This window comes from Blastocatellia bacterium, assembly GCA_035573895.1.
Classification (GTDB): Bacteria; Acidobacteriota; Blastocatellia; order HR10; family HR10; genus DATLZR01.
This window is the reverse complement of sequence record DATLZR010000179.1, coordinates 1-57,671: the sequence shown is the minus strand read 5'-3', so window position 1 is coordinate 57,671 and position 57,671 is coordinate 1. Positions and strand designations below refer to the sequence as shown.

Genomic DNA, 57,671 nt, shown 5'->3' with positions numbered 1-57,671 from the left:
CGGCGATTATCCGCTGGGGATTCTGAGGATCAATCCAGAGCGTGCGAAAATCGCCGAAGGCGCGGCGGAAGGGACGATCCTGCTGCGGGCCGCCACTCAAGCCCACCCACGTCCGACCGCCGTCATCGGAACGGGCAAGCGTCGCCCCGGTGATGAAGATGCGATCGGGATTGGCCGGATCAATGCGAATTTGATTGAACGCATAGCCGGTCTTACGGCTCACGTCGTCGCGCGGCGAGTTCATCTTCCGCCACGTCCGTCCTCCATCATCGGTGCGATAGATTTCTCCACCGATCAGAGGAGTGGCCGGCGATTGTCCTCGTTGCTCGGTCTGCCGCCCTGGATCGTCCGTTGCCGGTCGCGGGTTCCGATTATCAATGATGGCGTAGAGGATCTCCGGATTCTTCTGAAAGATGTCCAGCCCGATTCGCCCGATCGTCCCTTGGGGCAATCCTCCTTCTAATCGCCGCCAGGTCGCGCCGCCGTCGGTCGTCTTGTAGATGCCGCTGCCTGGGCCGCCGTCGTGCAATCGCCAGGGATAGCGTAAACACTCATACGTGGCAGCGTAAAGCGTCATGGGATCACGCCGATTGATGACCAGATCCACGGCTCCGGTTCGATCATTGACGTAGAGCACCTTCTGCCAGGTGCGCCCCCCATCCGTGGTGCGAAAGACGCCCCGCTCCTCATTGGGGGTGAACAGGTGTCCCATCGCTGCCACATAGACAATGTCGGGATTTGTCGGATGGATCACAATTCGAGCAATGTGATGAGTGTCCGCGAGTCCCAGATGCTGCCACGTCTTCCCCCCGTCTGTTGATTTATAGACGCCATCGCCCCAGTAGGCGCTGCGTGCGCTCGAGGCGTCACCGGTGCCGACCCAGACGATGTTCGCATTCGACGGAGCAACGGCGATGGCTCCAATCGAAGCCACGTTCTGATTGTCGAAGATCGGTTCAAACGTCGTCCCGTTGTTGGTCGTCTTCCACACTCCTCCGCTGCGGGCGGCCACATAAAACGTGTAGAGATGAGCCGTGGGGGGCCCGTCCGGCACCGCGATATCCGAAATCCATGCCCCGGCGCGGAACGGACCGAGATTGCGGTAGACAAATCCCGTGCGAATGATCTCCTCCAGCCGTCCCTCATCGGCTCGAAGCGGAAGCTGAAGACACGCGATCACGAGGAAAAAAACGAATCCGCTCACCATCTTTTTTCTAATCATCGTAGGCTCCCCCTGACGATTGTCACGACTGCGATTGGACGGGATGCGACCGCTCCCCCCAAGACCCATCGGAGTTGTGTCGTTCGTGTCCGGTTATGTTTGCTGGCGATTCCATCCGCTTCGTTGGTGATGAGGAATCCCCTCGAGCGATGATCAACAGGCGATCCCCGGGTGGAGCGGGGGATCGCCGCTCCACCCTCCGTGCATCTGTCCCGTGATTATTTTTGCTCTCGCGGAATGAGACGCACATCGAAGACCGCGCCGGTCAGCGCATTCGGATGGGCCTGGAACTTGACCGTAATGCGTTCTTTGCCACGCGTGAGGGCTTCGGGCAGCGGATACTCGACATCGAATAGCTCGGTGGGATGCATTTCCAGTCGTTCGGTGGCGATTTTCTCGCCTTCGACGAGAATATCGAAGACGCGATTGGGTCCCTCGCTGCCGCGATAGGTGCAGACGAGAGTGAGCGGTCGGGTGGGATCACCCTTGAGCTGATAGCTGAACCACCCGTTGCGGGCCGCCCGCCAGCGTCGGCCCTCGAAGAAGCCCTCGTTGCTGTTTTCACCCTGAAAGCCATGTTCGCGCTCGCTCGCCGGATCGTTGATGTTCACGGCGTCGAGAGTGAGCCGTTCGATCTCCCGACGACGGGCTTCGCGGGCGGCAATCTCGGCCTTGCGCTTCTCCCATTCCGCCGGCGTGTACACCTTCCAGTAGACGGTATACCGGCGGTCATGGAGTTTGTAGAACGGTAGCAACGTCACCTCGCGGGGCTGAGCCAATCCTTCCGTGCGGAACGTGAGCGGGCCCTCGGCCACCGGCTTGATTTTGGTCAGGACATCCTTCACTTCCGCGGCGACGAAAGCGGGGACCTCGACCGGGGGCACCCGACCAATACGCGGGGCGCTCGGTCCGTAGCGTTCGGCTTCGGTCAACCCCGTTGTGCCCAGATCACCACCGAGGACGATGGGACCATAGAGCACGGCGATCATCTTCGGATCATCGGGCATCGCTTCCAGGCGCAGGCTCATCGGCAGGCGCACATCAATGCGATCTCCATCCTTCCATTCCCGATCGAGCGTGACGTAAGAGCCTGGCTTCTCCGCGACGGTTTCCCGTCGCCCATTGACGGTCAAGGTCATCCCCGATACCGCCCATGAGGGATAGCGAATTTTCACCGCCAGGCGCACGGGACGCGCCGCCTTGATGATCAATCGGGTCGCGTCCTCTTCGGGGAAGCGCGTCTCCTGGCGCACGGTGATGCCTTTCTCCCGCCAGGTGACCTCCGAGGCGATGAACAGATTGACGTAAATGGATCGGTCATCGTGAAAGTAAATCGTGTCACCGTACTTGGCGTGGTTCTCCATTCCCGTTCCCACGCAGCACCAGAAGGAGTCCTCGGGCCGGGAGTACGTGCGAAACGCACCGGGACGAAGCGGCACGTAGTAACACATCATGCCGGTGGCCGGGTCCTGCGAGGCGAGAATGTGATTGAAGAGCGCTCGTTCGTAAAAGTCCATGTATTCGGCAGACGGATTCCAGGAGAAGAGGTGGCGCGTGAGCTTGAGCATATTGTAGGTGTTGCAGGTCTCGGTCGTTGCCGGTCCCAGCCGCCGGGAGAACTGCTCGATGGGGAAGAAGCGTTCGCCATCGGTGTTGCCGCCGATGACGTAGGACCGAAAGAGCGCCACCCGTCGCCAGAAGAACGTCGCAATGTCGGCGTAGCGGCGTTCACCCGTCAGCTCGTATTCTCGGGCCGCTCCGATCATTTTCGGGATCTGAGTGTTTCCGTGCAGGCCATTGAGCGGATCCTCCCCTCGCGCCAGCGGATCAAACAGGGCCTTGTGATCGAACAGCCGGGCCAGTCGCAGATGTTCCGGGTTGCCCGTTACGGCGTAGAGATTCGCCAGCACATCGTTCATGCCACCATATTCGGTTTCGAGCATTCGTTGCTGCTGGTCTTCACTCAACCGATCCATGCGGAACTTGACCCAATCGGCCATCTTGATCAGGATGTCCAGAGCCTGCCGGTTGTCACAATACAGGTACATGTCCAGCAGTCCCGCCATGATCTTATGCAGCGTGTAGTAAGGAGCCCACACCCGGACGCGCTTCTCCACGCGATCAATGAACTCCTCGGGAAAAGCCGAGAGGTAACCGGGGTGGAATCCTCGTTGGGGCATCGCTTCCTGAATCTTGGCCAGTTCGGCGACGACGGCATCGGCTTTCGTCTTGAATCGCGCATCGCCGGTGCTGGCATACATCAGCGCACACGCCGTGAGGAAATGCCCCAGGCTGTGGCCGCGCAGTTCCACGTCCGGCGCTTCCCAGCCCCCGTAGGGTTTGGCCGACGAAGGCAGCCCGGCATTCACCCGGAAGTTGTGAAGCAAGCGGTCCGTATCAATGCTGAGCAGGAAGTTTTGATCTCGCAGCATGGCTTGACGGAACGGCCCCTCCAGCAGTCGCACATCGGTGAGATCGAACGGGACCGCTTGAAGAGGAACCTTGTTGGGGACCTTGATCTTCTGGCTTTCGACTGCGCGCGATGCCACCGCGCTCCCCCAGGACGCCAGGAATGTGCAAATCATCGCAACGAGAGACAGTCTTTTCTTCATCTTCTCCTCCCTGGAAGATAAGCACTGATTCCCCGGATTACTGATTTGATCGGTTCATCAGTGAATTCGTGGATGCTTTTCTTCGTGGCAGGCATGAGCACATGAGTGATCCCTGCGAAAAGAGCCCGCGATGGACTGTGAAAGAGCGCCGTTGTTTTGGCTCGTGGCCGATCCCCGCTCATAGGCGATTATCAGGTCATCGCTTCAGCTCAGGGCGATCTCCAGTTTCGTCACCGAGGCCGGAGCAAAGCGATGGACGATCACCGGACCGCGCACCGGGATGGACTCCTCCGTCGGTACGACCCGGCGAGGGGCATCGAACGTATTACAGTCGTGGACATCGCGGGCCGTCAGCGTGGTCGCGGTCACAGAAGTCACCGTTGCTCCACGTACGACGATCTCCGTTTCCCGGCCGTCAGCGATGTGAGGATTGGTCACGGTCAGCGTCACGGTCTTTCCTTTGACCGAGGCCGACCCGTTGAGCCCCCAGAAGCTGTGCCGCCGGTTCTCCCGATCGGTCCATTCCACGCGCGGGGCGGAGAAGATCGTCCTCACCGCCTGTCCTCCCTGATGAGGCGCATACATGGCGAAGACGTAATAGGTCGGCGTGGCCACGAACTTCTCCCCATCGGCGAGAAAGAGCGAGTGGATGCAGTTGATGAGTTGAGCGATGTTAGCCATAGCGACTTTATCGGCGTGGCGGTTGAAGGTATCCAGGGTGAGACCGGCGACCAGCGCATCTCGAATCGTAGATTGCTGGCCGAAGAGATGCGTGGGAGCAACATTGGTGGTCATCCGATACCATGCGCCCCATTCGTCAACGACGAGCTTGACGCGGTGCTCCCGATCGGTCTCGCCCATGACCTGCCAGTGCGCCGTGATGAGCGATTCCATGCGGTCGGCGCTCTCCAGCAATTCGTACCATCCGGAGGTGTCGAACTTGAGCGCGTCGCCACCGGAGTAGCTCGAATAGTGATGGAGCGCCCAGCCCCACAAGCGATTGAAGGCGCGCCGTTCAGCCATCTTGGCGAAAAACCGGCGCGTCCACTCCAGATCGCGGCCGCTCGGACCCGCGGCGATGAAACGCAAGCCGACACCATAGTCGGGCACGGCCCAGGTGGTGAAGCGGCGGAACTCGGCGGCGTACTCTTCCGGCGTGAAATTTCCCCCGCAGCCCCAGGATTCATTGCCGATGCCCCAGTACCGCACGCCGAAGGGTTCGGGATCACCGTTGGCCTCCCGTTCCTGGGCCAGCGTCGTGCTGCCGCGGGGAGAGTTGCAGTATTCAACCCACCGATGAAAAACGTCGGCAGGTAAGGTCCGAAGATTCACGGCCAGATAGGGAGCTGCTCCCACCAGGCGACAGAATCGCAGGAACTCGTGCGTGCCGAAGTCATTGGGCTCGTACTTCTGCGGCACGATCCCGACCGAGGCCCATTCGCGTTGATCTATCCAGAAGTTGGTGCGACGGGGCCGTCGCTGGCGCGGACCGATCCCATCGCGCCAGTCGTAGGCGTCGGCGAAACATCCTCCGGGCCAGCGAATGACAGCCGGCCGAATCCGCTGGAGCGCTTCCACCAGCGCCCGACGAATCCCCCCGATGTTGGGAATCGGCGAGTTCTCGCCCACCCACACGCCATCGTAGATGACACCGCCGAGATGCTCGATGAAGTGACCGTAGATTTCCGGGGCAATTGTCGCCGTCGGTTCGCCGAGCAGGACCTCAATCCGTGAGTCCGCCGCTGGAGCGACAAAAGCCCGAGCTGCGATGGAGCCGAGCGACCATCGGGTCGGTCGCCCGAGCAACGCTGCCGTCGCGCCCAATGTCGTCGTCAAGAACTCACGCCGCCGGTGTTTCCTCATCATGGTCTTCCTCTGACGGAGTGGCGAAAAGTGGCGCAGGCTTTGCGGCTTACGCAGCCATCGCCGACGGGAAAGCCGGCGCCACGTGTGCCTCAATGTACACCCTTGTTTTCACACCGATCAACTACGTGCCGGAGAGCATTCTCGTTACACCATCGTACTTTTCCATTCAGCGTGTTATTCACGCCCTGCAATATGCAGCCCCAGCGAACAAAGAGATGAGCCGACCGGCGAATCACCCTCTCCCCGGCCGGCCCGTTGTTCGTGTCACGAATGAAAGGCCCCCCGTAGAGGAGCGCCCGTGGGTGGAACTCCTTTTCATGAGTCACGTGAGCGACGATCCATGAATCACCCCCTTTTATGCGCGCTTGTGAGCCCTCCTAGAAACTGAGCGTGGCCCGCAGATTCACCGTGCGATTTCCCGTTGGTGCACCCACCACGCCGAAGGATGTACTGAAGACGTTCGTATTGGGGAAGCCCCATCGTGGGTGATTCAGAACGTTGTTGAAACCAGCAAAGATCTCCAGGCGAGTCCTCTCGGACAGGGAGAAATTCTTGGCGATGGAGACATCCCACTGGAAGGTATTGCGATCCCGGAGAAAGAGCACTTGCCCGAACTCGCCCGGTGTGGTGTTGGGAGCCAGGAACTGAGGATTGGCCCGGCCATCGGGACCGATCAGTCGCGGGTCAACGGCGAGCCGCTGCAGATCAGTTGCTCCCGCCCGGCCGGTCAAACGACGCAACGGGGCGTTGAACATCCGCTGAATGTCTTCAAGGGTGACGCCGGGAGCGAGTCGGACGCCGTTGCGGTAGGGATTATTGTTCAAGGCATTGACTGTCTCGAAGCCGCCCGTCAGTTGGATCGGCGCTCCCGTCTGGAAGACGAAGATCGAACCCAAGGTCCACCCTCCGATCACTGCATCGAGGAAGCGGTTGTTGACCGAAAGCCACCGCCCTCGCCCGAAGGGCAGGTCATACGTTCCGAAGGTTTGAATCACGTGCCGAATGTCAAAAGGCGAGACTTGACGATCGAGCTTGATGTTGCGCAGGGTGGTGAAGTCACGGCTCTGATTTTGATTATCTACGGCGAGATTGGTCAGGCTCTTACTCCAGGTGTAGTTCGTCGTCCAGGTTAAGCCGTGCGACAGGCGTTGTCGGAGTTGAACCTGCAACCCGTTGTAGCTGTGCCAGCCGGTGTCGTCTACATAATTGAGGCGACCGGCCACATAGGGATTGAGCAAAAAGAAGTTGATGGGATAGGGGCCGGGCGCGTTGTACCGTGGATCAATGCGCAGGCAGGGACTGAAGGCGCTGCCGAACATCCGACAGACGTAGTTGGGGTTGGTGGCCAGGGTCGCTGCCAGCGCTCCGGCCGCTCCCGTTTGCAATTGGGTGATGAAAGTGGGTGACTGGTAGCCGGAGCCGGGCGCAATCGCCGGCACGCCGCCGCGAGGTCCAAAGGCCGCATCAAAGATCGGCAGCGGCACCTGACCGGGCAGTCCTCGATACTGGAAACTATTGACGCCCGCCGCCTGGTTAATCGCCAGGTTTCGTTGAGCGTTCTTGAACTCCTCCAGGAACCCGTTCTCGAAGATGTTCACCTCGTTGAGATTGCTCGTGCGCCAGGAGAGCTTCGATTGATTCCCCACGTAGCGGATCTCCAGCACCGTCCCCTTGCCCAGTTCGCGCTGAATTCCCACGTTCCAGTTAATGGTGTAGGGGGCGCGGAGCGTCGGATCAAATCCGCTAATGGTGCGAGCGAAGGTCTGGTCGGCTTGATTGACGATCTTCTTATACTCGCTGGTGGTGAAAGCAAACGATGAAGCGGTGAGCGGATTGGCGACAATGTCCGACAGCGTGTAGAACGCCGGCAGATTGGTTTGTCCCGGCTGTCCCGGAATGAGAGGGATCGCACTGATGAGCTTTCCGACGTTGGGCCCCAGGTTGGCTGCGAAAAACTGGGTCCCTTCGTCGTAGTAGATGATCCCATAGGAAGCGCGAAAGACGGTTTTCCCATCGCCCAGGAGTTTGCCCAACCAGCCGGAGAGTCGCGAGGGATTCCACGCCAGACCGAGATTGGGCGCCAGATTGCGCCAGTCAGTACGATAGGGAACGCGTCCCGCCTCGAGCGTGGGATTGGTATTTCCGCTCAGTTCGCCGGGGGCGAACAGCCGCCGCGAGGGGCCAAAGATGGCGGCGAGATCGGGCACGGCAGCCAATCCTTTTCCATCTTTCATCGGTCCCTGAATCTCCCACCGCAGTCCGTAGTTGGCGGTCAGGCTCCTCGTGATTCGCCACCGATCCTGCACATAGACGCCTCCCATGAGAGAATTGGTCCAGGTGAAGTTGATGAAGCCATCGTATTTGAACGTGTCGGGATTGACTACCCGGACGAAGTTGGCGACGGATACGCGACCCGTCAGCAGATTGTACAGCGCCAGCGGATTCCCCAGTTCGGTGTTGTTGATCCCCGGAATTGTCGTGGTGGTGAAGGCCGTTGCCGCCTGCAACGGGTCACCCGAGGGCGTGCCCAGTCCATAAGTGGGAAGCTGAAAGACTTCCGCCGAGTCGTTCCACACCGTCTTGCGGAGGCTGCCGCCGAGCGTAATGGTGTGTTCGCCCCGAGTGAGCGTCAGCGTGTCGTAGATCGTGGTGATGTAATGCCGGCCCGTGACGTTTTGCTGATCAATGAAGGGCACGGTCACTCCGAAAGGAAGCGTCGCTCCAATCCGAAGCGGCGTGCCATCAAACTGGTAGTAGAGACCATACTCGGCGCGGGTATTGGTGTCCCCACTGTGTTGCACTCCATAGCGCAACTCGTTGAAAGTTCGAGTGGAGAATGTTGATTGCAGACCCACCGACCAGATGAAATAGCCCAGACGGAAGGGATTGGTCCGATTCACTCCCGGCACCGGCAGGCGTCGTCCTCCCGGCTGCCAACTGTGATAGTAGTTCCAGGTGAAGGTGAATTGCTGCTGGGGCGTGATGTGATAGTCATAGCGCACGGTGGGGAAGTATTGATAGAGATTGTTCTCCTCATCCCAGCTATAAACGTCGGCATTGAGATCGGTATCGGGAACCCGCGTCGCAAACTGTGGGACTTGATTGTGCAGCGCCAGGATCGTTTGCGTCACCCGGTCGAGCCTGGTCGGTAACCCCCGTCGAGCGGCTAACTCGAGAACGTTAACCGTTCTCACCTGATCTGTCGTACCGCTGACGATGTAAGTGTAGATACCGCGCTGAGCCTCCGGTGTGGGGACGGAGACGGTGCGCACTTCTCGCAGGGGTTGAAGACGTCGCTCGAAGTTGACGAAGACGAACATCTTGTCTTTGAACGGGCCGAAGGGGAGCAGCGGACCGCCGAAATTGCCGCCATAGTCGTGAATGCGATTGCGAACTCGAGGCAACCCCTGGGCATTCCTCGCCCATGTGTTGGCATTAAACTTCTCACTGCGCGGCTCATAGAAGAGGCTTCCGTGATACTCCTTGCCGCCCCGGCGCGTGGTGAATTTGATGTTGGAGCCGCTTTGCGCCCCCGAATCGGCTCCAAGACCGCCCGTTTCGATGGAAACTTCTTCAACGGCTCCCAAGCGCACGGGCACCGTCATGAAGAAGACCGTTCCACCGCTTTTGAACCCGTTGGAGGCGTTGTTGATCCCATCTACGGTGACATTGAGGGCTCCTCCCGCGAGATTGTTGTACCGTGTGCTTCCGCCGGTCGCCGGTGCTGCCCCGGGAGCCAGCCGCGCCAGAGCCAGGACGTTGCTCCGGTTAATGACCGGGAGCTTGGAGATCGTGTCGGTCCGGAGCGTCGTGGCAACCAGTTGGGACGATGTCTCCAAACCCTCGGTTGTGCCCGCTACGACTTCAATCGTCTCGGTCGGTTGCCCGACTTCGAGCCGGACGCGCACATCCGTCGTCTGGCTGGTCAAGACCGTGATCTGGGAAAGAACGGCGGTTTGAAATCCCGGTGCGGTTACCGTGATCTCGTAGCTGCCACTGGCCAAATCGGGGAACAGGAATGTTCCTCGATCGCTTGATGTCGTCTCCTTTGTGATACCGGTTTTTACATCCTTCAAGATGACCTTGGCGTTGGCGACAACAGCGCCGGTGGGATCCTCAACCGTCCCGGAGATCGCCCCGACAATTCGCAATTGTGCCAGCGCTGGAAACGGGCTGAGAACATACCCGGCCACTACGCCCGCCAAAGCGAAATGCCGCAGAAAGTGTTTCAGCCTCATGGCACATCCTCCCTTCCAGATTTTTTATTTATGATGCCCGATCCTTTTCCCCTTCTCAGTCCGTGCGGGGAAATTCCGTAGGCAGAGATGTGCCCGAGGAAAAACATCCTCTCCTCGGCATCCTGGTGCATCGGTGTTGGAGGAGGTATTTATCTCGCTTCCTCCGGAGCCCCAGTCTCCGAGCACATAATTGGCCTTCGAACTCCCGGCCTCCCGCGTCGGTCCTGAATTGAGCGTGTACCGGGATCACCATGAGTGCGCACACCAGGCGACACAGGCATCGAGGAGGGAACAGAAACCGCTCATCAAGAATCTTGTACTTTCTCCTTCGCATTGGAAAGAGCCCTCCCCGTCGGTTGTACGAATACCTTGACTTCCGACCTCTTCACGAGCGGCGGGGGGGGAGAAGCCTCCTGGGGATCCAAAAAGGCTTCCCCCCGCGCCTGAGCCAGAGACCTGCTCGCGGGGTTCTGATGCGCCCGTTTAGAAGATGAACTTCAACGCGAGCTGTACATCACGACCCGGTGAGGCAGACGTCGAACGACCGAAGACGGTGCTCACGAGATTGGACGCTGGCGTTCCCAGATTGACCCGATTGAAGGCGTTGAAGAATTCCGCCCGCACCTGAAGCGTGGCGCCTTCGCCCGTGACCCAGGGCATTCGGATGTTTTTGAACAGCGAGAGATCGGTGCTGGCGTAGCCCGGACCCCGGAACGTGTTGCGGCCCAGGTTGCCGAGCGAGCCGCTGGGCGGCAGCGGGAAATCGCTCACGCTGAAGATTCCCCGCAAGTAGTCGCTGCGGCTGAGATCGCGCTTGGTATTGCCGAAGCTCGGGGTGTTGGGCCGATCGTTGTTCGTTCCGTCGGCATTGAAATCTCCACGTGGATAGGCCGCCGAGGTGAAGACGGTGAAGGGGGCTCCCGACTGAAGTTGCACAATGGCATTGAGCTGCCAGCCGCCCAGGATATGCTTGATGACGGGCCGCTCCTTCCAGAAGGGGATCTCCCAGATGGCGTTGATGGCCAGCTTGCGCCCGCGATGGAAGCCGGTGACAGAGCGGTCGAGATCGCGTCGGGTGACTTCAACGGCAGCACCGGGCGTCTCCAGCGCCTTGCCGAAGGTGAATGCCGCTTGCAGAGCAAATCCGCCACTGTAACGCCGATTGACCTGAATCGTTCCGCCATGGAAGCTGGAACTCGCTCCGGTCTCGCCAAGCCCCACCGAGGCGAAACTCGGGTTGAGCCGGTCAAGTCGCCCATCGAGCAAATCACCAGCAAACCGGTTGTAATCCTCTCCTCCCGGCCCATCGCCGGTGTGCAGATGGCGACCAACCGAGCCGATGTAGTTGACCTCGACGACGAATCCTCCGGGAAGTTCCTGCTGGAATCCGAGGAACCAGTTCTGGGCATATGGCGTCGTCACGTTGGGATCAACGACGCGCAACGCGACGCGCGCGCCGCGAATTCCTCCACGTTCATCGAGGCCTCGCCCCAGGCCCGGATTGGGCGGATAATTCGGGCCCAACGTGTAGACAATCGGTGGCGCTCCCGGCGTGCGCACATCAGTCGAGGCCTGAGCGAATCGCGGCGGATTGAATTTCTCGTCGGTGTAGACGGTGTTGTTCAGCCGATTGTACGCAATCCCCGTTCCACCGCGAATGACGAACCGACCCCGTCCAAACGGATCCCAGGCGAACCCGAACCGAGGCGCGAAGTTATTGTTGTCGGACTCGAAGAGCTTCTTCACCGGACCGACTCGCGCCGTTGCGATCCGCTCGAAGACGTTGGTTCCCGGCCCGTAAATGATGTTTTGCAATCGGTCGTAGCGTTCACTGGGCGTGCCGAAGTTCTCGTATCGCAAACCGATATTCAGCGTCAGATTTCGGCGCACCTTCCAGTCGTCTTGAATGAATAGCCCGTACTCGAAATTGCGATAGTACCCGTCAATGCCCGTCGCTAACCCGGTGGCCGGATTGACGGCTCGCGTCTCCGTCAACGGCTCATCCATGGCGAAGTTGAGGATGCTGTTGAAGGTGTAACTGGGACGCTGCCAGTGATGGAAATCGTGATTATCCTGAATGCGGCGAACCTCGGCCCCGATCTTCACCCCGTGATTGCCCCGCGTGAGCATCAGCGTGTCCTTGAACTCAAACACATTCTGGGCAAACCGGATGGGAATCCAGAAGAGAGTGCCGAATCCCGCTCCCAGTCCGGTGATCCCGATGGTCGGGGATTCGGGATTTTCATCGGGGAAATTGCCGCGCATGCGCAGGTACCCGAAGCTCCACTCATTGACCGTCCGAGGAGATACAATGTGCGTGTAAGCGAGGTTCAGAAACTGATTCCGGTGGGGATACTGCTGAGCGAACTTCGGACGCACGGCAGCATCGCGGGAGTTGAAGCGGGTGATGTAGTAGGTGCCGCGGAACCGTCCCTTCCCATCAAAGAGAAGTCGGTCCACACGACCGTTGAATTGATCACCCATGCGGGTGCCCGCCGGAGCCACCGTGATGGTGCCTACGTCGGGAATTCCATCGGGCGGACCAATGTTGGTCGCACCCGGCACCGGGCTCCCCAAATCACGTAAGCCCGTCGTCGGATAGGCCAGCGGCGGATAGTTCTTCAACAGTTGCGCGGCAATCGAATTCGGGCGCGTCCGCTGCACCAGATCAACGAACTCCCGCGTCTCAACAGTCGTGACGAAAGCTTGACCCGTTGCCTGACGCAACCCCTCATAAGAGGTGAAGAAGAACATCTTCTCCTTGCGAATCGGACCACCAAGACTGAAACCGAAATCGTTGCGGCGCGTCTCGGGCACAATGCGCTGTTTTTCCTCCTTGGGGGCGTCGCGCCGGAGGGCTCCTCGGGCAAAGATATTCAGCGCCTGAAGATTGTCGTTGCGATGAAAAACATAGAGAGATCCATGAAATTCGTTGGTGCCCGATTTCGTCACCACGCTGATCATCGCGCCGGCATTGCGGCCGTATTCCGCCGACTGATTGTTGGTGATCACCTGAAACTCCTGAACCGAGTCAACGTTGGGCGTGATGAGCACCGTTCCCGCCCAGGGATTGCCGTTGATGCTGGCTCCATCAACGGTGGCGCTGGTTGTGCCCGCGCGCAAGCCGCTGGCATTGAGCCCAATGCCGCTCTCGGGCGTGACGAAATCGTTGCCCGTCCCCAGTCCGGTGATGCCCGGCTGCAAGGCCGCCAGTTGAAAGATGTTCCGCAATTGAAGAGGTAAATCCACGATCTTCTTCCGCTCGACAACCGCCGAGATGTCGCCTTTCTCCGTTTGAAGCTGGGCCACACCCGCCGTGACCTCGATCGTTTCCTCCACCGCTCCCGGTTCGAGGACGAAGTTCATCCCCAGCGTCGCACCGACGAACAAAACGACATCCGTTCGCACGATCTTCCGGAACCCTTGCGCTTCAACCGTCACATCGTAGCGGCCTGGCGGAAGATTCACGATCCGGTAAACACCACTTTCGTTGGTCAGGGCCGTGCGCACCTCCCCGGTCTCTTTGTTCGTCACACGGACCGTTGCCCCGGGGACGACCGCCTCGGTCTGATCCACTACGGTTCCCTGAATGGTTCCAAGCTGCTGCTGTGCCACAGCCGCCGATCCCCAGGCAGCAAAAAGCAGCAGCGAGCAAAGAAAAAGGGCCTTCGATTTCTCTCCCCTCATAGGTTCGCCTCCTGTGATTTTTACTCTTTCGTGGCGGGTGCGAACACACTGAGGAAGTAGCAGTGATGGATTGCTGGATCTTTCTCTGGCAGGCAAAACCTCATGATCTCCCCCTCGATAGCTCGCTCCCTCCACGCCAGATTGCTGTTGGCTCTGGCTGGAATTCCCTTTGCAATAGAGATGGTGGCAGGCTATCCGAGCCGTCCATCATCTCCACGAGTGGCCGAAGCTGACTCCCGGTTGCCAGGACTTACCAGATGACCTGTTTGAAACTGCTTGATTTGCACCATTTCTGCACCACGTACAACCGGTGTCACCTGCATTTTACGACTCGAAATGACCACTTGTCAAGAATTTTTTTGATTGAAATTTCCAAAAACAAAAATCTTTTTGCTTAAAAAGTGACAAAATCGTGATTCCCGGGGTGCTGCCTTGTAGGTCGGGTACCCGGATGGCTCCCCGCGAGGTGTGGCACAGGCTTCCCAGCCGGCTTTCCGCAGACTGGAAAGTCTGCGCTACCTGTAGCGCAGGCTTTCCAGCTTGCGCTTTTTATAATGAAGTCAGCAGCGGGAGGTGATCTTGACCTCTATCCGCCCGGTCCCCCCGGAAGTTACTGCCCCGGCGATGGGCTGACGGAGAACTTGTAGACGGTCGTCTGTCGGTACTGCTGGCCCGGAGAAAGAACCACCGAAGGGAAATGGGGCTTATTCGGTGAATCGGGGAAGTGCTGAGCTTCGAGGCAAAAGCCCGCCCGCCGTCCATACACCCTGTTGGCCTTGCCGGTGATGGAGCCATCGAGGAAATTACCGGAATAAAACTGAAGTCCGGGTTCGGTCGTGTAGACCTCCAGGACACGCCCCGTGCGCGGTTCTTCGACGCGGGCCGCCAGCGTCAACGGAGCATCGCTTTTGTTCAGAACCCAGTTATGATCGTAGCCGTGACCGAACAGCAGTTGTTCATCCTTTTGCTCGATGCGAGCACCAATCGGTGTGGGCCGCGTGAAATCCAGGGGCGTGCCTTTGACGCTCCGGATTTCCCCTGTGGGGATGAGTGTACGATCAACCGGAGTGAAGAGATCGGCGTTGATCCGCAGACGATGCTCGAGAATATCTCCCGTTCCGGCGAGATTGAAGTAGGAGTGGTGGGTGAGGTTGAGGATCGTCTTTTTGGTCGTCCTGGCAAGGTAATCAATTCTCAACTCGTTGGCATCGGTGAGCGTGTAGGTGACCGTCACCAGTACGGTTCCCGGATAGCCCTCTTCACCGTCCCGGCTGCGATAGGTGAGACGGACGCCCACTCCTTGCCGGGTCCTCACGGGTGAGGCCTTCCACACGACCTTGTCGAAGCCCTTGATCCCGCCGTGAAGGTGATTCTCACCGTCATTTTGCGCCAGCCGGTATTCTCGACCGTCGAGGGTGAATCGTCCCTTCGCAATGCGGTTGGCATAGCGCCCGATGATCGCGCCGAAGTAGGGGCGATTATCTTTGAGGTAACCTTCCAGCGTGTCGTAGCCGAGAACGACATCCCCCAGTGTTCCGTTTCGATCCGGGACTTTGACCGAGACGACAATGCCCCCGTAGTTGGTGATCTTCACCTCCATGCCGTTGCGGTTGGTGAGGGTGAAAAGGTCAACCGGAATGCCCTCAGCCGTGCGGCCGAATCGCTGGCGCGTGATTTTTTGAGCGGCGTCTGCTGCCATTGGGCCCATGCTCATCCAAAAGAGGATCAAGAGACATTTTCCCCACGCTCTTCGCGTCATGGTTGTCTTCCCTCACAGGACGATCGGAATTGTCCTCGCTTTGACCCTCGCTCACGTCAGGTCCCGCGGCGGTCGCTGCGCTCATTACCGGCGAGCCCTCTCTCCAGTGACGCCATCTTCGCTCTCTTCAAGAGCGTTCGGTGGAAGACGTCACAAAGGCTCGATGCCGAGCGAAGACCGATCTCAGATCGAATGCAATGGATTCAAAGATCGGCTGGAGCCGTTCGTAAATGCGCACGGCAGCGGCTTGGGGGAAGGCTCGCGTTGTCTCATTGAGGGTGACGTAGCGCTCGGCCACTTCTTCGATGGTGAGCGTGCTTCCGCGTTCCCGCTCCGACACCCAGAGAGCATGAAGGGCGGCGCCGTAGGCGGCTCCCTCCTCATTGTCCGGGCAGACGACGGGACAGGCGAAAACATCCGCCACGATCTGTCGCCACAGGGCGCTTCGCGCTCCTCCGCCGGTGAGGCGAATTTCCGTGGCCGAGATCCCCAGCTCGCGCAGCCGTCGCACACCATAGTTCAGTCCCAGGGTGACGCCTTCCAGAGCCGCCCGCGCCAGATGTGCGGGGTCAAACGTCGCCTCCCGGAGGCCGAACAGGACACCCGTCCCGTCGGGACAATTGGGCGTGCGCTCCCCTTCAAAGAACGGGACGAGAATTAATCCATCAGCTCCGGGCGGAACCGATGCCGCCAGTTCGGCATACTGATCGTGATCGAGCTGAAATCTCCGCCGTACCATTTCCGTTGCCACCGTGACATTCATCGTGCACACGAGCGGCAACCATCGTCCTGTCGCATCGCAGAAGGCCGCCACTTCGCCTTTGGGATCAATGATCGGCCTGTCCGAGCAAGCGTAAACTGTGCCTGAGGTTCCCAGACTCGCTGTCACAATTCCCGGTCGTACGTTTCCCGTGCCGATGGCGGCCATCATGTTATCGCCGCTGCCGGTGACGATCACATCCTCACTCACTCCCCATCGCCGCGCCAGTTCCGGACGCAGCCGTCCCGCCGGTTCGGTCGAAGGGATGAGCGGCGGGAGTTTGTGGATCAACGACGGATCAATGGCGTCAATGACCTCCTGGCACCACCGGCGATGGCGCACATCCAGAAGCGCCGTCCCCGAGGCATCACCGTATTCCATGACCTGTCGCCCCGTCAACCAATAGACGAGATAATCGTGGGGCAAAAGAACCGTCGCCAGTCGAGCGTAGTTGTGCGGTTCGTTTTCTTTGAGCCAGAGGATTTTGGACGCCGTGTATCCGGGGAGAATGTTGTTGCCGAGAAGCTCAATCGTGCGCTCCACGCCGCCCAGCCGCTCGATGAGCGTGTGGCATTGATCGGCTGTCGTTGTATCGCACCAGAGTTTGGCCGGTCGGATCACGGATCCTCGAGCGTCCAGAGGAACAAAACCATGCTGCTGGCCGGAGATGCCAATGGCCACGATCTCCTGACGACGATCGCTCAACGATGCGATCACCTGCTCGATGGATCTCTCGGCGGCGCGAATCCATTCGGTTGGATCCTGCTCCTTGCATCCGGCGACGGTCGAGGGAAGCATCTGGTGAGGGACCGTGTGGCTGGCGATGATCTCTCCGCTCGTCGCATCAAAGAGCACCGTTTTTGTACTCTGGGTGCCGCTGTCAATGCCAATCGTGTAGCGTCCCATCGCTTTCTCCTTCTCGCTCGTGAGTCTCGCTCGGTGTCTGATCGGGCCGTCTCCGGGTCCTGGCAAGACGGAGGGAGACCACCCCCGGCGATGCTCTCGGCTTATCGCACGCCGAGCAGAAGATCAATCGTCAGTTGATCCAATCGTTCGTAGGGCAGCTTCTTTTTCGCCAGTTCCCGCCGATCAAAGGTCAGCGATTTGAGCCGATTCGCCGCCTCCCGCGAGTACGGGCCGATCAGCCCACCAAAGGTTGGATCAGCGTCTCGAATCTCGGCCAGAAGCGCCTGAATCTCCGGATCGGCGTTAAAGCGACGAGCCTTTTCTTTGAAAATCAAATACGTCCTCATGCAACCGCGGGCGAATTCCCAGACTCCCTCTTCATCCTCGGTCCGATAGGCATGAGCATCGAAGTGGCGCGGACCATCATAGCCGGAGTCCTCCAGCAACTTGACGAGGAAAAACAGCGTCTTGAGCGATTCGGACCCAAAGCGCAGGTCCTGGTCGAAGCGACAGAATCGTTGATCGTTCAGATCAATATGAAAGAGCTTGCCCGCCTCGATGGCCTGGGCAACGACATGGTAGAAATTGAGGCCGATCATCTGCTCGTGCCCGACTTCCGGATTGACCCCCACCATCTCCGGGTGATCGAGCGTCTCAATGAAAGCCAGATACGAACCGGTGGTGGGAAAGTAGAGGTCACCCCGCGGTTCGTTCGGTTTGGCTTCCAGGGCGAATTTCAGGTCATAGCCGTTATCAATCACGTACTCGCAGAGGAAATTGATCGCTTCCCGATACCGCTTGATGGCCTCGCAGGGATCTTTGCTCGCATCCACTTCCGCGCCTTCCCGTCCACCCCAGAAGACATAAATGTGCGCGCCCAGCTCCACGCCCAGATCAATCGCCCGCATCGTCTTCTGCAGCGCATAGGCCCGGACGCGCGCATCATGAGACGTGAACGCCCCATCACGAAAGACGGGATCATAAAAAAGATTCGTCGTCGCCATCGGCACCACGAGGCCATAATCATCGAGGGCCTTTTTGAACTCTCGAACGATGCGATCCCTCTCGGCCGCCGTGGCATCAATGGGGACGAGGTCGTTGTCGTGGAGGTTGACACCGTACGCCCCCAACTCGCTCAACCGCTTGACGATGTAGATGGGGTCCAGAGGCGGACGCACGGCATCTCCAAACGGATCGCGCCCGCGATTGCCAACCGTCCATAAGCCAAAAGTGAATTTATCTTCTTTGGTGGGTTTGTAGTCGGTCATCACCATCGCTCCTGCTGTCTTATCCGAGCACAGGCGTGCCGGCCCGTAGCCCGGTCCCACTTTTCACCCCCGGTGAGAACTCGATACCCCCTCGCCGGATCCATGTCATGCGGTGACTCTGGCCCCCGGCGCCAGGGCACAGGACCTCTTGCCACTCCCTGAGGGATTTGACTTCATGCTTGACCATCGGAGAGCATCTGCCAAAATGTGCCCGATCAATCATATTGATGAGCGAATTGTCATTAAATCAACAAAGGATTGTTCTTGTCAATCGAATATGGGAAAGATCACCCTCCCTGTCCGGGAGCGAGATGAATAGGGCGAGTGGGTTGCTCAAATCCCCTCTGGCGCTTTAGCGAATCTCGAACGTCAGCGTCGCCCACCGGGATTCGTAATTCACCCGCGAATCCTTGACCGGCGTCATGTGGATGAACTTGACATACCATTTGCCTGCCGCCTGCAGAGTCACCCGCGCAATCCCTCGACTATCTGATCGCGTGTGGAGGGGTGGCGAGAGGCGACCGTCGGTCTCCCAGCCGGCCATCACGAATTGATTCGCTATCGGCTTTCCCTCTTTCAGGCACAGAAACTCGATGGTCTGCCCGACGGTCAAGGCATAAGGGTTCTGCCTGGGAATGATCTCCACCGGATACCCCAGTCGCGTCTGGAAATTCCCCGTGCGAGGCTCGCCTACCTGGAAGATGGCTTTCGCGTACTTGGAGTATCGCTCGCGCGCGTCCTGATGGAGTTGATTGTTCTTGCGGCGCTCGGCCAGGATGTCGGGAATACCGTCATGTTCCAGATAGGCGTTAAAATCTGCCGCTTTCAGTTCGATCTCCCGTGGTTTGAGGGCGACTCCCACTATGTAAGTTCCCGGCTCACGGGTGTCAAAATCGAGAAATGTCGTTTGGCCCTCGTCGCGCCAATCGGAGATGGGCGGATGGAGCCGGCCCGTCGGCGTGACGAGGCTGACATCCTGCATCCGATGGCGATCAATCGTGTTCTCGCTCGTCTGGAACGTGCCCGACAAAAGGCCCACGGTGACCCGAGCCTGAGGCGGAAGAAAGTATGTGTTGAACTTGAGGAATAGGTCATGGGCGCTCGCAGAAACAGCCACGCCCCCAATCAAAAGGCTGACGATGAGCACCTGGCGTCTCATAGGCTCTGGAGACTGACGGGGCGTCAGCATAGCTTATCAGTTTTCGCCTTGCAAGTGGGCGAGGTCCCGTCGGCAACCGGACCATGTGTTAGAGCTGCATCCGCTCCCCGTGCTCCTGAGCCCCGTCAGAAGCGGCACGTCTGATCGTTGAGGTGACAGTCAGGTCACGGATGAATGCGAACGAACATGGATGCACTTGGTGCCATCAAAAAGTGCTGACATATCCTGAAGCGCAGGGATGCCTGCCGGGCACGAGGTTCTGTTTCGGCTCACCTCACGTCGTAGCGCGCGAAGGCGACAAATCCGCCAACGATAAAAAGGCCAGTGTACAGTGCCAGCGAGCCCAACGCCGGGAGCGCCCGCTCGATAGCCGCAGTCGTGTTGCGTCGGGGCGAAACGGAGCCTGGCAGGCGCGTCAGCGGCGGTGGTTGAAGCCGTTCGAGCGCCATGCTCATGTTCCTCAATCTCATCTGCACCACTGGCGGATCATCAAAGAGCGCCGCGTTCAATCGGCTCTGGTACTGACGCACAGCTTCAAGCCAGGCCTTGGCGTAAGTATCGCCAGTCCCGCCCAGATCTGCTGCGGCGCCCGCAAACACCGCCGCCGGACTGAGCGCCATGATCGCTCGGGCTATTTCATTTTGCTGAGTGGTTCGCCGCTCGGCATCACGCTCTAGTTCGCCAAGAAGCTGACGCCGCTTACTGACATAGTTGGTGACGATCGGTGCGATTTGACGGTCAATAGCTTCTTTGTGTTGCAGATACAGACTGGTGCCCACCATACGGTCCTGTCCCGTCACCTCTCTGAAAATATCACCCATGGCCCGTTCTGCCTGGCGGCGGATGTCTTCATCCAGCGCTCGCTTCTTCGCCTGGACAGCATGCCCGGGCGGTACTGGCGAGATTGCCTGAGCCACAAGAGTGGACAGCGGAGGAACAGTCAGTACAGCTACCACCCAAATGACCAGAAGCACCACCAGCGATGTTTTCTGGCTCGTAGCCAGAGAGGAAACGACGAGACCCAGCGCATAGAAGCAAACCAAATAGGTGCTCGATGTAGCGGCAATGAGCGCGACCTTCTTCAGGGTGTCAGCAGCCAACAGATTCAGGTCAAAAAGCTGGGCGCTGAGCAGCGCCAGCAGGAACGCAGTGATGAGCGGAACCAGGAGCGTGATTGAACCACCGGCCAACTTGCCGGCTAGAAATGCTGAACGTGAGATCGGCTGGCTGAGGGCAACGCGCAGTGTGCCCAGCTCTTTCTCCCCGGCTACCGCGTCGAACGCCAGTGAAATGGCTAACAGACCCAGCGCGACACGGACCAAAAATTCCAGGTCGAGCTGGCCCAGCAGGTCAGCCAGCCGGTGCGCCCGCGAAGGTGGCGGCCCCACTATGAGCCCCGCGGGGGAGAAGTCCCAGTACTCAGGGAGAACACCGTCAAGGCCTCGAACCAGCACGCTCAGCGGCTCAGGCGGTCGAAGCGTCCGCAACACAGCGAGTTCATTCTGCGATGTAAATAGTTCGTCAATCCCTCGAACCTGTTTGCCGACAGGTCCTGCTATCAGTTCCTGCTGCTCCGCTACCAGTCGGTTGTAATCCTCAAGCCGGTTGGTATAGTCCCGCGCTCCCACATACACGGCCAGTGGTGTGAGTCCGACCAGGAGCAGCGTGATGATCAAAAACCGCAAGCTCGTCAGTTGCTCCGTCAGTTCCCGCAGGGCGATGGTCTTCACGACGCGCCTACCGCTGGGCGCAGTGGCAGCGCCGAACTGAGAACGAGCGGGTGCGTAGGTCCTGGCCATAGGTCACTCTCCCCATTACAGTCATTTCTCGCGAGTCCCTGGTCATTTGTTCCTTGCAACGGACCAATAACCGGTGACTGGAAGCCATCTCAAAAAAGGTGGGCAGTTCTGTCAAGAGGCGCTCCCCGAGCCGCGCACGCAGGCCCATCCAGAGGGAGCTGGATGTGCGTCTTGCCGGTCCCGCCTGGATTCGGAGGGTTCTCGGTAAGGGGCGAGATACTCCCCGCCTCTGAGCCCAACCGGCCCACAGCAAACTCGCCCTGGAACTCGACGGAAAAGGCTGATGACGGTAGTGTCTTTGGACAGAAACATCCTCTCGGCGCTTGGCCTTCCGCCTCTGCGTGGACAACCCCATCGAGGCCACGACGAGCGTGTTCCTTGAGTCTCCTCATAGCGCTTGCGAAGTTCCAGAAGGGAATTTGCGAGACCGCCTCTTGTGCCTCTGCGTCGCCGCACCTTCCATTGGAACGCTCAACGCTTTTCTTGCTCCTCCCTCGGTCCGATGCCGCCGCGCATGTAATCGAGGTAGAGGCGTTCGAGGTTTTCGTATTCGAGTTCTTCGCGAGTGCGCTCCATGACCTTGCGGCCTTCTTTCATGATCCCTACGCGGTCGGCGATCTCCTTGGCCCGGAAGATGTCGTGCGTGGACATGAGGATGGCCTTCCCCCTCCGGCGCAACTCCACGAGCGTCTCCAGGAATTCGGCTGCCGAAGCCGGATCGAGTCCGGCCGTCGGCTCATCCAGAAGCAGCGCCGGCGCATCCTTGATCATGCAGATGGCGATGCCGAGCTTCTGCCGCATTCCTTTGGAGAACTCTTTGACCCGCTGCTCGAAGGCTCGCTCGGGCAAGCCCACCTCCCGCATCACCCGGTAGTAGTCGTCCTTCTTCAGATTCCGTTTGCCACCGAGCTTGGCGAAGAAATCCAGATTCTGTCGCGCCGTGAAGTTGCCGTAGAGCATGACGTTCTCCGGCAAGTAGGCGACATACTTTTTCGCCTCCAGGGGATCGCGCGTCACGTCAATGCCGTTGATGAAGGCCTGCCCGGCGGTCGGCTCGATGAAGTTGAGAAAGAGATTGATCGTGGTTGTCTTGCCCGCGCCGTTGGCGCCCAGCAGGCAGTAAATCTCTCCGGGATTGACCTTGAGGTTCAGCGCATCGAGCGCCAGTACTCCGTCTTCATAGCGCTTGGTCAGATTGATGGCTTCGATCATCGTCACCTCCTGAGGAAATCGCTGGGGAGCGCGCGCCTCCGGCGCGCTCGCTTGGGCCCGCTGAGAGCGTGCGCTTTCAGGTTTTTCATCGTGTGTGGGCGTCGCTTGAGCGTCATGAACCACTGCTCCGACATTCACCGCGGATGAAGGCGGATTCGCGCCGATCGTCTCGCCTCTTCGTTTTCATCGTCGGGTGAGCCTGATGCCGAAGACGACGATCCCGATGACCAGAAGCAACAACCCGCCCACCAGTCCCGCCGTCCCCCAGATATTGGCCTGCGCTTTGACGCTGACGCGGTAGATTTTGTCTTCCGAGGGAACACGCCGTCCGTAGGCATAGCTTTCGGTCTTCAGCCGCACCTCGTAATCTCCGACGGGGACGTCCGGGGGCGGGATGATCGTGAGCGTGATGGACGTCTCCCGGTTGATCTCCAGCGCCGGGACGATGTCGGGCTGGAGTTCGACCCGCCAGTTAAGCGGGTATTCGGTCGTGAGCTTGATATTGTCCAGCCGTCGCGTGCCCGTGTTGCGAATGGTAATGGTCGTCTCGACCTTCTCGCCGGGATGAATCTCAGAAAAAAGGCTGACGGCGGAGACCTCAATGCGACCAACGCCACGAGGGATGACAACCAGACGGACGCACCCGGCGCGACTCTGCTCGATCTCTGCCGGTGAATAGATGCGCTCTTGCTGGAACCGTTGCGCCTGCTGCTCGTCCATCGCCAGCGCCCAGAACTCCAGCGGCTCGTCAATGCGCACCTGCTCATCGGCCCGCTCGGGCAAAAACAGCCGCAACCCCAGCCGTTGCTCGGTCACTCCGGCCGGGAAGTTGATCTGGCTCAGCCGCGCTTGCGTGTTGGGATCAATGAAGCTATAGGTGATCTGGCGCGGGAGATTCACCGCCTTCAGTTCAAAACTGCGCACGTCAACGGTCGAGCGCTCCAGTCGCAGGTCGTAGGTCGCCTGGCCGCCTAAATCAGCTTCCTGGGAAAACTGGGTGGAACTGACCGTGACGGTGCGCTCGCCTTCGGCCTGTTGTAGCTGAATCACCTGTTCGAGGGTCTGGCCCTTGTAACTCGTCGAGACGATGACGCTGGCCACATCCCGCAGCAACTGGAACTCCAGGGTCTTCTCCTCCCCGTAGGCGAGTTTGGGGATGTGAATCTCGTAGGGCAGGGAAATGGTCGTGCCGCGCACGCTGCGCTCGGCAATGGTTCCCGTCAGCGAGCCCGTCGGCGCCTCGCCAGGGTCTTTGAGCGAGACGAAAATATCCTGCACATCGCGCCGGCGAAGTTCATCGGGGATGGGATCGGCTCCCTCGAAATTCTGAAGCAGCCGGAATTGCGAATCATCGAACGTGGGGGTGAGGTTAGCGATCGTCAGTCGAACGAACTTCCGCCCATCGGGTGTTTGGGACTTCACCGCCTGACGAACCGACAGGCGCGGCTCCAGAGCCAGAAGCGACAGCACGGCTTCCTGATAGCTCAGTTGTGCTCTCTCCAGTTCCGTGCGGGCTCGATCGAGCTGGGTTTTGGGAACGAGTCCTTGACCGAACAACTCTTCCAGACGTTTCACCTCCTGGCGGGCAGCCTGAAGTTCGATTTGCCGACGGCGCACCTCAAGAAAACGCCGCTGCTCGTCGCTAATCCGAGCCTGCTGGCCCCAAACGAGAACCCCAAGGCAAGAGAGAAGCAACCAGAGCTGTCCCACCAAACGGACATGCCCGCCGCTGAATCGAGAGCGTGCGTGCGTTCTCACAGCTTCCATAGAATCTCCACCAACGTAGGCAACTGGCGTGCCAAAGGCGTCGGCAGCGAGAGTCTCCGACCAACTCCTTATTTTTCAGCAAGGCCATCTGACCATCCCCGGCTCAGTGTGTAATCGGTTACACACTGGTGTGTAACTGATTACCCACGCCGGACGATCCGTTCAGCTTCCCCGCTTGGGGGGACGTCCGTGTCTTCTGGGTCACATGATCGGAGGACCCGTCAGCCCGTCATGCCCGGACGCGCTTTATGGTTTCGGTTCGCCCTTGGCCAAGGCGATTGGCAAAGAAAGCGACGAGATTCTCCGAAGCTGCCTTCTCTGTTCGGGGGAGTTTCGTCGAAGGTGAAAGATTCTTACCGCACGTCGTAGCGGTGAAATCGAAAGAGGCTAATCAGCCACAAGATGGCCATTTCGAGGATGAGGACGCTGACGGGCGCGGCCACGGTTGTCAGTCTGGTCCGCAGAGAGGGCGGTGAAAGACTGAACGGTCGGAACGAGACCGAGGCAGCAGGTTTTCCTTCCATGTCTCCAGGTTGTTGCTGGGCGAGGGCCTGAAAACTTTTTGGGTGAATTCTTCTCTTTCGTATCGAGCGACTTCCGTCAGGAACAGGTCATGGGCCTACACTCCGGTCCGACAGATGGTGTCCGAAGCAATTCGGAGGGCTCCATAAGGAGAGAGGAGAACGAGCCCCATCCCCCGGGTCTGTTGACGGTGAATCTTGCTCTGCCATCACGCGCCTTATCTCTTCTCTCTTGCGCTCATTTTAGCGCCGCTTGATCTCCAGGTGTTGTTCCCATGCGTGCTTCACGCCTGCCCCTTGCAAGCTTAGTTCTGCTGCTCTTTTTCTGTAATCAGCCAGCTCATTCCGAATAAGCCTCGCCTCCTGGGTGAGAAGCTCGCGCCGCGCGAGCTGCCGGGGTTCCACGGGCCAGAGAGGAGCTGCCAGGTAGCCGACACAGCTTGGCCACAGAAGGACCGCTGATACCCAGATCGTCAGCCAGAGAGCAAGCGCTGTCGCCGATGATCGCACGAGAGTAGAGATGGCGAGGCCAAGAAGTGCGAAGACGCTTACGGCCAACATTCCAATGACTGCTATAGCCAGAACTTCCGCAACCTCGATCCGGGAGAGACGAAACATCCCGCCACTGAAAGCGATGATCAAAGCGGTGTATGGGAAACAGCATAGAACACGCTGAGTGTGAGGAGGAAAACCGATGCTGCCAGCTTACCTCCCAGGATGGTATGTCGTGGGAGCGAGTAAGACAGGACCTGCTTTAACGTGCCCTGCTCTCGCTCTCCCGTCACGGTGTTATATGTCATGAGCGAGGCCATCAGTGTCATCAGCACACCCACGATCACGATCAAGTCAACCCCGGAGAAGAGCCAGTCCAGGAATCGAAGGTCCTCGCTGGTTGGTGTCCAGGAAGCTGATTCACGCAGGAGAACGATCTCGTCGGGCAGCCGGCCGACAAGCCCATTGGAGAGGGGCAGGAGAGGGAGGACCGGGCATGTGATGATGAGCCGCCCGCTTGTCGTTTCCTCCCGATGGGCCGCTTGACGAAGGGCATAATCCGAGAGGGCATGCTGGTAAAAGTGCGCCTGGATGTGGGCGCTCGGTGGGATGAGCGCGGTCAAAGTCACCAGGATGAAGGGAGAAGCGAACGTCGTCAGCGCCTGGTGAAGCTCTTGGCGAAAGATGACCCCGAACGTCCTCATCTGAGGTCGTAATGCTCAAAGCGCCAATAGGCGGCAAGCCCAAGGACCGACATCCATAACACCAACGAAGCGAGCGCGGGGGGAGCAAAGCTCATCTTGGATCATATTTCAAGAAACTCAGATAGGTCACGGAGAACAACACCGTGATATACAGGCACAGCAGGCCAAGATCCGCTATCCCTAATGTCCAGCGCTCCCTCCAGGGCCGCGTCTTATAATCAAACGGAGGAATTTTACTCAGATCAGGGCGCGTTTGCTTGAATGGGTCTTCCTGCACGTAGACGACATAGACGATTTCCTGCTTAAGCTTCATATCACTGATGAAGCTACTAAACCTCTTTTGGTATTCGATTAGCTGATCGAGGAAAAAATCCGCATCACGGGGACCAGTTCCAGCGAGCCCTGTTATGAAATAGTCATAGCAACCAGAGGGAGAAAGACGCGACAACCTAGACGCTGTTCGATCCAAGGCCCTTTGTGCGCTCAGATATTGCTCGTAGAGCCTATAGAGCTTCTCAGCATGTTCCGCCTCGTTCAGTTGTCTTAAGCGGCCAGCTTCCTTCTCGAATTCCACCTGCCTTCGATAGAGCTCCTCAGCCGGTACGTCCCCAGGAGGGCGCTTCATCCAGCGTCGGAGGGGCTCCTCCTGGCTCAACATGAGCTTGATATACATATCCTTGGCCAACGCGGCCTTCTTTGCCTCAAGTTCGGCAGGGGTGGGGACGGGGTGAAGAAAACTTGCCACAGAGATGCTCGCCTTGGGAATAGCAAAAATCAGCAACATCCATAAGAATAATGACAAAAGCAAAGAGACTAGAGACTGGTTCGTCAAACATGAGGCCATAAGTCCTACGGTGAACCAGACTCCAAGGTAAACGCAGGAGCCCAAAAAAATAAGAAGAATACCCAGTTGGTCATTCACCGTAAAAGTTATGTCGCTTTGGAGAAAAAGAAATATCACACCAAGAATGAATGCGAGGGTAAAAGCAGTGAGGAGGGGAAGATATCTGCCCAAGGCCTTTCCGAGAATGAGTCGGCTGCGCGGGAGGGGATTGCTTAAGAGCAACCGTAGGGTACCTATCTCTTTCTCCCCGGATACGGCGTCATAGGCAAAAAGCAACGCCACCAGACTCAAAATGATTTTCACCATAAAGTGAAAATCCCAACTCCCGAAGAGCATGAAGGCTGAATTGGTGGCTAAGCGTCCCCGTTCAATTACCGGCACGTCACGATCTATGATTCTCGCTACCTGGCCTGCAATCCCAAAAATTCCTGTCGCGAACACCGCTGGCGAGCTGGGAACCCTTGAGACAAAGATTCCAGCGCGACCGACTTGATGCCAATCAGTGGAACGTTCCAGTTGATCCCTGTTTAATTGCACCACGTTACTGTGCGCTCTCACTTGAGCCCAGTACTCGTTCAGACCCATGCTGATGCTCAGAAGGGTCAAGGTGATCGTTACCGCAAGGACGAGGATAAACTTGAATGAAAGGATGCTTTCGAGGACCTCCTTTCTCACCAGCAGCCTCAGCATAGTTCAGCCCTTAACGATCCGCATCACTCTCAGAGAGAAAAACTGTCTCTCAACTTCCCAGAGGCTGGGGCCCATATCAAAAATTATACGATGATCTTCACGATCCACCAGAACTTTCCAAGGCGTCTCCGCCAGCCCCAGAAGTCTCCGAGCCGATGAAGACTCATCGAGGAGGAGTGGGAAACTCACTCCATAGGCATCGGCCAGCTTTCGGAGTTCCTCAGTGGAAGTATGAGAGGCGACGCCTATGATTTGTAGCCTCTGCCGAGGTACTTGTCCTTGAAGTTCATTGAGCGTGAAGAGCTCTTCCAGGCAGAGCGAGCAGTCGGTGGGTTCAAAGATGAGAAGAAGCACGTACCGGGAGGCTGTTTGTACAGAGGGATTCGCTCCGTGTGTACTTTTCCAAGACCGCGATCTCTCCAGCAGTTCGAATACCCCTTTGGGGCTGGGATGCCAGGGGATGCTCTGGAGGTAAGATTTCATTTGGTGGGTTCGAATCAGCAGCAAGAGATTAAGAAAAGCCAAAGCGACGCAGAGTAATGAGGGAAGGCGAGATTGCATGTTCATAGAGCCGACAGGAAAGCCGCAAGCTAGTTTGTTCCCTTACGCAAGAGCTGTCCTATTCCCCCGAGGGTTAACCTGTACTTGGCGATCACGTATCGCCCGTTCTTGACTAACGCAAAATAGAGATTCCCTTCGTGGTCTTTTCCCACCAAACGCCCGTTGGTGAGGAGATCGGTCCTGAGGACGTTCCCGTTCAGGTCAAACACCTCAAGGCCATAAGGAAAAGGTTCGTGCATCTCCAGTGACAGAATCGCCATCCCCCCTACGATGACGACTCGATCAGTCTGCGTCCACGTCTCCCGTAGTTTTTTTATTTCCTGGGGCTTCAAACCGGACTGATAAAGGGGAGGAGCTTTATAGAAGCGATGCCTCCCAACAAAAGAGTGTATCACGCGCCGCTGTGTGTTTATCTTGAAGACCTTGTAAACGGGTGCTAAAGTGCAGTAGACATGTCCCAGCGAATCTATGTCGAGGGAGGAAACGACGAGGTAATTGAAGAGATTCTTTTCGTGAATGCTGCGATCAGTTTCGAGAAAAGATCCCAGGTACTGGTTCGTTCCCATTTTATACTTGTGCACGTGGAGAGCTCCTTCGCTTACAAACTTCTTCAATGGGAGAGAACCGCCCAGATAGTAAAATCCTCGCTTGCTGTCAAGCACAATGGCCTGCGGCATGTAGCCGGGCCGGGCAACAATCCAGGAATTGAGGAATCTCCCATCCTCTGCGAAGAGGTTCACTCGATGTTGCTGCAAATCAATGGCAAACACCTGACTTCTCTCTTCGTCCACGGCGAAACCGGCGAGCAAAAGGAATCGCCCCGGACCCTGACCGGCACTCCCGATGGCGCTCACGAGTTTCCCGTTCTGATCATATTTCTCGATCTTCCCCTCGTCCCAATCTCGGATCCAGAGGTATCCTTCTTTGTCAACAATGAGTTGATTGACAGTACCCGCTTTCTTCTCCAGCACGTATTCCTTCTCCAGCTTGAAGGTTTTTTGGAAAGTCTCATTGCCTCTCACGGATGGTTCTTCTGAGCTGAAGACATGAGGGTGACTGATGAACCCCTCTGTCTTAGAACCAGAGTGAAGAAGTAGAAATGCACCGAGAGGGAGAACGGCAAGATATATCGTAAATGGACGGCCACGGTTCATCGCTTCCCCGAACGACCAACAAAGGTTTTAAATCGCTTCAGGAGGTAAGTGGCAAAGACCCTGATCCTTCGTCATCAGCTTCTTCGCCGCAATGGGTGCAAGATGAGCAAAAGTCGGATAGCCGCAAGCCTTGCACTGGTCCACCTTCAGGCTCAGGCCTTTGACCCATTATGCACCCGGGGAGTCGCGTTAACCTTCACTCGTGACCTTTTTGGACAGCTATATGAACCCCCGGCACTGTGTGCCTTCCTGCTCTGGTACGGGAGCCAGGAGCCTGGGTGACTATTGGTCTTCTCCTGGTCTTATACACAGGCAGCCATTCCAGTCTGGGCAGATACAAGCTCCTTTACCGCCACCAAGGTCAACCCACCTCCCTGTAGCTGTTTGCTGTGCCATTATATGCACAGAGGATGTGAGAACCACAAAACAAAATTAAGGGTAAGGATAATCCCCAAGCCAAGTGTAATGAGCACCTGCTTTATGCTTACCATCGCTCACCTCCTTTGGTTTGTCTCCTTCATATTTTCGCCCTGGGCCTATTGTTGTCAACACTTTTGAATTGATCGTTTTTGCTTTCCGTTGATTCTTTTTGTTCTCGCCAGCAGTAGGATATTCAAGGGGTTGAGTACGCGGGTGTCACAGTTTGCGACATCTGTTACCGGCACTGGGCAAACCCCTTCCGTCAAGGGAAAACGCGAAGCGCCCATGACACGACCGCCTCCCGATCAGAGGTTGGGTACTCTTGTCTTTAGCCGAAACCGTATGGCGGGCTGATTGAAGTCACCTCTTGTCCCAATCCTGCCGGAACCAGTTTCCAATCGTCGAACCCCAATCTCCGGTATGGGAAGCCTTTTGTCCAAACCTTGCTAGAACTGGCTCCGCCCAGGCTCGTGCCACCCAGGTGAAAGGTTCCGCCGGGAACCTCCCGGCGAGCGAAAATTTTGAGAAATTTCCTCCCACGGAACCAACCACCCCTAGACACCAGCCCCCTCCTGTCCGCCTTGTTCAGGAACCTTCCTTGCAGTGGCACGATATTGGGTGGGCGTTAGTCCGTAGGTCTCTTTGAAATGACGATCAAACTCGCTGACACAGTGGGGCATATAGCCCACGGCCGCGGCAACTTCCTTGATGCTGAGCCCGGTTGTCACAAGCAACACAGCGGCTTTCTCTACCCTCACCCGCCTGACAAATTGCCGGAAACCACAACCCGTCTCCTGTTTGAATCGCCGTGAAACGTATTCCATGGACAGTCCCACCCAGTGGCTTGCCCTGCTGAGCGTCAATCGGGGATCGGGATAGTTCTCTTCGATCAACTCGAGCAAGCGTGTGATTCGCTCGTCACCGAAAGCCCTTCGGTCGTTGCCCCGCGGTCGCTTGTCGGCCCGAAGCGAATTCTCGCAGATATGGATTTGTCTGCTGGAGGTTTTAAGGCGATGGATTTTTCCTTGTGCCATCCAGCGATAGATCGTCCGGGGATGCACGCCTTCTGTCTGGCCCGCCTCGGCCACGCTAACTGCCCTCACCCACTGGCGACAGATCAGACAGTAGACCGATCTCTCTAACATAACACCGTCTCAGCTCGCTTAATGCAAGCACCATGCCAAAAGTCGTCGGAGGAGCGAAGTCGTTATTTTTCAGTCCAAGCAGAAGGCCATACCCGTTGGCGGTGGGTAATCGGTTACCCACCCGTGTGTAATCCGTTACACATTTGACGAGAGATCATCTCGGTTGACTCCCCGATAGGAGGGTGATAGCATGAAGCTTGCTTTTTGAGTCAGCCGAAAGATGGCGGCTCATGTCTAGAACCGGTGCAGCAACGACCGAGGAGTGGTGGATTCCTCCATATTGCGCACTCGCTTTAGACATGAGCCAAGATGGCTTCCGGTAGATCGCCTGATCAGCCGCAATTGATGTCGGAGGAAGCAGGATGGTCATTCATCCACTCAAACAGAGAATGAGCAAGGAAGAGTTTCTCGCTTTACCCGAGGGGCCACCGGATTATGAGTTTGAACAGGGGGAAGCCATTCTCATGGTGAGACCACATGCCAGGCACCAGAAGCTCGTCATGCGGCTGGGAGCGACCTTGGACAATCACGTCAGCGCTCAGCATCTCGGTGTTGTGTGGATTGAGATTGACGTTCTTCTGACTGGGGACCGCATCTACATCCCTGACATCGTTTACCTGAGCCCGGAGCACCAGGACCGTTACCACGAGGAGGATGGGAAAATTCATGGGGCGCCTGACTTGGTGGCAGAGATTCTCTCGCCGCACAGCTTGGCCAGGGATCGCGTGGTGAAGTTCAACGCCTACTTTGCAGCCGGAGTTCCCTGGTACTGGATCGTGGATCCGGATGCCCTGACCATCGAGGAATATCATGCCGAGGAGAAAGGCTACTTGCGCACGGCAAGCGTCAGCGAAGGGGAGACGTTTCAACCTGGACTGTTCCCCGGGCTGGAGATCAATCTGCGAGATTTGTTGCGATGAGATGGTCGGGATGAAGCCATGAAGAACCCGAGAATGGCACACGCGGGACTTTTCCCCTTCAGTCGGACCTTATCGGCCCGCCCTCGGCCGTTAAACACGCCGATGAATCCCTCAGATTCTATCGGGACCGAACGCGTCCCCGACCGCCCGTTGCGTGGAGGGCCGTTGGAGCTTATCCGCTCGTTGCTGCCGCAGCCCCTCGGAACGGAGCGAGGGGTTGTCCTCGAGTCTCTGCTGTGAGGCGATGCCGTACCCCGGAAGTGATGGGGCTGCGCTCTTCGTGCTGCGCGAATCAGACTGCCTTTTCCGGAAGATTCCAACCGCTTCTTCGTCGGCAGGATGTTTTCTCGACCATCCCCGGTGGAGCAGAGGTTCTGCCCGGCAAAATCCAGAGGTCCTGGCCGAAGGGGCGCACTCGGGGCCTTGTCTCATGACGCTCTGCCCGTGCTCGGGCAAAAGCAACAAAAGCAAAGGCGTGTTCCTCAACCGTGAAAGCTTTTGGAAATATGGTTCTCGGCCGGAGGTCGGGAGCGTCCGCATCATGCGAGCTGGTGCATTTGGAAGGCCGCCATTACGCAGCGGGCGCAATCAGTGGCCGCTCTCATCCTGGGCTTCTTGCTCGGCGCCGGCGATTCCGTACTGGCGCATTTTGTTGAAGAGCGTCTTGCGGCTGATGCCGAGGCTTTCGGCGGTGAGCGTTCGATTGCCGCCGTACTGAGCCAGACGCGCGAGGATCAGTCGCTTCTCCAGGTGCTCGCTGGCTCGCCGCACGGCGTCAGCGAGCGTCAGATGGCTGAATTCATCGGCCCAGTGGGGAGCCTTCGCTGACGTCTCCCCGCGAATGCGTGGCGGGAGGTCGTCGGCGGTGATGGTCCCTCCTTCGCACAGGAGCATGGCCTGGCGGAGCGTATTCTCCATCTCGCGCACGTTTCCCGGCCAGTCATACTCGATCAGGAGCTGCCGCGCCTCGGAGGTGATCGCCACAACGCCCACGCCCAGCTCGCGATTCAAGCGATCGAGGAGATGATCGAGCAGCAGGGGAATATCCTCTCGCCGTTCTCGCAAAGGCGGGAGATGGATTCTGACGACGTTCAATCGCCAGTAGAGATCGTCGCGGAACTCGCCTCGCGCCATGGCCTGTTCCAGGTCCTTATGCGTGGCGGCAACGACGCGGACATCAACCGGAGTGGGATTGCCTGCACCCAATCGCGTGACCGCCCGCTCTTCGAGCGCCCGCAGGAGTTTCCCCTGCGCTTCAAGGGGAATATCCCCGACCTCGTCCAGAAAGAGCGTTCCTCCCGCAGCCAGCTCGAATTTCCCCGGGCGGCTCTGCCGGGCATCGGTGAACGCTCCCTTCTCATAGCCGAAGAATTCGGCCTCAAACAACGTCGGTGGGATGGCACCGCAATTGACGGCGACAAACGGGCCGGCAGCGCGCTTGCTCTGCCGGTGGAGGGCGCGGGCAATGACCTCTTTTCCCGTTCCCGACTCCCCGCTGATCAAAACGGTCATATCGGTCTCAGCCGCTCGCGCCACCAGCCGAAGGATCTCCCGCATCGCCGGACTGATCCCGATGATCTCGCTCAAGCCATAGCGGGCATGCAACTCGGTCCGCAACTCTTCGACTTCGGCCCGCAATCGGCGCCGTTCCAGCGCCCGTTCGATGATGAGCAGCAGCTCGTCATTATCGAACGGTTTGGTCAAATAGTCGAAGGCTCCCAGGCGCATGGCTTCGACCGCCGTGCGGATCGTCCCGTAGGCCGTCATGATGATGCAATCGAGCTGAGGATCGCGCTGGAGCAACTGCCGCAGCACTTCCAGGCCGTCCATGCCGGGCAAACTGAGATCGAGCAAAACGAGAGTCGGGCGCAAGTCGGAGAACCGGGAGAGCGCCTCCTCTCCCGATTCGGCCTCGGCCACCTCATATCCGCGCTCGGCAAGCAATACCGACAGGATGCGCCGAATCTGTTTCTCGTCGTCAACGATCAGGATGCGGTTCATCGCGCCGATTCCCCCACCGCGCCGACTCTCTCCCCCTCGTGTTTGATCAGGGGCAGACGAATCGTCACCGTTGTTCCCTCGCCGACGCGGCTCTGAAGTTCAATTTCTCCGCCGTGACGCTCGACGATCCCATAGCCGAGGAAAAGGCCCAGGCCAGTCCCGTCGCGCTTGGTGGTGAAGAAGGGATCGAACACTTTGTCCAGATTTTCCGGCGGGATGCCGATCCCGGTATCTCGAACGGTGATCTGCAGCCATCCCTGCGGCGACCACGCCGACGACGTAACACTGACCGAGAGTGTTCCTCCCTGGGGCATCGCCTGGAGGGCATTCACGAAGAGGTTGAGGAAGAGTTGCTTCAGTTGATTGGCTTCGCCGAGGACGCGCAGGGAGCGCCGATCATAGTGCTCTTCGATCCGAACGTTCTGGCGCTCGGCCTGAATCCTCACCAGAACCAGCAACTCCTGCAAAAGATCCACCACGTCCACCGGTTCGGGATTGAAGGGGCTCGAGCGGGTCAGGCTGAGCAACCCGTTGACGGTTCGATCAATCCGATCCACTTCGCTGAGCAGTTCGTGGATCAGGTCCCGTTTTGGACTGCCCTCCGGGTAGTCGCGCAAGATGTATTGGATGGTGGACCGGATGGCCGTCAGGGGATTTCGGATCTCGTGGGCGACGCCGGCGGCGAGCTGCCCGGCGGCGGCCAACCGTTCCGCTCGATAGAGCCGCCGGAGACGATCCTGCTGCTGGCGCGAGAGCACGGCATTTTCCAGGGCCAGGCCCGCCTGACTGCCCAGCAACCGCAACAGCTCGCGCTCAGAATGATCGAGCATCCAATCGGGCTGCGACCAGCCGAGCATGATGACTCCCGCCAGGCGATTCAGCGCGATCAGCGGAACACAGATGCGAATCTGCAATCGGTCCAGCAGCCGTTGCTCGTCCTCGCTCAGATATTCATAGACACCGCGCTGCTCCGGCACAACGAGACACGTTTCATTGACCAGCAACCAACGGGCCAGTTGCCCCTGCCGCCGCAGGTGCGCGCCTGTCACTTCTTCCGCCGTCACCCCGGAAGCAAAGCCGAGGGAGAAGATTTCCCTCTCGGGGTCGCTGTGAAAAATCAGGATGCGCTCGGGCCGGAACAGTTCTTGAATTCGAGCGGCGATGCTCGCCTGGAGCGCTTCCGGATCAACGATGAGCATCAGCGAGCGATTGAAGTCCCGGAGAACCCGATGGTCGCCCGGCTGTGGCACTGCTCGCTTGAAGATGCGCGCAAATGGAGCAGCCAACTTCATCGCTCCTCGATGATAGCTGCGCAACCACGGCGTGTAAAGGGATCGGCCATCCGATTCAAGAGCGCGGGTTTCCACCCGTATTTTCCGCAGATTCAGGCGTCCGCGTCGCCCCGGGTTTCATCATTTTTTAGCATACAGGTCACGCCAGCTCACGGCAAACTCAAGGGTTCCCACCGAACAGGATGCGAGTATCCTCGTTCTCTCCTCAATCCCGTGTATAATATAGGCGGCGTCGTATTGCGACTCCTTTGACCGCTGGAGCGGGCCGTAGGTTGAGGGGAATAGGGAATGACGATCACCGTACTGTTCGGGGCGCACGTACGCATGGGTGAAAAGCTTAATCCAGAGGAGGGCAGATTTTCGAATCTGCGGCTTCTGTGCATGCCGGAAAGCTTGCGCCACTAGATTATTGGTGCCGTCCGGTGCCGGTGGAAGCGGGGCAGGGGCTTCCATCCGATGAGGACGTTTGCCAGAAAGGAGGCACATGGACGAAAAGCTTCGGATCCTCATCCTGGGGGATGACCCGCATGATACAGAGTTGATCCGTCGGGAACTGGAGAAAGCGGGGTACGCTTTTGAATCGTTGAGGGTCGAGACCCAGACGGCCTTTGCGTCTGCCCTCGATGAGTTCCGGCCGGATCTGATCATCTTGGAGTTCAGCCTTCCTACCTTCGATGGGTTAGCGGCTTTATCTCTGGCTCAACGGAAGTGTCCGCGCGTTCCTTACATTGTCGTTTCCGGGGCCATCGGAGAGGAGCGGGCGATTGAGTCCCTCAATAGTGGTGCGACCGATTACGTCCTGAAAGATCGGTTGAGCCGGTTAGCTCCGGTGGTCCGTCGCGCTTTGCGGGAAGTCGAAGAACGGGTGGAGCGTGAGCGGGCGGAAGATTCTCAGCAAGAGAGCGAAGAACGATTCCGCAAACTGTTCGAGGAGGCTCCCATCGGCATAGCGCTCATCAATCAGGATGGCCGCATAGTCGAGGCCAATCAGGCCCTCGCGGATATGCTCGGCTACACCGTGACGGAGCTGACCGGTCTCACTTTCATGGACGTCACCCACCCGGAAGACATTGCGGAAGATCTGGCGGCTTTCCAAAAACTCCTCACCAGGCAACTGACCTGTTATCGCTCAGAGAAGCGATACGTCAGGAAAACGGGGGAAATTCGCTGGGCGAACTTAACTGTGACGACGCTTCAGATGCAGGGCGAGATCGGCTATGCTCTGGGAATGGTCGAGGACATCACCGAGTGCAAACGAGTGGAGCAGCAGCTTCGAGAAAGTGAGGCGCGGTTCGAGGCATTCATGAATCACAGTCCGGCCATCGCGTTCATGAAGGATGCAGCGGGACGGTACGTCTACGTGAACCAAACCTTCGAGCGTTTCTTTCAGAGGACCCTTGACGACGTGTTGGGGAAAACGGACGCCGATCTCTGGCCGACTGAGACGGCCCATCAGTTCCGTTGCACTGACATCCTCGTTTTGTCCGAGGGGCGACCGATGGAGCTATCTTTGAGGATACTGCGGCCTGATGGCTCGCCCGCCGAGTTGCTTGTCTTTTCCTTTCCCTTTCAGGATGCCGTCGGACGGCTTTACTTAGGAGCCATGGCCACAGACATCACCGAGCGCCGGCGGGCTGAAGAGGGGCTCCGACAACAGCTCAGCCGCATCACCCTCCTCAGCCACATCACTCAGGCTATCCTTGCTCAGGCGGAACTGGAAAGCATTTTTGAGGTCGTCGCAGAACGGCTGGTGGAGGATTTGCCGGTGGATTTTGTCGGGATCGGTCTCCTGGATGCAAGCGCTAAAACGTTTGCCTTCACGGCGACGCGAAGCCGAGATCCTTTATTTGCCCCCCGAGTCCCCTTCCTCTCGAGTGCGATTATGGAGCTGTCGGACCTGGGAGAACTTGCCCGCTGTTTGGAAGGCCAGGTCGTCTCCCTCAGCGATTTGCGATCCTCCCGGGCAGCCGTAGGGGCAGTACTGGCTCAAGCGGGGCTGGGGTCGCTGGTGGCTGTGCCCTTGGGGGCGGGAGAGTCTCCCGAAGGCATCCTGATTGTCGCCCGTCAGCCCACCGATGGCTTTCAGCCCCAGGAGATCGAATTCCTCCAGATGCTGCGCCAGCATATCTCGCTGGCCGCTCATCAGGCGCGATTACGCCAGCACGTGCAACGGGCTTACGACGATCTCCGCCGCACTCAGCACGCGCTCATGCAACATGAACGATTGCAGGCTCTGGGACAGATGGCCTCGGGCATCGCCCACGACATCAGTAACGCCCTGTCGCCCATTGTCGGATACGCCGATCTGCTTCTGGAGCAGGAGAACCTGCCGGAGCGCCTACGACATTACCTTCAGATGATCAAGACTTCCGGTCTGGACATCGCGCAGATTGTCACCCGTATGAGGGAGTTCTATCGCCAGCGGGAAGAGCAGGAGATCGTCCTGCCCGTCAATGTCGCTGAGGTCGTGAGACAGGTCGTCGAGTTGACCCGCCCGCGCTGGCGCGATATGCCACAGGAACGCGGCATTGTGATTGATGTGAAGACCGATGTGGCACCCGATCTTCCTCCGCTGCCTGGCATCGAAAGTGAAATCCGTGAGGCTCTGACCAATCTCATTTTGAACGCCGTTGATGCAATGCCCCTCGGTGGGACGATCACCCTTCGATCCTACACCCGTCAGGCCGCTTCACGGCCGACGCGGGAGCCCCCCGAAGGAGCAGTCCCCGCCTCTTTCACAGAGCTTGTCATCGAGGTGAGCGATACCGGAACCGGGATGGATGAAAAAACCCGGGACCGCTGCCTCGAACCGTTCTACACGACGAAGGGGGAGAAAGGAACGGGGCTGGGGCTGGCGATGGTTTATGGCATCATGCAGCGACATAATGGAGAGATCGAGATCGAGAGCGAACTGGGAAAGGGAACGACAGTTCGGTTGATCTTCCCTCTCCAGCCTGTGGTGTCGCCCACCCGAGCAGCGGCACGAGAGGACCACGTTGGAGGGATCCGCCCGCTCCACATCCTGGCTATTGATGATGAGCCTGCCGTGCTCGATTTGATCAAAGAGATGCTGGAGATTGATGGCCACAGGGTGGAGGTCGCTGAAGGTGGACACGAGGGGATGGAAACCTTTTACGCGGCGCAGCAGCAGGGCCGTCCCTTCGATGTTGTGATCACGGACCTGGGGATGCCGCATCTTGATGGCCGGGAGGTCGCCCGACTCGTGAAACGGACGTCGGCTGCTACACCGGTGATCCTGCTCACCGGTTGGGGCAAACGTTTCGGAGCCGAAGGAAACGTCCCGGCGGAAGTGGATTTCATCCTCAGCAAGCCTCCCAAGCTGCACGAACTGCGTCAAGCAGTGGCTACTGTCACCTGTCTGAGCAAGTAGATGCTTCCCGTTGGCTTTTACGGAGCGACTGAGTAAAATCATTACTCACGGGTGGTTGGTGTCAGCCGGAACGGGGCATCACCCTCAGACGATGACGCCGGAAGGAGCATCATGGAACCGAGCCATTTCCGAATCCTCGTGGTGGACGATGAGGAGCCCGTCCGCCGCCTTCTCACTGATGTCCTGGAACTGGAAGGATACCGCCTGGACACGGCGGCCAGCGTCTCCGAAGCCCTGGCCAAGATCGGGCGGGAGGTCTATGACCTTGTTCTCACGGACTTGAAGATCGGTCCCGATTCGGGCATGGACCTTGTCAAGCAGATTCGCTCGGCTTCGACCGAAACCGAAGTGATGATGATGACGGCCTACGCGACGGTTGAAACGGCCGTTCAAGCGATGAAACTCGGGGCATGCGATTACATCACCAAACCGTTCCAACTGGAGGAGCTGACGCATCGAATTCGCAATGTCCTGGAGAGGAAGCAGCTCCGCAAGGAGGTGGAAATACTGCGCGAGCAATTCCAGCGCCGGTTTGGCTTTGAGAACATCATTGGCGAGAGTAAGGAACTGCTCCGCGTTCTGGAGAAGGTGAAAAAAATCGCACCCACCGAGGCGACCGTTCTCATTACCGGCGAGACCGGTACCGGTAAAGAACTCATCGCCAAAGCGATTCACAACCTGAGCCGTCGGGCCGACAGACCGTTCATCTCCATCAATTGTGCCGCCTTCCCCGAGCAGCTTCTCGAAAGCGAATTGTTCGGTCACGCCAAAGGCGCGTTCACCGGCGCGATCTCCGCCCGTCGCGGCCTGATCGAGGAGGCTCACGGAGGAACGCTCTTTCTCGATGAAATCGGCGATACGCCGCTTTCGATCCAGGTCAAACTGCTGCGGACGCTCGAAGACAAAACCATTCGGCGATTGGGCGAAAATCGAACCATCACCGTGGATGTGCGATTCATCGCCGCCACCAATCGCAACCTCGAGGAGGCCATCAAGCGAAAAGAATTTCGTGAGGACCTCTTCTATCGCCTGAATGTGATCTCGATCCATCTGCCGCCGCTGCGGGCCCGGCGCGGGGATATTCCTCTACTGGCCAATCATTTTCTTCGGATTTACAGCGAGCGCGAGCGCAAGCCGCTAATCGGGTTCACCGAACAGGCGCTGTCGCTGCTCATCAATTACGACTTCCCCGGCAATATCCGCGAGCTGGAGAACATCGTCGAGCAGGCCGTCGCCATGGCCTCGGGAGAATGGATCACGCCCGCCGAACTTCCCCCCTCGGTGCGCGAGCACAGTTATAACCCGCCGAAAAAGGAGATCGAGCGGGCCCTCAACGACGTCGAGCGCGATTTGATCGTCGAGGCCATTGAGCGAAATCAATGGAACCTGGAAAAAGCGGCCAGGGACCTCGGCATGAGTCGCACCACCCTCTGGCGCAAGATGAAGAAGTACGACGTGACCAAGCCAAGGACGAAACGGGCCTCACACTCCGACAGTGACTCCTAGACGCCTCCTCCACACCGCCGAGCTTCGAACACAGATGCACCCCGTTGCTCCTCAGCAAGAGTCGCGATACGTTTGAGAACGTTTCACTGTCGCTCTGGAGCGCCGAATTCCCTCCTCTCAGAATCACAGGCTAACTCCTCGAACGCCTCCCCCGAGAATCTCCACTGATGCGCACGAATTCACACCGATCAAGAGTATCCGTATTCATGGCCGTCGGTGATCGGGTGGCGATCAGCTCCCGGCCGTCGCCGCAGGCGACAGAAAAACTTCCACAATCCGTTCTCAGGCGGGCTCTGGATTTGTTCGGTCAATGGGCCTGCATTTTTCACGGGTGCAACCTTGAACCGGCCGGATATTTCAGATGTGAAATCGGCACCGTGGTGCCGGTCTCGTGCCGACGGAAGGGGGCATCATGATGAAATCTCTTTCTGTTCATCAACCGCTTGTCCTGCTGAGAGATCGTTCGCTCCGCTTCTCCTCACCGTCCGATTCCTCCGCACTCGGTCGGGGGCGAGGCACAGTATTTGCTTTTACGCCGAGTGGAGGTGTAGATGAGCGCATTGAAGAATCGAATTATCGGGGTCGTTCCCGAAAAGGGGGGAGAAGTCAAAAGCGGCAACGGTGCAGACTCACCCGGCGGTAACGGGAAGAGTGGTGCCGCGTTTGCCGACGCCGGCGAGAGCGCTCTGCCCGTTGCTCAACCCGTCATCCGCGAAGTCATCGCGCTGCCCCGCCCACCTGTCGCCCGGCGTGACGTCTATCAGGAACTCAAGACGCAAATCCATCAGGATTTAATCAGGCGCCTCGATCTCACTAAACTCGACACCATTGAACCGGCCGTTCTGCAGGCCGAAATCAGCCGGATCGTCCAAGAGATGCTGGAAGCCCGGTCCGTTCCGCTCAGCATGGCCGAGCGCGAGCGCATCGTGGTCGAAGTGCGCGATGAGCTGTTCGGTTTGGGTCCGCTGGAGCCGTTGCTGAACGATCCGACCATCTCGGACATTCTGGTCAACACCTACAAGCAGGTCTACGTCGAGCGGTTCGGCAAGCTCCAACTGACCGATGTCATGTTCAAGGACGACGAGCACCTGATGCAGATCATAGATCGGATCGTGTCGCGGGTGGGACGGCGGATTGATGAGTCCTCGCCGATGGTGGATGCGCGGTTGCCCGATGGGTCGCGCGTCAACGCCATCATCCCGCCGCTGGCCATTGACGGACCCATCCTCTCCATTCGCCGGTTTGGGACGGTGAAGCCATCAATCGAGGAGCTGATCAAAAAAGGGACGTTGACCCCAGCCATTGCGCGGCTCCTGGAAGGGTGTGTGAAGTGCCGGTTGAACATCATCATTTCGGGCGGCACCGGAGCGGGAAAGACGACGCTTTTGAACGCGCTGTCATCGTTCATTCCGTCGGACGAGCGGATCATCACCATTGAGGATTCGGCCGAGCTGCAACTGCAACAGGAGCACGTGGTGCGGCTGGAGACGCGGCCTCCGAACATCGAGGGGAAGGGGGAGGTGACGCAGCGGGATCTGGTGCGCAACAGCCTGCGGATGAGGCCGGATCGGATCATCCTGGGGGAGGTGCGAGGGGCCGAGGCGATAGATATGCTTCAGGCGATGAACACGGGGCATGACGGGAGCCTGGCGACGATTCACGCCAACTCGCCCCGCGATGCCCTGGCCCGATTGGAGACCATGTGCATGATGGCCGGGCTGAAGCTTTCGGAGAAGGCCATTCGTCAACAGATCGCCTCGGCGATCAACCTGATCATCCAGGTGGCCCGACTGAGCGACGGGACTCGCAAGGTCATTTCGATCAGCGAGATCACGGGCATGGAGGGGGACATTATCTCCATGCAGGACATCTTCGTCTTCGAGCGCCTGGGGATCCAGGACGGTCGGGTCATCGGTGAATTCCGGGCAACGGGAATTCGCCCGCGATTTGCGGAAAAACTGCAACGCGCTGGGTTCACTCTTCCCAGCACGATCTTTGCCCCCGCCGCCATGGACGACCAATGAAGATGTCGTGTGGATTTTGCAGTTCGCGCATCTGTCGTGGATTGGTGAGTCTGCGCGATCCATTCCAGCAGTAGGCGTAAAGAGAAAAAAGTCGTTGGTAGGATTCCGCAAAAGCCCCAGGTTTACCATTCGCACATTTCCCCGTCTTTGCTCAAAAGCGATGCCTGATTCCTGCGGAATTCAGATCGAATAAGGGTGCGCTCTCCAGCATCACCGTGATTTTTCAGACTACGCACAGGGGAACTCGTGGGAGACAGCTCGTTGGAGAAGCCGTGAAGGCGCGCCGGGGACATGTTTCAGCCATGAAAATCGGATGATCTCAAAGTTTCACGCATGAAGCGCACAAGCCGGCCGGAAGCTCTGCGGGACCTGCCAGCGAGCGCCTCTTCGTTCTGCTCGGGCATTGCACTTAAGTTCTTCAGTGGTTTCAGGATGGAGTGAGCCATCCTGCTCCCCGGAGATCGAGCATCAAGGTCGTCGTTCCATTTCCTCCGCTTGCGGTACGCCACTTGCTTTTTGATCGGCGGAGGTAAAGAGCCGATGACAATGACACAGACGTTCCGGGTGAAGGCGAGGCAGATGCTCGCTCTCAGCCTGACCGCTTATATTCTTTCCTCGGCGATACCGCTTGTGGTTCACAGTCAGAACATCCTCGTGCCCACGGCGGGGACAGAACAACTTCTCGTCAAATTCGACGGTGTGTCCTGGGAAGTGGTGGGTCGTCAGGTACTCCCCGTCCCCTACGCCTCACCGGGAGATGGACGTCTTCGCATTGACCTCGCGGCGGGGATGGAGAAGATGGTGGTCGCGGCTCTTTCGGACGAGGACCTCGCGGTATCGGCGCATGAGCTGATGCCGGATGGCCAACTGGTGAGCCAGCGGATTCCCGTTTCGGCAACTCTCCTGCCGGTGCGAGTTCCTTCGGATCACTCTCTGAGCCTGCTTCAGGTATGGTCGAAAGACAGAGTGGTTGGAACGATTGATCTCACAGCGACCGGTTCGGAGAGTTGGGCAAGTAGCGGCCTTCCTCCCTATACGACCGAGACCGTCCTCGACAATGGTCCCGCGAGCAATCGTTTCGACATCGTATTTCTTGGAGACGGCTATCAGGCCGCCGACATGGGCAAATACGATCGGGATGTTCGCGCCATGAGCGAGTATCTTCTCAGCACGCCGCCGTTCTCAAACTACCGGCAGATGTTCAACATCCACAAGGTCAACGTCATTTCCCGGCAGTCGGGCATTGATCATCCGGAGCAAAATCTTTTCCGGGACACAGCGCTTGACCTGACCTTCAACTATGGCGGCATCTCCCAGGCCGTTTATCTGCCGCTGGAGAGTGAGTACAAAGTCTATCAAGCAGCAGCACTCGTACCGCAGGCTGATGCGATTGTGGTTCTCGCCAACGATCCTCAGTTCGGCGGCTCCTCCGGGCCGTTGCACAACTTCACCGTCGTGACGACGAACCCTGTCAGCAAGGACCTTTTGGTTCATGAGTTGGGCCATTCCCTGGGCTTTCTTGGCGATGAAAGCGACGGTCGGCAGGCTCCGCCTCTGCGCGAGCCGACGCAGGTGAACGTGACGCTTCAGGCGACGGTTGAGGGGCTCAAGAAAGTCGGGAAGTGGGATTACTGGATTGATTCCGGTTCCGAGCGCGTCGGACTCTTCCCGGGCGGGATGGGCTCTCGCGTCGGAGTCTATCGCCCCAGCCGTACCTGCAGGATGAGAACGATCTCCGCTCCCTTCTGTCCCGTGTGCACCGAGCAGATCATCAAGCGATTGTACACCTACTTTCGCCCCATTGAATCCGTGACCCCTCAGGCGAAGGGGAGCCTATCACTGACCGGGAGCACCTCTGTAGTTTTCACCGTCACACCGATTCAGCCAGTCGGCCACTCGCTCCGCATCACCTGGGCGCTCGATGGTGCGATCCTCGATCACACCGATTCAACGCTGGCTCTTTCGCTCGACGGCCTGGCTCGTGGGCAGCATACAATTACGGTCACGGTCAGCGATCCCACGCCGCTTGTGCGTCGTGATCCCGCACGTGCTCTCTCGGCGAGCCTGTCCTGGACGATCACAAAGTGAGGAGAAGGCATGCGTTCGGTGAGTCCAGCGAACGCGATTTTCTCAACATCGTTGGAAAGCGTCGCCCGATCAACTCGTGCAATTTTTCGCTCGCCTCTGTGTTGATAGACCCCCTGAGATATACCACCATCCCCTGAAGGTCCACTCCCCGTTCCGCCTTCACCGCCATGGCCTTCAGGGGATGCCCTTTCCCGAAAGATCGTCGCTCCCCTGCCGGCCCTAAATCCCGATGGATGGGATCATCTGTTTTCACCGGGTAGTTGGGTCTCAGTCGTCCCGTCAGAAGTCGCCTTTGCTGGGCACTTTCGGATGTTCGCTATTCTCATCGGCGAAAACATTGCTTGACAACGGCTTGATTCATCTTTACAATCTGGCCGACTTTCCTGCAGAAGACTGAAGACTAAAACGGTAATGGAGAGGTGATCATGAAAAGCCGGGCGAGAGGACATCGCATCCCTGTTTTCGCCTTCCTCATGCTGTGCAGTTTCCCGATGGTGAAAGCTGATCGGGTGATGACTTCTCCTCAGGAAAAGGAATTCTCACCGACGATTGGTTTGCGGGCGAGCGGCCGCGGGGCCCCGCAGATCACGTTACAGGATGGCATCGAAGCCGCCACCGAGCGAGGAGATCGTGGAGAACGAGACGGCGGGTATTCGCCCCTCACGCCCACGGTCCTCGCTCAGGGAGACATCAACGGGGATGGCCTTGTGGATCTGGTCATCGGCTTCACTCAAGCGGGCGGTGGGGAACTGGCCGTTCGCTTGGGACGCGGTCAGGGTGAGTTTCTGGCTCCTCTGAGAGTTCGCCTGAGCGGAGAGACGCCCTCAGCGCTGGTCGTTGAGGATGTCACCGGAGACGGTTTCGATGATGTCGTTGTCGGCTACAGCGATGCGACGATCCTGACCCTCTACGCGGGCAGCGAAAGTGGCAGTCTGCTATTGAAAAACACGGTGGATCTGGGATTGGCGGTGACCGGACTCGCCTGGGCCGATTTCACACGCGATGGGGTGAAGGATTTACTTGCAGCGACGGATTCGCCGTTGCTGGCTCTTCTGCCGGGAGTGGGGGGAGGCCGATGGGGTCAGGCCCAGTTCATCTCCCTGGCGCTTGATGCTAGTTCGATGAGACTCGGTGGCGTTCGTGCTGAGGATGTGGACCGGGATGGCGTGCGGGATGCCGTCGTGATCTATCGCGGTCCTTCCAGTGGAGTGGCCCTTCTCTATGGTCGGTCGGCGGGCGGTCTGACTCCGCCGTGGTATATTCCAACAGCGGCGCCACTGGATGATCTGACCCTGGCCGATATCAATGGAGATGGCTGGCTCGATCTCATCGCCACCGAACGCGGAATGGGGCAATTGAGCGTTTGGATGGGGCGCGCCGGACGGCAGTTCTCCGGTCCAACCTCCCTGGCGGCGGGCGTCGAACCCGGTCCGCTGACCAGAGCTAATTTCAACGGCGATGGACTGCCCGACCTCGCCGTCGTTGACGTGCGGAGGAATCAGGTCCTTCTCTTTCTGGCCACGGGCAGCGGGTCGTTCCAGTCACCCGTCAGTCTTGACGTGCAGGGTCAGCCGGTCGCTCTCACTGCCGGACGATTTAACACGGACGGGCTGGATGATCTGGCGGTGGCGAAGATCGGTGGAGCCAGTCTCGTCGTCTCACTCACTGCTCCTCCCACCATCGTCGTAAACACCGCCGCCGATGGAATCGCTCAGGACGGTAAGGTGACTCTCCGCGAAGCCATTCTGGCAGCTAACGGCAATCCGCCCAATTCGGATGTCCCCTCGGGTCGGGGCAGTGGCGCCCCGGATGTGATCGGCTTTGACATCCCGGATGCGGAAAAGACGGGCGATCGTTTTGTCCTACGACTCAATTCGGCGCTCGGCCCCCTGCCCGCCCTCACCGATGGGGGAACGACCATTGATGGAACGACGCAACGAGGGTTCTCGACGACGCCGATCGTTGTGCTGGAGGGTTCTCAGATCGGCGCTGCCGACGGCGTGACGATTACCTCCAGCCTCAATGTCGTGCGTGGCCTCATCATCACCGGGTTCGGTGGAAACGGGGTGAAGATCAGCGGCACCGATGCGCCGGTCACGGGCAACATCGTCGCGGGCTGCATCATAGGTTTTGATCCGGCGGCACCGCGTCTGCCCGGCAATGGACTGGCCGGGATCGCACTCTCCGGTCGCGCCGTGGAAAACACTCTCATCGGAGGGCCCGCCACCGCCGATCGCAATCTGATCGCCGGCAACGGAAGTAACGGGATTGACATCGGCGCGGGCGTGCGTCAGACGCAGATCATAAATAACCTCATCGGCGCCATCGTCGCCGGTCGCCGATTGGGTAATGGCGGCGATGGAATCGCCGTCAGTGGAGCCGAGAATACGATCATCGGCGGAACGGGCGAAGGAGCCGGAAACCTCATCATCGCCAACGGACGAAACGGAATCTCGGTTGAGCAGAGCGCCGGCACGCGCATTCAACGGAATCGCATCGGCCTGAGTCTTCGAGAGGATGAGCGCGGAGGCAACAACGGGGACGGAATTCTGCTCGTCAATGCCCGAAACAGTGTCATCGGGGGACCGGATCGGGCGGCGCGGAACATCATCTCCGGCAATGGCGGCAATGGCATCACGCTCATTCGGAGCGCACTCATTCGTATCGAGGGCAATCTCATCGGCACCGATGCCGAGGGGCGCGCGGCGGTGGGCAATAGCGGCGTGGGAATCCTTCTCGATGACGGCTCGCAAAATAACACCATTGGCGGAGAAGACGAGGGAGCAGGCAATGTGATTTCCGGTAACGGCTCGGCGGGTGTGCTCATCAGCCGGGACGGACAGGGAAATCTCATTGTCGGCAACATCATCGGCCTCGATGCCGGGGGACGCGCGGCTCTTGGCAATGGCGGCGATGGCGTGACCATTAGCGGAGGCAGCAATAATCAGATCGGAAGCAGCAGTCGCGCCGGTCGCAACGTCATCAGCGGCAACGCCGGCGACGGCGTCAAGATTTTGAATTCGAGCAGCAATCGCCTCACCTTCAACATCATCGGTCTGGATGCCACGGGCGCGGAGGCGCGACCTAACGGCGGTAACGGCGTGCTCATTCTCAGCGCCGAGGGGCATGCCGGCCAAAATCTCGTCCAGGATAACACCATCGCGCACAATCGCGGCGCCGGCGTGAAGATCCTCACTTCGAGTTCCGGCAACCAGGTGTCGCGCAACTCGATCTTCGCTAACGAGGGTCTGGGCATTGATCGTGGCGGCACGGAGGTGCTGCCCCGGATCACCGCCGTGACGAACAACGGAGGCGGGAGCGTTACCGTCAGCGGCATCTTCCCGGCCACGGCTCCTGAAGGCGCGACCATTGAAGCCTTCCTCGCAGATCCCGACCCGAGTGGACGAGGCGAGGGACGCACCTTCCTCGGCAGCACGAAAGCAGATGCGCGGGGCCGCTTCGCCCTGACCGTCCTCGGCCGGTCTGACGGAGACTGGATCACGGTCACGGCCACCGATTTCCGCGGCGATACGTCGGAGTTTTCCGAGAACTTCGTCGTGGATCTCGTCGCGCCGACGGTTACGGTCGTTCTGCCCAACGGCGGCGAAGCGATCCGTTCGGGGACGACGTTCTGCATCACTTGGACCGCCTCCGACAACGTCGGCGTGGTCGCCTCGGACATCCTGCTCTCCACCGATGGCGGAGCGACGTTTAATCAGATCGGCACCACGTCCGGGCCAACGGAACGATTCTGCTGGGATGTTCCTCGCGATCTCCTCACCAGCCGGGCCCGGATTCGCGTCGTCGTGCGAGATGCCGCCAACAATGTAGGTCAGGATGACAGCGACGGCGATTTCACCATTGATCCCAACGCGCCGGTGGTGACCGTCCTCATCCCCAACGGCGGTGAGATCGTGCCCGGCAGCTCGCGATTTCGTATCCTCTGGTCGGCGCTCGGCACGATCACGGCGTGCGATGTTTTGCTCTCGACCGACGGAGGCGCAACTTATACCCTGCTTGCCGGGAATCTGCCGGGAACGCAATCGTCGTATCTCTGGGCGCCCGGCACGATCTCGACCCGACAGGGACGCATTCGCGTCGCCTGCACCGATACGCAGAACCGGCGCGCGGTTGACGACAGCGATGCCGATTTCACCGTTGATTCAACGCCGCCTCAGGTGACCGTTCTCACGCCCGATGGCGGAGAGGTCATTCGCGCCGGATCGCGGTTCCGCATCCAGTGGCGGTCCTCGGACGATCTCCAGGTCGCATCGCATGATCTGCTGCTGTCAACCGACGGCCTCCGGAGCTTCGGTCCCTTGCCCGATGCCGCCGGTCAGAGGACGACCGGGCTTCCGGGAGATCAACAATTCTTCGATTGGGAAGTTCCTTTTGAGCTGCAAACGACCGAGGGGCGCATCTGCGTCCGGGCCCGCGATATTGCCGGGAACGAACTTCAGGACTGCAACGATTCGAACTTCACCATCGTTCAGGTTCCGCCGAGCGTGCGCGTCCTCAGCCCCAACGGCGGCGAAGTTCTCACTGGCGGCAGCCGATTCACCATCCGCTGGACGACTTCGGAACGGATCGTCGAGCAGGAAATTCTCCTCTCGCTCGACGGAGGCGCCTCCTTCCCCATCACGATTGCGTCGGGAGTGAGCGGATCAACGCAGACATTCGACTGGGTGGTCCCCACGACTCTTTCAACGCGGCATGGTCGCATCCGGGTGATCGCTCAGAATGCCGCCGGTCGTATCGCGAGCGATGACAGCGACGGTGATTTCATCATTGACTCCCGTCCGCCCGCGGTGCGTGTGGTCTCGCCCAACGGGCGCGAGGTCTTCCGGGGAGGCGATGTCTTCTCCATCCTCTGGCGGGCATCGGATGACGTGCAGCTTGTGCGCCAGACGGTGCAAATCTCTATTGACGGCGGAGCGACGTTCAGCGACATCGTGACGCTCGACGGCAACGATCCGCAGCGCTTCGACTGGAAAGTGCCGCTCACGCTCTTCACCTTGCGGGGGCGCGTGCGCGTCATCGTCGAAGACGTGGCGGGCAACGTCGTCTCGGACGACAGCGATGCCGACTTCTGGACGATCCCGTTTGAGAACGAGCCGCCGTTCATTCGCGTCACCAGTCCCAACGGAGGCGAAATCGTCTGCGCGGGCCGACCTTTCACCATCCAATGGCAGTCCACGGATAACACGGCCGTGCAGTGGGCCGACATCTTGCTCTCGCTCGACGGCGGTGCGAGCTTCACCCCCATTGTCGAGCGCCTGCCCGGAACAACCCAATCGTTCGAGTGGGATGTCCCGGCGGGCCTCTCCTCGACCCGAGCCGTGATCCTCGTTCGCGTGCGCGATTACGCCGGAAATGTCGCCAGCGATGTGAGCGATCGCGTCTTCGCCATTGACGGACAAAATCCGATCGTGACCTCAGTGACCATCGGACCGGGGAACGCTTTCCTCGCCCGTCAATCGGTGACCATTGCCTGGGAAGCGGCGGATGATGTCGGCATTACATCTCAGACCATCGAGTTCTCCGCCGACGGCGGCACGACCTGGACGACGCTGGCCGATGTCGCAGCCACCGCTCGATCCTTCGTCTGGACCATTCCGGCGGGAACAAGCACGACCAATGGGCGCGTGCGCGTCACCGCCCGCGATTCCTGCGGTCGTACAGGTCAAGGCGTGAGCGGCCGGTTCACCGTGATCAGCTCGTTCTAGCCAACAATCACCACAGGGTCACACGGATTCGCGGGGGTGGATCCGTGTGACCCTTCCCTGGCCATCTTTAAGGGAATCGCCCCTGAACCTTCGCACACCGAGAACGAGCAAGATGACCTCCCTTCCCGTTGTTCACGTGTCTGGGCGGCTATTTTTCGGAGGGCAAGCAATCAAGTGTGGAAACGGCGGCAGAGCAATGAATGACTCCACGATGAACCGTGGTGGATGCGGAGGCACGAGCCCGCCTCACCCCCCGGCCAGTGGAGAACGGGCCAGGGGGAGAGGTTCGGTCGTAACCGCGATCTCACATAGGGCTGCCCAGAACAGAGGACCGCGGACAGGATCGAAACTCTCGGCCGATGTCAGGCCACTCCTGTTCGATACCGTCGGAGACCCCAACATCATGTAGCCTAATGGGAATCTGACCGCGACATCATGTGCTTTTCGATCCGCACCGGCCCCTCTGTCGCTCCTCTGGAGTCCCTGGCATGGCGTGTAACGCGCTGAAGATGTGGAGCTTTGCTACCGAATCCTCATCCGCGCCGGGGGCACAAATTCCCGGTGCGGATCTGTGCATGATTTCCCGCATAAGTTGCCCGGATGAGGACTATCTCTGGCAAAATCATGGGGTTCACTGAGGATCCACCCCCTGAGTCTTCGACCGTGACTCGCACTCAAAGAAATTTCTGGACTTAGTTAGCCTCGGTTTTGTGGTAGAAGAGGCGGCGTGCGACGGGCTCTTTACCAGTGATCGGCGAAAACGCTCCGCCAGTTGTTTGACAGCTCAATACTTATCCAGGTGACGGTAGGCCAATGGGACTCGATTTAAAGAGGTGAACCCTTGGGGTAGGCGGCTCGCAGGCATCGGTGGGGAAGACGTGACCGGTCGAAGGCCCGTCCGGCACAGAGGGTCCTTGTCGTGACGTGCGGTTCGGATTTCTCCCGGGTGGAGAAAGCCCGTGTGACCAGGGAACGAAGGTTTACGCTCGACCGGTCGTCATTCTCTTTTGACGTATCCCGCTTCCCGAAGGAGTTCGCGGGCAATGATGAGGCGTTGAATTTCGCTTGTGCCTTCGCCGATGGTCAGGAGCCTGGCGTCCCGCCAGAATTTTTCCACCGGATAGTCACGGATGTAGCCGTAGCCGCCGAGAATTTGAATGGCCTGTTCACAGACGCGCACGGCCATTTCGCTGGCGAAGAGTTTGGCCATGGCAGCCTCTTTGGTGATGCGCTGACCCTGCGCCTTGAGCGCAGCGGCGCGATAGGTGAGCAACCGCGCGGCTTCGATCTCGGTGGCCATGTCGGCCAGTTTGAACTGAATCGCCTGAAACTCGGCAATCGGTCGGCCAAAAGCGTACCGATCCTGGACGTAGGCGACGGCGGCGTCGTAGGCTCCCTGAGCGGCTCCGACGGCCAGCGCTGCAATCGTAATGCGCCCGGCATCGAGCACCTGAAGGGCATCGAGGAAACCGTGATTCACCGCGCCGAGGAGATTTTCCTCAGGGACGAGGCAGTCTTCGAGGATGACTTGCGACGTATCGCTGGCCCTCATCCCGAGCTTCTTCTCCTTTCGTCCGGGGCGCAGTCCCGCCGTGCCCTTCTCAATGATGAAGGCGGAGATGCCTTTCTTTCCGGCGCTCCGATCGGTGGCCGCCAGAATCACGTAAATGTCGGCGTAGCTTCCATGCGTGGTGAAATTCTTGGCTCCGTTGAGAACCCAGACGTTGCCTTTCTTCACGGCGGTCGTGCGCATGTGAGAGGCATCGCTGCCGCTTGTGGCTTCGGTCAGTCCCCATGCCCCTAATTTCTCGCCCCGGGCAAGCGGCGTCAAATAACGCCGTTTCTGCTCTTCGCTACCGGCGAGAAAGATGTGATTGGCGCACAGCCCCGTATGGGCGGCGACCAGCAACGCGATGGCCGGATCAACGCGGGCCAGCTCTTCGATGGCAATCGCATAGTCGGTCGGGTCCATCGCTGCGCCGCCGTACTCTTCGGGGAAGATAGCACCCAGAAGTCCCATCGCGCCGAGCTTGGGGATCAGCTCGTGGGGAAAACGTTCCTCTTCATCCCACTGGCGGCAGAAGGGAGCGATCTCGGCCTGAGCAAATTCGCGGACGGCCTGTCGAACACCGACCTGCTGCTCGATCACGAGGACATCCACGGCGTCACCTCCAGTAATAAATTGTCCTTAGAGCGAAATAAGGCACAATTATATCGCTTCCCGTCGCTCCGGTACAGCGAATCACGGTTTCGATCCGAATTCCCTCACTCGCCTCCCTCGTTCATGAGCACCCGGTGGGATTTTCCGCTTCCTCGGAGACTCTGATATACTTCCGCCGTGCATTTATGAAGATGTGGCAGCTCGATGAGCGAGGATAATGCCAGAAGAATCAAACCGTGTGCTGGATCATGAGCGCGAGGGGGTACGGGAAACTGGCGGTTTGAGCCAGCACCGAAATGAACGAGCACACGAGGGAAGAATGCCGAACGAAACGAAGACTCCGTTGATTCGACGAACCTCGTTGACCCTGGAAGTGGCCGATCGGCTGCGGGAGAAGATTCTTCGCGGCGAGTTGAAAGAGGGCGAGCAATTGCGTCAGGATGCCATCGCGGCGGAGTTTCAGGTGAGTCGCATTCCCGTGCGCGAGGCGTTGCGCCAACTGGAAGCCGAGGGATTGGTCACCATTGTCGTTCATCGCGGAGCGGTCGTCTCGGCCTTGTCGCCGGATGAAATTGAGGAGCTTTTTGAAATTCGCGCCGTGCTCGAATGCGCCATCTTACGTCAGGCCATCCCCCGGCTGACGCCTGAGGATTTCCGCCGGGCCGAGGACATTCTCGCCCAGTATGAGCGAGCGGTGGCCGATGAATCCGATAGCGGGAGTTGGGGAGAGCTGCACTGGAACTTCCACTCCCTTCTCTATGCGGCTGCCGGGCGGCCCCGGTTCATGTCCCTCATTCAAACGATCAACCGGAATGCAGACCGATATATTCGGCTGCATATTCGCTTCTTCCGTCAAATTCACGCTCAATCCAAGGATGAACATCGGCTGCTTTTGGAATACTGCCGCGCAAAAGATGTGCAGGCGGCTATGGAACTGCTAGAGCGGCACATTCTCCGTGCCGGGAGCGAACTGAAGGAGTTCATCCAGCATCATCGAGAACGTGGGCGGTAGCGAAAACTAACCCCGATGTCGGTGAAATCCGGCGCTCAAACGGGAAGGGCGCTTACTCGTCGTCGGGGGAGAGGCGACCGTTTCTCCGACGCTGAAGCGGATTCAAGCGATGGCGTGATGGGGTGGAGATGCATCGCGCCTCCGTTCTCCCGGATCATCGGGGTATTTTTGATCGCCCGGGAAGCCGAAAACCCGATCGCCGTCTCATGCAGGAACTTCGTCTGGCGGAGTCTCGAAGCGAGAAAGCTCGAGGCGAGAGATCATGCCGCGCGTTGAGTCTTTTCTCCGCTGCACGCGAACGCGTGAGAGTGGACGATGGTTGCCGAATCCTCGTGTTGACGAATGACAACCGCTTTCGTTAATATCAGGCGTACGTGATAGGGAGTGAAAGGTGTTGTGGCTGTTTCATTGAACGAGGTCAAAAACTATTTCGCTGAAGCTCTCCGCGATATCACCCATCGGCGCACGGTGCCGGAGATCGAGGTGGGATTTTATCCTTTCGCCGGATTGAACAGCTACATTCGCATTCGTCAGGGGCGCGTCCTGGTCAAATTGTCCGACATGCTGGAGGACGCGCCGCGGTCTGTCCACGAGGCGCTGGCCCATATTCTCGTCGCCAAGCTCTTCCGCAAGGTGGTCAATCGGCAGTATCAGGAGATTTATCGGGCCTATGCCCGGCGAGCGGATGTGATGCGCCGGCTGGAGCAGATCTCCCGGTGCCGGGGAAGGAAAAAAATCGTCGGTCCGCGCGGTCGCCACCGTGATCTGAACGAGGCGTTTGAGCAGCTCAATCGGCGCTATTTCAGCGGACGACTGAAAAAGCCCACACTCACCTGGAGCCTCCGTCGCAGCCGAACCGTTCTGGGGTATTTTGATCATACGCACAACACGCTGGTCATCAGCCGGCTCCTGGATGATCCGCGCATCCCCGATTTCGTGTTCGAGTACGTGCTCTATCACGAGATGCTTCATCTCGTTCACCCGCCCCGGACCATTCGTGGCAAGCGATACTTTCACACGAGCGAGTTTCAACAGGACGAGAAAAAATTTCCGCGCTATGCCGAGGCGTACAACTGGATCAAGAGGATCGCCGGGCAACGGGCGGTGCGCTAGTTGTTAGGGGATGCCGACAGCCGACGTCATCATTATCGGGGGAGGAATCATCGGGTGCTCGATTGCCTATCGGCTGGCCCGCGAGGGGCTTTCGGTCACCGTTGTGGATCGGGATCAGCCGGGGCAGGAAGCCTCGCGGGCGGCGGCCGGATTACTCGCTCCTCAATCGGAGATCGCCCATGAGCCGAGCGGCCCGTTCTTTGAGCTGTGTTATCGCAGCCGTCAGCTCTATCCCGATTTCGTCGCGGATGTGGAAGAAGCGTCCGGGCTGACGGTGGAGTATCGAACGGAAGGGTCGCTCTTTCTCGCCTACGACTTCGCGGAAGGGCAGATTCTCAGTGCCGCTCTGGAGAAGCAGATAGGGGCCGGATTGGCCGTCGAGGATCTGACGGCGGATGAGCTTCGGGCGCGCGAACCGGCTCTGTCGGAGAACATCCCGATGGCTCTCTATATCCCCGGCGATCATCAGGTGAACAATCAGCGATTGATGCGGGCGCTTCTGATCGCGGCCGAGCAGCGGGGCGTCAGATTTCTCAGCGGCACGCCGGTCATCGGTTTGCTCCGTGAGGGGGATCGCGTCGTGGGCGTGCGGACGAATCGGGAGACGTTATCGGCGGCCGTCGTCATCAATTGTGCCGGCGCCTGGGCTTCGACCGTTGACCCGATCTTCGCCCAGACGTTCTCCGTCACCCCGATTCGCGGCCAGATCGTCGTCCTGGAGGCATCGCCCCCTCTTTTCCGTCACGTGATTTATTCGGCGGAATGTTACGTGGCTCCCCGCCGCGACGGACGAATGCTCATCGGCAGCACGATGGAGATGGTGGGATTCGACAAGAGCGTGACGGCGGAGGCCGTCGTTGGGCTCCTCCGGGCGGTCGAGAAGATGTCGCCCCGCATCGCCCGGTGCCGGTTTGTCACCGCGTGGGCGGGGTTGCGCCCTGACACGCCCGATCACTGGCCGATCCTCGGAGCGATGCCTCTGCGGGGAGCGCTCGTGGCCACCGGCCATTTTCGTAACGGGATTTTACTGGCACCGATTACGGCGCAAATTCTCAGCGAGCTGGTTCTCACCGGAAGTTCCTCGCTCGATCTCACACCCTTCAGTCCGCTGCGCTTCTCGTCGTGAGAGCGGTTTCCCTGCACCCGTCCATGGAGAGAAGACGCAAACCGACCATCAGCTTCAAAGTCAAAGTTCGCCCCGAAGATTTCCACGTCGTCGAAGTGGCTGATCTGGTCCCCGAGGGTGGAGGCGAGTATCGCCTCTATCGCTTGACCAAATCGGGATGGAATACGACCGATCTTCTGCTGCGATTGGCCAAACGCTTCGGACTGCGGTATCAGGCGATCTCCTACGGGGGTAAAAAAGATCGTCACGCCCTGACCGAGCAATACATCACCATTCGCGATCGGCGCGATTTCTCGCTGCAAGAGGAGAACTATCGGCTCGAATCCCTCGGTTTCGTCACGCAACCGATGACGCCCGAACGCATCCGGGGAAATCGGTTCCTCATCACGCTGCGGGCGATAAGGGAGCCCGAAGTCCTCTTTCTCAAACGCAATCTCCACGCGATTCGAGCGCGAGGAGTGCCGAATTATTTCGATGATCAGCGATTTGGATCCTACGACAAGAAGCGAGGGTTCATCGCTGAGAAGTTGCTCAAGGATCAGTGGGAGGAGGGACTCAAAATCTACCTGACGCTGGAATATCCCGAGCAAACCCGGGCGACCCGCAAACGCAAGCAATTCTTCCGCGACCACTGGTGGCAATGGGAGCTGTGTCGGGAGCACGCCCGAACCGTCACCGAGCAGATGATCTTCGATTACCTCGTCCGGCGCGGCGGTAATTACGTTGGGGCCATGAATCTGGTGCCGCGTGAGGAGCTGTCGTTGATTCTGGCGGCCTATCAGTCCTATCTCTGGAATGAGATGGTGGCGGAGATGATCACCCATCTGGCTTCGCGGACGCTGTCGGTGCCGGGAGTGGCCAATAGCTACGTCTTTTACATCGAACTGCCGGAGGATGCCTTCGACTACTTGCGCGCGCTGCGACTGCCCACGCCGGGACCGAAGGTCTCGTTCCCCGATCCCTATACCGAGCACATCTTCACCACGACGCTTCAGCGCGTGGGAGTGCCCCCGTCGGCCTTCGCGCTGAAGAAGCTGTATCGGGCCTATTTCAGCTCGTTCCCGCGGGACGTGCTGGTGATGCCCGAGGGCTTGGAGCTGCTCGATGTCGCTCCCGATGATCTCTATCCGGGACGGGTGAAGGCGACGGTCCGCTTTTTCCTCCCTCGTGGGTCGTATGGAACGATGGTGCTCAAACGGCTCACGCTGAAAGTGAAGTACGGTGCTGCGGATCGGATGGCGTCGGCTCCGGGAAACCCGTCGCCCTGAGGTCGTCCCGGGCCGGGGTGGCGGCAATTCCCCCGTAAGAGAGGAGTGCGGCGAGGAGAGCGTCCCCGGCCTCTTCTCTCGGGGAATTTGCCCGCGGCCCTCTTTCCTTTACAATGGAAGCGGCGTCATTTACCATGCTCAGCCCATGAGTCAGGTCGGTTCAAAGGCAAAGATCGGTTTTGTCAGTCTCGGCTGTCCGAAGAATCTCGTTGACAGCGAGGTGATGATGGGACTGGTGGCCCGTGAAGGATTCACTCTGACATCGGACGCCGCCGACGCCGACATCATCGTCGTCAACACCTGCGCCTTCATTGATCCGGCTAAAGAGGAGTCAGTGGAGACGATTCTGGAGATGGCCGAACTGAAGAAAACGGGCCGATGCCGACGATTGATCGTCACCGGGTGTTTGGTCGAGCGGTATCGGGACGAGCTGCGGACGGAGGTCCCGGAGATTGATGCTATGCTCGGCACGCAGGAGATCGAGCGGATCGTCCGGTTGTGTCGGGACGACGATGCATCGGTGGAGGAGCAGTCGGCATCAGCGCCGTATCTCTACGACCACACCCGTCCCCGGGTCCTGGCGACGCCGCCCTATCTGGCTTACGTCAAGATCGCCGAAGGGTGCGATCACGTTTGTTCGTTCTGTGTCATTCCCCGACTGCGAGGACCGTTTCGGAGTCGCCGCCTCGATTCCCTGGTGAGCGAAGCCGAAGAGCTGGCCGCCCGAGGAGTGAAGGAGATCGTCCTCGTCGGCCAGGACACGACGCACTACGGAGCTGATCTCGGTCTGGTGGATGGACTGGCGACATTGCTCCGACGGCTCGCTCGCATTCCCGACCTGCGGTGGATTCGCTTCCTCTACGGCTATCCGCATCACGTCACGGATGCTTTGATTGATGCCGTCGCCGAGGAGGAAAAAGTCTGCGCCTATTTCGATATTCCTTTCCAGCATGTGAGCGCATCTGTGCTTCAGCGGATGCGTCGGGGAGGATCGCGGGCCTCGCTGGAACGGCTGGTGAGCAGGATTCGCTCGCGCATTCCCCGGGCGGCGCTGCGAACGACCTTCATCGTCGGCTATCCCGGCGAGACCGATGCAGACTTCGCCGAGCTGCTCGATTTTTGTCGCGCGATGGAGTTCGACCATGTTGGCGTCTTCGTCTATTCGGATGAGGAAGGGACGGCTGCGTTCGAGGAAGAGGGGAAAGTTCCCGCCTCGGTCGCGCACCGGCGTGCTCGGCGGTTGTTGCGGGAGCAAGC

The 57,671-nt window shown here is 58.9% G+C and carries 31 protein-coding genes (1 of these 31 running past the window's edge); 11 read left to right on the top strand and 20 right to left on the bottom strand.

The window, feature by feature from the left end; translation table 11 throughout:
• The 17 genes from VNM72_15785 to VNM72_15705 form a co-directional block, all read right to left on the bottom strand.
• A protein-coding gene (locus VNM72_15785; GenBank protein HXF06854.1) for a hypothetical protein crosses the window boundary here: on the bottom strand, positions 1–1,222 show its 5' portion. 1,490 nt of this gene lie to the left of the window's left edge; only the first 1,222 of its 2,712 coding nucleotides appear in the window; the start codon lies at positions 1,220–1,222; its stop codon lies beyond the left edge, outside the window.
• 218 nt (positions 1,223–1,440) lie between these two features.
• Positions 1,441–3,834, bottom strand: coding sequence for a beta-L-arabinofuranosidase domain-containing protein (locus VNM72_15780; GenBank protein HXF06853.1), 2,394 nt, complete (start codon positions 3,832–3,834; stop codon positions 1,441–1,443).
• Between the two features lie 204 nt (positions 3,835–4,038).
• Positions 4,039–5,700 (bottom strand): alpha-L-arabinofuranosidase C-terminal domain-containing protein, encoded by a 1,662-nt coding sequence (locus VNM72_15775; GenBank protein HXF06852.1) that lies wholly within the window; start codon positions 5,698–5,700, stop codon positions 4,039–4,041.
• Positions 5,701–6,077: 377 nt separating this feature from the next.
• A complete protein-coding gene (locus VNM72_15770) occupies positions 6,078–9,938 on the bottom strand; it encodes a carboxypeptidase-like regulatory domain-containing protein (protein ID HXF06851.1) in 3,861 nt (1,286 codons plus the stop codon).
• 483 nt (positions 9,939–10,421) lie between these two features.
• On the bottom strand, positions 10,422–13,625 hold the full coding sequence (locus VNM72_15765) for a TonB-dependent receptor (GenBank protein HXF06850.1): 3,204 nt from the start codon (positions 13,623–13,625) through the stop codon (positions 10,422–10,424).
• A gap of 610 nt (positions 13,626–14,235) precedes the next feature.
• Positions 14,236–15,339 (bottom strand): aldose epimerase family protein, encoded by a 1,104-nt coding sequence (locus VNM72_15760; GenBank protein HXF06849.1) that lies wholly within the window; start codon positions 15,337–15,339, stop codon positions 14,236–14,238.
• Positions 15,340–15,511: 172 nt separating this feature from the next.
• The gene (xylB, locus tag VNM72_15755; protein HXF06848.1) at positions 15,512–17,050 is read right to left on the bottom strand and encodes a xylulokinase; all 1,539 of its coding nucleotides are present in this window, start codon (positions 17,048–17,050) and stop codon (positions 15,512–15,514) included.
• A 101-nt stretch (positions 17,051–17,151) separates the two neighbouring features.
• Entirely contained in the window at positions 17,152–18,318 is a 1,167-nt protein-coding gene (gene xylA, locus VNM72_15750; protein ID HXF06847.1) for a xylose isomerase, read from the bottom strand.
• 352 nt (positions 18,319–18,670) lie between these two features.
• Positions 18,671–19,477 carry a DUF4198 domain-containing protein gene (locus tag VNM72_15745; GenBank protein ID HXF06846.1) on the bottom strand — a complete coding sequence of 269 codons (807 nt, stop codon included), beginning with the start codon at positions 19,475–19,477 and terminating at the stop codon, positions 18,671–18,673.
• Between the two features lie 269 nt (positions 19,478–19,746).
• Positions 19,747–21,276, bottom strand: coding sequence for an ABC transporter permease subunit (locus VNM72_15740; GenBank protein HXF06845.1), 1,530 nt, complete (start codon positions 21,274–21,276; stop codon positions 19,747–19,749).
• A gap of 471 nt (positions 21,277–21,747) precedes the next feature.
• A complete protein-coding gene (locus VNM72_15735; protein HXF06844.1) occupies positions 21,748–22,488 on the bottom strand; it encodes an ABC transporter ATP-binding protein in 741 nt (246 codons plus the stop codon).
• A gap of 183 nt (positions 22,489–22,671) precedes the next feature.
• Positions 22,672–24,255 (bottom strand): NEW3 domain-containing protein, encoded by a 1,584-nt coding sequence (locus tag VNM72_15730; GenBank protein HXF06843.1) that lies wholly within the window; start codon positions 24,253–24,255, stop codon positions 22,672–22,674.
• A 1,159-nt stretch (positions 24,256–25,414) separates the two neighbouring features.
• Complete coding sequence (locus VNM72_15725) at positions 25,415–25,972, bottom strand: ABC transporter permease subunit (protein HXF06842.1); 558 nt, start codon at positions 25,970–25,972, stop codon at positions 25,415–25,417.
• Positions 25,973–26,063: 91 nt separating this feature from the next.
• Entirely contained in the window at positions 26,064–27,491 is a 1,428-nt protein-coding gene (locus tag VNM72_15720) for an ABC transporter permease subunit (GenBank protein ID HXF06841.1), read from the bottom strand.
• An 18-nt stretch (positions 27,492–27,509) separates the two neighbouring features.
• Complete coding sequence (locus VNM72_15715; GenBank protein HXF06840.1) at positions 27,510–27,989, bottom strand: TlpA disulfide reductase family protein; 480 nt, start codon at positions 27,987–27,989, stop codon at positions 27,510–27,512.
• A 107-nt stretch (positions 27,990–28,096) separates the two neighbouring features.
• Positions 28,097–29,089: a 6-bladed beta-propeller gene (locus VNM72_15710; GenBank protein HXF06839.1), complete on the bottom strand. Its 993-nt coding sequence runs from the start codon at positions 29,087–29,089 to the stop codon at positions 28,097–28,099.
• A 1,106-nt stretch (positions 29,090–30,195) separates the two neighbouring features.
• On the bottom strand, positions 30,196–30,786 hold the full coding sequence (locus tag VNM72_15705; GenBank protein HXF06838.1) for an AraC family transcriptional regulator: 591 nt from the start codon (positions 30,784–30,786) through the stop codon (positions 30,196–30,198).
• 362 nt (positions 30,787–31,148) lie between these two features.
• On the opposite strand from VNM72_15705, the gene VNM72_15700 reads away from it, so the two are divergent.
• Entirely contained in the window at positions 31,149–31,706 is a 558-nt protein-coding gene (locus VNM72_15700) for a Uma2 family endonuclease (GenBank protein HXF06837.1), read from the top strand.
• 588 nt (positions 31,707–32,294) lie between these two features.
• On the opposite strand, the gene VNM72_15695 is transcribed toward VNM72_15700, so the two are convergent.
• Positions 32,295–33,707: a sigma-54 dependent transcriptional regulator gene (locus VNM72_15695; GenBank protein HXF06836.1), complete on the bottom strand. Its 1,413-nt coding sequence runs from the start codon at positions 33,705–33,707 to the stop codon at positions 32,295–32,297.
• Positions 33,704–35,074, bottom strand: coding sequence for an ATP-binding protein (locus tag VNM72_15690; protein HXF06835.1), 1,371 nt, complete (start codon positions 35,072–35,074; stop codon positions 33,704–33,706). The genes VNM72_15695 and VNM72_15690 overlap by 4 nt, the downstream gene beginning before the upstream one ends.
• A gap of 409 nt (positions 35,075–35,483) precedes the next feature.
• Between VNM72_15690 and VNM72_15685 the strand changes: the two genes are divergently transcribed.
• The 5 genes from VNM72_15685 to VNM72_15665 all read left to right on the top strand — a co-directional run bounded on the left by VNM72_15685 (position 35,484) and on the right by VNM72_15665 (position 49,734).
• The gene (locus VNM72_15685) at positions 35,484–38,390 is read left to right on the top strand and encodes a PAS domain S-box protein (GenBank protein HXF06834.1); all 2,907 of its coding nucleotides are present in this window, start codon (positions 35,484–35,486) and stop codon (positions 38,388–38,390) included.
• Positions 38,391–38,501: 111 nt separating this feature from the next.
• Positions 38,502–39,896 carry a sigma-54 dependent transcriptional regulator gene (locus VNM72_15680; protein ID HXF06833.1) on the top strand — a complete coding sequence of 465 codons (1,395 nt, stop codon included), beginning with the start codon at positions 38,502–38,504 and terminating at the stop codon, positions 39,894–39,896.
• Between the two features lie 551 nt (positions 39,897–40,447).
• A complete protein-coding gene (locus tag VNM72_15675) occupies positions 40,448–41,920 on the top strand; it encodes a CpaF family protein (protein ID HXF06832.1) in 1,473 nt (490 codons plus the stop codon).
• Positions 41,921–42,460: 540 nt separating this feature from the next.
• Positions 42,461–44,008, top strand: a complete 1,548-nt coding sequence (locus VNM72_15670; GenBank protein HXF06831.1) for a M64 family metallopeptidase — start codon at positions 42,461–42,463, stop codon at positions 44,006–44,008.
• A gap of 425 nt (positions 44,009–44,433) precedes the next feature.
• Entirely contained in the window at positions 44,434–49,734 is a 5,301-nt protein-coding gene (locus VNM72_15665; GenBank protein ID HXF06830.1) for an FG-GAP-like repeat-containing protein, read from the top strand.
• Between the two features lie 997 nt (positions 49,735–50,731).
• On the opposite strand, the gene VNM72_15660 is transcribed toward VNM72_15665, so the two are convergent.
• Entirely contained in the window at positions 50,732–51,895 is a 1,164-nt protein-coding gene (locus VNM72_15660) for an acyl-CoA dehydrogenase family protein (GenBank protein HXF06829.1), read from the bottom strand.
• 319 nt (positions 51,896–52,214) lie between these two features.
• Between VNM72_15660 and VNM72_15655 the strand changes: the two genes are divergently transcribed.
• From VNM72_15655 to rimO, 5 genes are all read left to right on the top strand, one after another.
• Complete coding sequence (locus VNM72_15655) at positions 52,215–52,907, top strand: GntR family transcriptional regulator (GenBank protein HXF06828.1); 693 nt, start codon at positions 52,215–52,217, stop codon at positions 52,905–52,907.
• A gap of 396 nt (positions 52,908–53,303) precedes the next feature.
• A complete protein-coding gene (locus tag VNM72_15650) occupies positions 53,304–54,020 on the top strand; it encodes a SprT-like domain-containing protein (GenBank protein HXF06827.1) in 717 nt (238 codons plus the stop codon).
• 10 nt (positions 54,021–54,030) lie between these two features.
• Positions 54,031–55,146, top strand: coding sequence for a glycine oxidase ThiO (gene thiO / locus VNM72_15645; protein HXF06826.1), 1,116 nt, complete (start codon positions 54,031–54,033; stop codon positions 55,144–55,146).
• Between the two features lie 23 nt (positions 55,147–55,169).
• Positions 55,170–56,414, top strand: a complete 1,245-nt coding sequence (gene truD, locus VNM72_15640; protein HXF06825.1) for a tRNA pseudouridine(13) synthase TruD — start codon at positions 55,170–55,172, stop codon at positions 56,412–56,414.
• Positions 56,415–56,559: 145 nt separating this feature from the next.
• On the top strand, positions 56,560–57,671 hold a 1,112-nt coding region (gene rimO, locus VNM72_15635), incomplete at its 3' end, for a 30S ribosomal protein S12 methylthiotransferase RimO (protein HXF06824.1).

Bases quoted from the DNA above. Each gene is read 5' to 3' on its own strand.
- VNM72_15675 (HXF06832.1), top strand. From the start codon at position 40,448: ATGAGCGCATTGAAGAATCGAATTATCGGGGTCGTTCCCGAAAAGGGG.
- VNM72_15780 (HXF06853.1), bottom strand. From the start codon at position 3,834: ATGAAGAAAAGACTGTCTCTCGTTGCGATGATTTGCACATTCCTGGCG.
- VNM72_15705 (HXF06838.1), bottom strand. From the start codon at position 30,786: ATGTTAGAGAGATCGGTCTACTGTCTGATCTGTCGCCAGTGGGTGAGG.
- VNM72_15760 (HXF06849.1), bottom strand. From the start codon at position 15,339: ATGAGCATGGGCCCAATGGCAGCAGACGCCGCTCAAAAAATCACGCGC.
- VNM72_15730 (HXF06843.1), bottom strand. From the start codon at position 24,255: ATGGAAGCTGTGAGAACGCACGCACGCTCTCGATTCAGCGGCGGGCAT.
- VNM72_15715 (HXF06840.1), bottom strand. From the start codon at position 27,989: ATGAAATCTTACCTCCAGAGCATCCCCTGGCATCCCAGCCCCAAAGGG.
- VNM72_15770 (HXF06851.1), bottom strand. From the start codon at position 9,938: ATGAGGCTGAAACACTTTCTGCGGCATTTCGCTTTGGCGGGCGTAGTG.
- VNM72_15655 (HXF06828.1), top strand. From the start codon at position 52,215: ATGCCGAACGAAACGAAGACTCCGTTGATTCGACGAACCTCGTTGACC.
- truD (HXF06825.1), top strand. From the start codon at position 55,170: ATGGAGAGAAGACGCAAACCGACCATCAGCTTCAAAGTCAAAGTTCGC.
- xylA (HXF06847.1), bottom strand. From the start codon at position 18,318: ATGACCGACTACAAACCCACCAAAGAAGATAAATTCACTTTTGGCTTA.
- VNM72_15725 (HXF06842.1), bottom strand. From the start codon at position 25,972: ATGAGGACGTTCGGGGTCATCTTTCGCCAAGAGCTTCACCAGGCGCTG.
- VNM72_15670 (HXF06831.1), top strand. From the start codon at position 42,461: ATGACAATGACACAGACGTTCCGGGTGAAGGCGAGGCAGATGCTCGCT.
- VNM72_15695 (HXF06836.1), bottom strand. From the start codon at position 33,707: ATGAACCGCATCCTGATCGTTGACGACGAGAAACAGATTCGGCGCATC.
- thiO (HXF06826.1), top strand. From the start codon at position 54,031: ATGCCGACAGCCGACGTCATCATTATCGGGGGAGGAATCATCGGGTGC.
- VNM72_15775 (HXF06852.1), bottom strand. From the start codon at position 5,700: ATGATGAGGAAACACCGGCGGCGTGAGTTCTTGACGACGACATTGGGC.
- VNM72_15740 (HXF06845.1), bottom strand. From the start codon at position 21,276: ATGGCCAGGACCTACGCACCCGCTCGTTCTCAGTTCGGCGCTGCCACT.
- VNM72_15680 (HXF06833.1), top strand. From the start codon at position 38,502: ATGGAACCGAGCCATTTCCGAATCCTCGTGGTGGACGATGAGGAGCCC.
- VNM72_15700 (HXF06837.1), top strand. From the start codon at position 31,149: ATGGTCATTCATCCACTCAAACAGAGAATGAGCAAGGAAGAGTTTCTC.
- VNM72_15735 (HXF06844.1), bottom strand. From the start codon at position 22,488: ATGATCGAAGCCATCAATCTGACCAAGCGCTATGAAGACGGAGTACTG.
- VNM72_15685 (HXF06834.1), top strand. From the start codon at position 35,484: ATGGACGAAAAGCTTCGGATCCTCATCCTGGGGGATGACCCGCATGAT.
- xylB (HXF06848.1), bottom strand. From the start codon at position 17,050: ATGGGACGCTACACGATTGGCATTGACAGCGGCACCCAGAGTACAAAA.
- VNM72_15765 (HXF06850.1), bottom strand. From the start codon at position 13,625: ATGAGGGGAGAGAAATCGAAGGCCCTTTTTCTTTGCTCGCTGCTGCTT.
- VNM72_15665 (HXF06830.1), top strand. From the start codon at position 44,434: ATGAAAAGCCGGGCGAGAGGACATCGCATCCCTGTTTTCGCCTTCCTC.
- VNM72_15745 (HXF06846.1), bottom strand. From the start codon at position 19,477: ATGAGACGCCAGGTGCTCATCGTCAGCCTTTTGATTGGGGGCGTGGCT.